The 41,044-nt window shown below is 38.3% G+C and carries 28 protein-coding genes and 2 pseudogenes (1 of these 30 only partly in view); 26 read left to right on the top strand and 4 right to left on the bottom strand.

Translation table 11 applies throughout. The annotated features are described in order from the left end of the window. The 24 genes and pseudogenes from OC25_RS07955 to OC25_RS07840 form a co-directional block, all read left to right on the top strand. On the top strand, nt 1–1,005 hold a 1,005-nt coding region (locus OC25_RS07955; RefSeq protein ID WP_039473895.1), incomplete at its 5' end, for an RHS repeat domain-containing protein. A 528-nt stretch (nt 1,006–1,533) separates the two neighbouring features. Next, nucleotides 1,534–1,803 (top strand): annotated as a pseudogene (locus OC25_RS28605) (RHS repeat domain-containing protein); the annotation flags it as partial. A gap of 3 nt (nt 1,804–1,806) precedes the next feature. Next, nucleotides 1,807–2,931: an RHS repeat domain-containing protein gene (locus OC25_RS07945; RefSeq protein WP_483414139.1), complete on the top strand. Its 1,125-nt coding sequence runs from the start codon at nt 1,807–1,809 to the stop codon at nt 2,929–2,931. Next, entirely contained in the window at nt 2,928–3,290 is a 363-nt protein-coding gene (locus tag OC25_RS07940; RefSeq protein ID WP_039473886.1) for a hypothetical protein, read from the top strand. Before OC25_RS07945 ends, OC25_RS07940 begins: the two co-directional genes overlap by 4 nt. 231 nt (nt 3,291–3,521) lie before the next feature. Further along, nucleotides 3,522–4,871, top strand: coding sequence for an RHS repeat domain-containing protein (locus OC25_RS07935; protein ID WP_039473881.1), 1,350 nt, complete (start codon nt 3,522–3,524; stop codon nt 4,869–4,871). Nucleotides 4,872–4,878: 7 nt separating this feature from the next. Beyond that, the gene (locus OC25_RS07930; protein ID WP_039473878.1) at nt 4,879–5,082 is read left to right on the top strand and encodes a hypothetical protein; all 204 of its coding nucleotides are present in this window, start codon (nt 4,879–4,881) and stop codon (nt 5,080–5,082) included. Nucleotides 5,083–6,816: 1,734 nt separating this feature from the next. Beyond that, nucleotides 6,817–7,380: an OmpH/Skp family outer membrane protein gene (locus OC25_RS07925; RefSeq protein ID WP_082018545.1), complete on the top strand. Its 564-nt coding sequence runs from the start codon at nt 6,817–6,819 to the stop codon at nt 7,378–7,380. Between the two features lie 34 nt (nt 7,381–7,414). Continuing rightward, nucleotides 7,415–7,984 carry a hypothetical protein gene (locus tag OC25_RS07920; protein WP_156131428.1) on the top strand — a complete coding sequence of 190 codons (570 nt, stop codon included), beginning with the start codon at nt 7,415–7,417 and terminating at the stop codon, nt 7,982–7,984. A gap of 4 nt (nt 7,985–7,988) precedes the next feature. After that, nucleotides 7,989–13,772 carry a hypothetical protein gene (locus OC25_RS07915; protein WP_039473870.1) on the top strand — a complete coding sequence of 1,928 codons (5,784 nt, stop codon included), beginning with the start codon at nt 7,989–7,991 and terminating at the stop codon, nt 13,770–13,772. A 6-nt stretch (nt 13,773–13,778) separates the two neighbouring features. Further along, complete coding sequence (locus tag OC25_RS07910) at nt 13,779–17,996, top strand: RHS repeat domain-containing protein (RefSeq protein ID WP_039473868.1); 4,218 nt, start codon at nt 13,779–13,781, stop codon at nt 17,994–17,996. After that, nucleotides 17,993–18,373: a hypothetical protein gene (locus OC25_RS07905; protein ID WP_039473866.1), complete on the top strand. Its 381-nt coding sequence runs from the start codon at nt 17,993–17,995 to the stop codon at nt 18,371–18,373. The genes OC25_RS07910 and OC25_RS07905 overlap by 4 nt, the downstream gene beginning before the upstream one ends. 165 nt (nt 18,374–18,538) lie before the next feature. After that, the gene (locus OC25_RS28440; protein WP_280740759.1) at nt 18,539–18,667 is read left to right on the top strand and encodes a hypothetical protein; all 129 of its coding nucleotides are present in this window, start codon (nt 18,539–18,541) and stop codon (nt 18,665–18,667) included. Between the two features lie 323 nt (nt 18,668–18,990). Then, nucleotides 18,991–19,407 (top strand): type IV pilin protein, encoded by a 417-nt coding sequence (locus OC25_RS07900; RefSeq protein WP_039473862.1) that lies wholly within the window; start codon nt 18,991–18,993, stop codon nt 19,405–19,407. Continuing rightward, the gene (locus OC25_RS07895) at nt 19,359–19,934 is read left to right on the top strand and encodes a hypothetical protein (protein WP_167335377.1); all 576 of its coding nucleotides are present in this window, start codon (nt 19,359–19,361) and stop codon (nt 19,932–19,934) included. Before OC25_RS07900 ends, OC25_RS07895 begins: the two co-directional genes overlap by 49 nt. Then, nucleotides 19,924–21,348, top strand: coding sequence for a GspE/PulE family protein (locus OC25_RS07890; protein WP_039473856.1), 1,425 nt, complete (start codon nt 19,924–19,926; stop codon nt 21,346–21,348). The genes OC25_RS07895 and OC25_RS07890 overlap by 11 nt, the downstream gene beginning before the upstream one ends. Further along, a complete protein-coding gene (locus tag OC25_RS07885) occupies nt 21,349–23,292 on the top strand; it encodes a type II secretion system protein GspD (protein WP_039473854.1) in 1,944 nt (647 codons plus the stop codon). A gap of 2 nt (nt 23,293–23,294) precedes the next feature. Further along, nucleotides 23,295–24,485, top strand: coding sequence for a hypothetical protein (locus tag OC25_RS07880; protein ID WP_039473851.1), 1,191 nt, complete (start codon nt 23,295–23,297; stop codon nt 24,483–24,485). A gap of 1 nt (nt 24,486) precedes the next feature. After that, on the top strand, nt 24,487–25,032 hold the full coding sequence (locus OC25_RS07875; protein WP_039473846.1) for a hypothetical protein: 546 nt from the start codon (nt 24,487–24,489) through the stop codon (nt 25,030–25,032). A gap of 389 nt (nt 25,033–25,421) precedes the next feature. Next, entirely contained in the window at nt 25,422–29,027 is a 3,606-nt protein-coding gene (locus OC25_RS07870) for a hypothetical protein (RefSeq protein WP_156131426.1), read from the top strand. Between the two features lie 34 nt (nt 29,028–29,061). Further along, nucleotides 29,062–32,475, top strand: coding sequence for a DUF6443 domain-containing protein (locus OC25_RS07865; protein ID WP_082018544.1), 3,414 nt, complete (start codon nt 29,062–29,064; stop codon nt 32,473–32,475). A 9-nt stretch (nt 32,476–32,484) separates the two neighbouring features. After that, nucleotides 32,485–32,925, top strand: a complete 441-nt coding sequence (locus OC25_RS07860; protein ID WP_156131425.1) for a hypothetical protein — start codon at nt 32,485–32,487, stop codon at nt 32,923–32,925. 354 nt (nt 32,926–33,279) lie between these two features. Then, nucleotides 33,280–33,846 carry a hypothetical protein gene (locus OC25_RS28345; protein WP_039473832.1) on the top strand — a complete coding sequence of 189 codons (567 nt, stop codon included), beginning with the start codon at nt 33,280–33,282 and terminating at the stop codon, nt 33,844–33,846. Nucleotides 33,847–33,858: 12 nt separating this feature from the next. Further along, nucleotides 33,859–34,635: pseudogene (locus OC25_RS28340) on the top strand (RHS repeat-associated core domain-containing protein); the annotation flags it as partial. Nucleotides 34,636–35,076: 441 nt separating this feature from the next. Next, nucleotides 35,077–36,420 (top strand): RHS repeat domain-containing protein, encoded by a 1,344-nt coding sequence (locus tag OC25_RS07840; RefSeq protein ID WP_039473822.1) that lies wholly within the window; start codon nt 35,077–35,079, stop codon nt 36,418–36,420. A gap of 560 nt (nt 36,421–36,980) precedes the next feature. On the opposite strand, the gene OC25_RS07830 is transcribed toward OC25_RS07840, so the two are convergent. Continuing rightward, nucleotides 36,981–37,184 carry a hypothetical protein gene (locus OC25_RS07830; RefSeq protein ID WP_039473816.1) on the bottom strand — a complete coding sequence of 68 codons (204 nt, stop codon included), beginning with the start codon at nt 37,182–37,184 and terminating at the stop codon, nt 36,981–36,983. Between the two features lie 237 nt (nt 37,185–37,421). Between OC25_RS07830 and OC25_RS07825 the strand changes: the two genes are divergently transcribed. Together OC25_RS07825 and OC25_RS07820 are read left to right on the top strand one after the other, a co-directional pair. Further along, nucleotides 37,422–37,622, top strand: coding sequence for a hypothetical protein (locus tag OC25_RS07825; protein ID WP_039473813.1), 201 nt, complete (start codon nt 37,422–37,424; stop codon nt 37,620–37,622). A gap of 59 nt (nt 37,623–37,681) precedes the next feature. Then, the gene (locus tag OC25_RS07820; RefSeq protein ID WP_039473809.1) at nt 37,682–38,323 is read left to right on the top strand and encodes a DNA alkylation repair protein; all 642 of its coding nucleotides are present in this window, start codon (nt 37,682–37,684) and stop codon (nt 38,321–38,323) included. 106 nt (nt 38,324–38,429) lie between these two features. On the opposite strand, the gene OC25_RS07815 is transcribed toward OC25_RS07820, so the two are convergent. The 3 genes from OC25_RS07815 to OC25_RS07805 all read right to left on the bottom strand — a co-directional run. After that, the gene (locus tag OC25_RS07815) at nt 38,430–38,846 is read right to left on the bottom strand and encodes a hypothetical protein (protein ID WP_039473806.1); all 417 of its coding nucleotides are present in this window, start codon (nt 38,844–38,846) and stop codon (nt 38,430–38,432) included. A gap of 10 nt (nt 38,847–38,856) precedes the next feature. Beyond that, a complete protein-coding gene (locus OC25_RS07810) occupies nt 38,857–39,573 on the bottom strand; it encodes a glycohydrolase toxin TNT-related protein (RefSeq protein ID WP_039473803.1) in 717 nt (238 codons plus the stop codon). Between the two features lie 308 nt (nt 39,574–39,881). Next, on the bottom strand, nt 39,882–41,044 hold the 3' portion of the coding sequence (locus OC25_RS07805; protein ID WP_039473799.1) for a hypothetical protein. It continues 139 nt past the right edge of the window; 1,163 of the gene's 1,302 nt are visible here — the last part of the coding sequence; its start codon lies beyond the right edge, outside the window; it ends in the stop codon at nt 39,882–39,884.

Raw genomic sequence — 41,044 nt, 5'->3', positions numbered from 1 at the left:
GGCTTAGCGCGCAGAAGCGGCAACAATTACAGTTATGAGTATAACCTAAGCGATCATTTGGGTAATGTAAGGGTTACTTTTTATCAAAACCCCAATACAAACCAGCTGGAAGTACTGCAGCGCGATGACTACTATGCTTTTGGATTAAGAAAGGAACCCGTTGCAAAAGCAGGGCTTAACAAGTATCTTTACAATGGCAAGGAGTTGCAGGAAGAGTTAGGGCAATATGATTACGGCGCAAGATTCTATGATCCGGTGATTGGAAGGTGGAATGTGGTGGATCCGTTGGCAGAGAAGATGCGGAGGCATTCTCCATATAATTATGGGTTTAATAATCCGATTAGGTTTGTGGATCCTGATGGAATGAAGCCTTTAGATTGGTACCAATCTGATGATGGTAGTACCATTAAATGGTTCGCTGGTGCAATAAAACAGGAAGGGTATAAACTTATAGGAACAAAAGCAGTTCTTCAAAGTTATAATGGTTCTGTTAATTTGAATGAAGATGGAAGAGCTACAAATGCTGCATCAGGCGAGTTCATGTCTTATTCTCTTAGCGGACAAACCAAAATTGAAGGTAAAACGGATTTTGCAAGAGGGTTGGATATGACAGGGAAGCTGAATGAGGGGGTTGGTTATGTTAATGATGCTGGAGCAATTATGATCGGAGCTGCATTTAATGAAGGCACTTCTGTGATGTCTAAATCTAAAGTATTGGGGAGTTTAGAAAATGTTGGAAAAGGTTTGTTTGTCGCAGGTACAATGCTTGAGATAGCAAAAGGCGTAAGTGGTAATCAAACTAAAGATGAAACGATGAAAAATATTGGAATAGGTACCCTTGCCTATTATATAGGTTCTAAGTTGGGTGGAGGATATGGAATAGCCGCTGGATTAATTTTACAAAGCGCTACGTATGATCCAAAACTTAGAACAAATTATAATACAAATCCATTGTATAAATATTCGGATAATACAAGTGTTACCATTCCATATATAAAAAAATGATAGATAAAATATATTACCTCTTATACAAAGTATTAAAAAGCAATGGAAAAAATGATCAATCATTTTTTAATGCTTTTCTTGGATTATGCTTTCTTGAATATATGAATTTATGGTCCATCTTTGGTTTAGTAAATTATTTTTTCAAATATCGGATCACAAAGGATGAATCAGTTTATTGTGCCCTTATTACCGGAGGAATTATTTTTATATATAATTATTTTATCTTGTGGAACAAAAAAGAAATTATCGTTAAAAAATATGATAATTCACCAATTAAGAATGGTATGATTTTAATATGGGGGCTGATTATATTCTCATTTTCCTTATTATATATTATACTTGAGTATTTTGTGTCATATCATGCCATTTAGCTTATATCCTTCACTGGCACAAAGTCTTTGTGTTGTTGGGCAAAGTGGGCACATGACTTGTGCTTAACATATTTTATATTTAGCCTGGCCTTAGCGCCAGGCTTTTTTATGGTCTGAGCTATGGTGAGGAGGGCAAAACCTTTGCGAAGCATTAACTTACGATGTAATGGGGAATATTACCAGCCTTAACCGCGACAATACTGGCATCAAAACATACAACTATTACAATTTGGGTAATAGCAACCAGTTACAAAGCGTAAGCGGTTTAACAATACAGGATTACGAATATGATGCTAATGGGAATGCTAAAAAAGATGGCTTAAGTGGAGTTAGTTTAACTTATAATTACCTGAACTTACCTGCAACAGCCACACGAACAACTGGTACCACCGTTAATTTAGCTTATACTTATGATGCTACAGGTAAAAAGCTGGCCAGAAATAGCAATGGCTCTGTTAGAAATTATATTGATGGTATAGAATACAAACCAGATGGAGCTACAATAGATATTATTCATACCGAAGAAGGTATAGCACAAAACAATGGTGGGGTTTATACTTACCACTATAATCTAAACGATCATTTAGGTAACGTACGTTATACTTTCCAGGTAACGAACGGTAGTATAGAACCTTTACAAAAAGATGATTATTATGCCTTTGGAAAAAGGAAAACTTCCTTTCAGGGATCGGTAGATAATAAGTATCTTTATAATGGCAAGGAGTTGCAAGAGGAGTTAGGTCAGTATGATTACGGGGCGAGGTTCTATGATCCGGTGATTGGTAGATGGAATACTCCCGATCTATTGGCCGAATTAGCCCCAAGCCTAAGCCCATTTCGATATTCCTATAATAATCCTATTAACTTTACGGATGAATTAGGTTTATTCGAAAGCAGAAAAGAAGCAAGGGAATATAGAAAAGAGCATGATATTAGTGGTAGAATAAAGAAAGATGCAAATGGAGAATATTCAATTTACGATAGTAAGAATGGGGTTTCATATTCTTCAGGGGATGATAAGGGATTAGGCATGGATTCTCACCCAAATGATGGTGTGATAGAGTCTACTTACGTTGAGGGAAAATCAGGTTTTGGAAAGAAAGACGCATATGATGTGTTTGGAACTGGGGTTGGTTATGTTGAAAATGTTACATGGAAAGGGCTTAGTACAGCTGCAAAAAGTAAAATTGCCTGGGATGCTCTGAAGCTCGTTAAGAATTTAACAGGTTACAGAGTGCCAGTATCTACAAGTGGGTTGTATAGAGGAATTAGTACAGCTCTTCCTAAAGTGGGTGTGGGCTTAGGGGTAGTGTCTGGTGCTATTGTAGTTGGCAAAGTATTGGTTAATAAGCAAATTAAGGCTTCGGATGTGCTTGATGGGGTTGTGACAGGAGTAAGCTTCATACCTGGGGGAGGATGGATTGTAGGAGGTGTTTATCTTGGTGCCGATCTGTTGACTAAATATGTTTCTGGAAAATCAATAGGTGACCATCTCGATAATTACGTTGAAGAAAAGTTTGATAAAGATGGGGGCACATTAACAAGTTGGAAATGATGTTAGATTATATATTTTACAGAGCTTATATAGCTTATGAGAAAAAAAAGCAACCAGGCCTTTTTAGTGCAACAGCTTATTGCGCGGTTATTTGCCTGTTTTTATTTATGCCCTTGTATGGCATGCTGGATATTTTATTAAAGAACCAAGAATCACTAAGAAAAACGGCAATTGTGCTTTACATTATATTAATAATTGTGAGTGTATTTTTCAGGTACTTTAGAAAAAATAAATTAAGGCACATTATTGAAAAGTATAGGTTTTCTAAATACAATAAAAAAATAGCCACATGGTTATTTTTTCTAATCCTACCCCTATGTATGATTTTAGGTGTATGGATTTATGCACTTATTAGTTAGTTTTATTTTTCCTAACTATCGCAACTATTGTGTTTTAGAGCAGTTGTGTTCGGTGATTGTGATTAAGATTTTTTGCTTTTAGCCTGGCCTTAGCGCCAGGCTTTTTATTTTTATGGCCATAATTATACCAATGGTGCCGCTAATACCTTCAGTTATACTTACGACAGGCTGAACCGCTTAACCAATGCAGTCGCATGCAACAACCTGGGCGAAACCATTAGTTACGATGTTATGGGTAATATTGCCAGTTTAACCCGCGACGGTTTTGGTACCAACAGCTATACTGGCTACAATGGTAACAAGCTAACTAACATCAGTGGCTTTACCAACAGTACTTATGATTACGATGCCAATGGTAACCTTACCAACGATAGCCAGAAGAACATTAGTTTAGTATATAATTTACTTAATCTGCCGCAAACCGTAAGTGGAAGCCGGAATTTAACCTACACTTACAATGCTGCTGGCGAAAAGCTGCAAAAACAAGCTGGTGGTACCACCACCAATTATATTGATGGTATTCAGTATACCAATAACAGTATCGATTTTATTCAAACCGAAGAAGGCTTAGCGCGCAGAAGCGGCAACAATTACAGTTATGAATATAACCTAAGCGATCATTTAGGTAATGTGCGGGTTACTTTTTACCAAAACCCGAATACTAATCAGTTGGAGGTGCTACAACGCGATGATTATTATGCTTTTGGACTGCGTAAAGCAGGACTTGTTGGAGCAAACAATAATAAATATCTTTATAACGGCAAGGAGTTGCAAGAGGAGCTGGGGCAATATGATTACGGCGCAAGGTTCTATGATCCGGTTATTGGGAGGTGGAATGTGGTTGATCCAAGTTCTGAACAAGGCGGACAGGAAAGTTTAACACAATACCAATACGGAATGAACAACCCAGTTAGGTATACTGACCCTGATGGTAGATGTCCAACTTGTCCAATGTTATGGGCAATGCAATTATATGAATCTGCAAAATATAAGGTTAAAAGCGTATTTGGGCTTAAAACTTATGCGGATGGGATGATGGAGAAAGCCCAAAATCAATACCACAGTCAAGACCCTGATTATGTAAAAAATGTTCCTGAAAAAGATCGAAGGGTTATAAATAAGGTTAAAAATATAAAAGCTAATACTAAAATAATCCAAGGATATGGTGAGATGATGGGTAATGCCTCAGAAGCCATGGGCTTAGCAATGACTGGTGCTCAGAGTACTTTTAGTTTAACTGCATCTGCTGAAAATACGGTAATTAATAGATTATCGAATGCTGAAGTAAGAGAGTGGTATAATATTGAAACAAAATCAATAAATACTGCAATCGCACCAACAGAAAAAAATGCAATGCTCACAAATATACAAAGGAATTCGTTAAAGTATCAAGCAAGATATATGATGGCAGATAGAGAAGCAGCAACAGCATTGGATGTGTCAGATCCAATTAAGCCTCTCGAATTTTATGTTAAAAAATATACAGAACAGGGTTACTCTGGTGAAAATTTATGGCAGAAAATAATACAAGGCTCCTCTAAACCTAATCCTACTGTAAACGCAAAATTTGGTATTAAATAGAACTAATATGAATATTGATAAATTGCTGACTTCTAATGTTGTATGGAAAAAGCATCCGTTAAACGCAAAGTTTTTTTTCTTAAAACAGAAAGATCAAATTGTTTTGTTAAGAATAAATAACTTTCCAGATGAACCTCTTTTTTCCATAATAGATGGACTTGATATCTTAGATATTGAAGATAAGCCAGCGGGATGGAAAATAGAGTGGTGAAATTTTCTTCGCTGACCGGAATGTGTAATCTCCCCATCTATCCGTAGTCTTGAGCTCTTGAATTGAGGGTGGAGAGACTACGGATTAGTTAATGAGATCGTAGGTGGATAAATTATCCTTAAAAATGATTTTAACCTTAGCCTGGCCTTAGCGCCAGGCTTTTTATTTTTACGCTAAATGGTAGTTATAAGTTAAACTTACGCTTTGGCGGTTAAGCGTTAAATCTCTGGATTATGCTTTTACTGCATGATCAGGATAAAAAATCAGCACCTGGTGGCATGAAGCAATCTTTTAAGAGATGCTTCGTTGCTCTCAGCATGACAGCTTAGTTTGCTTAGGTTTTGCTTCATTTTTTACCATATAAGTATGTATAAGTACATTTAGGCTGATGTGGGCCTTATATTGCTTACATGGTTAAATAAGACGTTGTTAGCGTTAAATGGTTATAGAGCAATTAATCTTTAGAAATCTCCTAAGGTGCCTGAGTTGTCTAAGGTGGTGTAAAGAGGGCGGTATTTTTATCCTTACCATATAAGTCAGGTAAGTAAATTTGCAGGTATCGGTCATTGCGAACGATGGGCTGGGGTAGTGATATCGCTAAGCAACCTTTTTTAGAGATGCTTCGTTGCACTCAGCATGACAGCTTTGTTTGCTCAGGTAAGTTTTAATGCTTTTGCTTCATTTTTTACCATATAAGTATGTATAAGTACATTTAGGCTGATGTGGGCCTTATATTGCTTACATGGTTAAAAAAGACGTTGTTAGTATTGAACGGTTATAAAGCAATTAATCTTTGGAAATCACCTAAGGTGCCTGAGTTGTCTAAGGTGGTGAAAAGAGGACGGTATTTTTATCCTTACCATATAAGTAAGTTAAGTAAATTTGAAGGTATCCGTCATTGCGAACGATGGGCTGGGGTAGTGATATCGCTAAGCAACCTTTTTTAGAGATGCTTCGTTGCACTCAGCATGACAGCTTTGTTTGCTCAGGTAAGTTTTAATGGTTTTGCTTTATTTTTTACCATGTAATATGTATAAGTACATTTAGGCTGATGTGGGCCTTATATTGCTTACATGGTTAAATAAGACGTTGTTAGTGTTGAACGGATGATTTAGTGCTGCACACTGCAGCAGGTTTTCATGAGTTTTAGTCAAATCTTAGCCTGAAAAGGCTCTTTTTAAATTTTGGCTGTGTTGTTTTTGCCGCTAAGCCCGCATACGGAGGATCCCTAATCATAACGTATATCGTCATAATACAATTTGTTTATGGGTATAAAACCCGTTAAAAAATGTGGGATAATTTTTTATCTGTACCATTCGGAGATAAATGGCAGTGATGTAAATGTAATTAGCTTAAATTAACGAAATAATTAGCTTAATTGCAAAAGTTTTTTTAGCGGGAGCAAGGAGTAGAGGGCAGGATTGTATTGTCAATCTGCCATGAGTTATTTTGGTTCCAAAATCTAATTGCAACGTACTGTTTTACTCCTCGGTTTTTACAGGTTAAACACAGTAAAAATGTACCCTTTCTCTATCAATTTTTACCATTTTATGAGGTGTTTTAGAAAAGGTAAAATCACGTTCGTCAAGAAATAAGCATAGTTTATCACCCGAAAAGCATCGTTCGTCAAAAAGATTCTGTAATATTCTTGTAAGAAATTATTTTTGGCCGGCAAGAGAAAAACTTCTTGATGCGAATAAACAAACTGTTACATATAAATAATAATTTAAAAAAATGTCTAAATCCCTTAATTGGAATAGCTCCTATCAAAAAGTACTTAATCTAGTATTTCTTATCTCTTTAATAATACTATGCATTTACATGTTTTTTTTACAAAAAGACGAAATTGCGTATGTAGATTCTAGTAAAATCATTGCCGAATTTAAAGGTGCAGAAGAAGCCAAAAAAGCCTTTGAACAAAAAACAAAATCCTGGAAACTGAATATTGATTCATTAACTACAGAGGTTCAGAACTCCATCAAAAAATATGAAAAGGATTTGGCAACAATGCCGGTTAAGGAACAACAATTATCAAAGCAGTTATTAGACTCGAAGCAGAAACAATTGTTGGATTATCAAAATGCTATTCGCCAGAAAGCACAGCAAGAAGATGGTAAACTTTCGCAAAATGTTGTTGCGCAGATAAATGCTTACTTGGTTAAATATGGTAAAAGCCATCAGTATAAGCTGATTCTTATTGCAAATCAATCGGGTACCATAGCCTACGCCCGTGAGGGATTGGATATTACGAAAGATGTAATTGAAGGTTTAAATAACGATTATACTAATGGTAGGTAAGAACGTGTTTTTCGAATATGTTAAGCTAGTTTTAATGAGCATTGGTTTACTCACCTTTTGTAGCTGTAAAGCTCCATTAAAAAACAGGAGCGAAGTATTTTCATATATAGATGAAGAAAGGAACGGTCTTGTCAAATCTAATCAAAGTAATGGTATTGATTGTAAGGTCAACTTTTTGCCATGGCAATTACAGGCTTCGAATAAAAGTCAATCTGAAATTGCCATTAATGAAAAAACGAAAAATACCTTCAAATCACAGTATTATTTTCTTATCAGCTTTTCAAAGGACAAAAAGGAACTTTTGCGGCAGCTGAGTGCCAATGAATATAGTGAAATGGTTCAGACTTTAGCTTTTAGAATGACAGATTACATAAAGATCAGACTTGCTGATGGAAAAGTAATAAAACCCTTAAGTTGTCTTTTTCAACAAACTTATGGACTATCAAATGCGAACCAGTTGCTAGTAATATTTAATCAGGCAGATTTTAAAACAGAAGAAACATTTACAATCTTAATTAATGAATTCGGGTTTAGGACTGGGAATCTATCATTTTCCTTTGAACTCAACCAGCAACAAAAATTGCAAGAACTTTTACCATCTTAAATTTATGATCAAACGCTTTAAAAAACCAATTGCGGTACTCTCGCTATTGCTTATTACAACTCAGATTTTTACTCCTACACTTTCCTATGCTTTAACTTCTGGACCAACCGCCCCGGAAGCGACAAGTTTTGAGCCAGTGGATACAACAGACATGGTAAATACCTTAACTGGCGATTTCACCTATAATATTCCTTTATTGGAGGTGCCAGGGCCGGAAGGTGGATACCCACTTTCGCTTTCTTATCATGCGGGTATACAGCCCAATGAAGATGCCTCTTGGGTAGGATTGGGCTGGACATTAAATCCAGGGGCGATAAACAGGACGGTAAATGGTTATCCTGATGATTTTAAAGATGTACACCAAACATCAAGAACCTATTGGAGTGGTGGAAGCACCAAGACTGTCGGAGTTGACGTTGGTATTGGTTTAGGTCCGGCTTCAGTAAATTTTGGATTGGAATTTTCACAAGATACATATAAGGGGTTTGGTATTGGTGCATCTATGGGGGTCGGTGTTGGCCTTGGTAAGTCGCCTTTTAGCATGGGCGTTTCTGTTGGCGTGTCTCCTTATGGCGAACCTTATGCCGGATTAAATATCGGATTGTCTGCAGGAGAATCAGGGCAAGAAGGACTCAGGCTTGGGATTGGTGTTGGCGTAAGTACAAATTTTGAATCTTTAAGTGCTGGGGCAAGTGCTGGTGTAAGCTATACCAATGGGAGTAATTATAGTGCTTCATTACTGGGAACTTCCATAAGTTCGAGTGGTGGGGCAGGCTCATTATCGGTTGGTGGTATACAAGCTTCAGTAAATAATGCCAATTCAGGGAAAATACAGACAGAATCTTCCGGATGGTCATTTGTAATCCCTTTACCCTTGGTAAGTGTTGGGATCAGTTCAAGGTACACAAGATATTGGTCGGATGAAACTGCCACTGTTTATACCAATGGATCTCTTTATGCTCCGGTTTCTCCGGGCGATTTAAACAACAAGGCCTATGATACTTATCGCTTGCTTAATCCAAACAGGGCCAATATTGTTGACAGCCCTGATCCTGACCGGTTAATAGGAGGTACTTTTCCTGATTTTGATAATTATAGTGTTAGCGGACAGGGAATAAGCGGTAATATGAGGCCATATGCCTACCAGGCTAGGCTTTATAAGCAGAACATCATCAATAATTCTGATCACAATAATGATGTTTACGCGAGGGTACTCCCATCCAATAAAGAAAATGCAAGTAACTATGCCTTTAGGTTTATCAATGATTTTTCTAACAGTTACCGCCAGGGACATGATAATTCTGGTATGGATGCCCTAAATTTTAATAATCCGATTTATGGTAACAATGATGGTGATTTTGGATACGACCAAACTGAAAATAAATTGGCTGGTTCTAAAGATATTCAGTATTTTACATACGAACAATGTAGCTCTGGTTATGCCAGATCAAAAGGGTTTGTTGGTAATCCGCCATACGCACCTGGAGGCCCGAACAGCAATAAGCAGATTGCTGGTTTTATGATTACCAATGCAAGTGGGGTAAAGTATCATTACGCACTTCCTGTCTTTTCAGAAAACGAGGAAGTTTATACTGAAAATTTAGACCGCAGTGGGGGGCTAAAATACAACAAAATAAACAAGCTTTTCGCTTATGCTACAACCTGGTTATTAACTGCGATTACGGGACCGGATTATGTGGAAAGAAATGAGCCTGGAGAATTTAATAAGGAGCCTTGGGGGTATTATGTATACTTTTCGTATGGTCAGTGGTCTAATCATTACAGGTGGAGAAATCCATCACAGGGCTATCATAGGGATATTGATGGCGCATTTCAAAGTCGTTCCAGCGGTCGAAAACAAGTATACTATCTGAATACAATAAGAACACGTTCTCATGTTGCGGTTTTTCAAAAAAGTGAACGGGCAGATGGGAAAAGTATCAGCGACATAGATCTTTATGGAAGTGATTCTTCTTGTAATCCTTATACGGTATCTTCTTTAAAACTTGATAAAATTTATCTTATGAGAGTAGAGGACTATAAAAAAATGACTACTCCTCCTCCAAATGTCTATAACCCTAATTACACTCACCTTATTACCCGGTGGAAATACCGAAGTGAGAAACTTGCTCCTGATTACTCTATACTGGAAAATTATGACGAAGTTATTGATGATGAGGATATTAATCAAAAATATGATGAGGTTAAAGCAGCGTCAATACGATCAATTAAATTTAATTATGATAACTCTTTATGTGATGGAACTTATAATAGTTATTTTAAAGATTATAATTATAATGCTAGTGGACAGAAAAAAATCGGTAAGCTTACGTTGCTATCTGTAGAAAATCTTGGTAAAAACGATTCGAGGATAGCGCCGCCAACGGAATTTGAGTATGATCTAGACCCTACCTTGGCAGAAAATCATGACCTTGTACAACTTAATGATTCAGGAAATCAAAGGCAGATTTTGGTCAATCAGTCAAATACTTTTCAAGTCGGGGATATATTAAAATTCTCATTAGGAACTCAGTCTTATTTCTGCACCGTAGTGAGTAAAAATGGTAATACACTCAATGTTCAGTATATTAATGCTGGCCCACCTGCCAATACCTCTGGATCGGTTAACGCAGTGAAAACAAAAAATCCCCCATACAACAAAGATGCCGTTGATTTGTGGGGAATGTTCAAATCGGATTACACCGGTAATCTTGGAAATGAAAATGTGAACCGGGCAACCACGGCAGTTTCCAATCAATCAACCGATGTCTGGTGCCTGCGGAAAATCAAAACACAACTGGGTGCCGAAATCAATATTAATTACGATGGTGATGAATATAGTAATGTCGTGCTGAATAGGAATAAGTCATATATCATCAGAGATTTTGAAAATGCCGGTTCGCCAAACCTGTTCAGGTTTAAGTTGCTGAATACCGGTGTAGATCTAAACGAAATCCTCAGCGTTGACAAAAAGGTGAACTTCATTTTGATGAAGACGAAAGTAGGTGGAAATAACTTTGGTGGAACTGCAATGGATAATGAAGTAATAAATACCATAAATTATGCTGCGCCAATTGTCCAATCTATTATCGGAAATCAGGTTACCATCAAAGTGGAAGATAACCTAAAAAATGCAATCAATGCAGTTGGAACTTATATGGTATCGTACATTGCAACAGGGAACTTAACCACTAGAAATGCAGATCATTTTTATGGCGGCGGCATTAGGGTAAAGGATATATCGGTTAATGGTCTTGATGGATATACAAGAAAAACAAAATATAGCTATAACCTTCCATCAATCACTGGATCTAATAATATCTCATCAGGAAGTACGGCTTATGAACCGACAATTTTTGATGCAGATGAAATTGCATGGGCAATTACGCCAACAAATGTTACTGGAACTATTACCTATCCCAATGGGAATACCATAGAAACTTATATTAAAAACTACAGAAGAGAGTTGTATAAAGATATGAACTACCTGCTTAGTATTTCAAGGGAGTTGCCTGCACCCGGAGTAATGTACAAGTATGTTACTGTTCAGGATGAAGATATTGCCCCAGATGGACTTATAGCGCAGAGGAATGGTAAAACCATGTACGAATATGAAGTATTCTCTTCTGGCATGATTGGTAAAAATGAATACAATTACGCTGAGAGTTCAAATACCAGGTTGATCAATATGGCGATTAAGGATTATACAAGCAGGATCGGTAATCTAAAACGTACGGTAACCTATGATGATAAAGGTAATAAGCTTACAGAAACGATAAATCATTATTTACACGATCCGATTGCCGATAAATCTTTTTCAGTTCAGGTAGATAACTACGAAAATCTCTTGCAACCATACAACTATCAAGGGGTTATTCAGGAGCGCTATGGTGATGCTCGGACCATTATGGAGAATGGAACGCCGATGTATAAAACAATAATGTCAGGTAGAGATTTTTATCCAAGTATCCAAACGGGTACTACACAGATCGATTATAAAAACGGGGTCAAAGTTGAACAACAAAATCTAGCCTATGACTTCTATAATGGTTTGATATCAAAAATACTAACTACCGATAGTTATGGTAATAGATTTGTAAATGAAACCATACCTGCTTACCGATTTTATCCAGCAATGGGCCTCAGGGTTAACGAGGGGACTAATGGAGAAAGAAAAAATATGCTTGCACAACAGGCGGTAAGTAAAACGTATAAAGTAGATATCAACAATCAACCAGTTGGACTGTTATCGGCAAGTGTACAAACATGGGGGATTGACGTACCCGTACTTGATCCTTTTGGTGATAGAAATACTGAAGGTCAGGATAAAATATGGAGAAAGAAAGCAAATTATACTTGGATGCCTGCAGGAAGTTCGCCAAACAATATTACCGCCATGGATTCGTTTCAGGACTATTTTTCTGGCGGTGCCAATAACCCGAATTGGAAGCAGACTTCAGAAATCAAACTTTATGATGTGTTTTCTCATGCCTTGGAAGCAACTGACATAAACAAAAAATATACCGCAACTAAAATGGGTTACAACAATTCAAAAGTCATCTTGAGCGGTGGGATGGCCAGATACGCAGAAATCGGTTATTCTGGTGCTGAAGATGAACTTGTTAAAAGTGGCGAAACCATTTTTGGTGGCCGTATAAAAGCTGGTAATGGCATTGTAACAACTGCAACAGCTCACACTGGTTCGAAAAGTTTATATCTTAGTAGTGGAGGAAAAGGATTTACTTATGCTGTATCGTCAGCGGATCTCGATCCCAACCGCAGAAATTACTTGATTTCTGCCTGGGTAAAACCAGAAGGTGGAGATATTTCTGGCGCAAGATTGTTTTATCAGGTAGATAACGGGGCAGAGGCTTATAACAGCCCAACATTTCAAAAACAAGCTGCTGGCTGGTACCTTTTAGAAATGACAGTTCCGGCTAGTGCAATCAATAACGGAACAATCAATGTAGGCGTTAAAAATATCGGAGCATCTGCTATTTACGCCGATGATTTTAGATTCCATCCTTACGATGGGATAACTACAGCCTATGTCTACAATCAGTTTGGCGAACTCAGTCACATATTGGATAATAACAACCTGTTTGTAAAGTTTGAATACGACAATGCCGGAAGACTTGCTAAAACTTATAAGGAGGTACTTGGAAAAGCAACTACGCCATTGATAAAAGAATATGCATATAATTTTGGTAAAATGAACCGGGCATCTTGGCTTAACACAGGAAATAAAAGGTGCGAGCTGCTAAATGGCACCTATACCGGCTATGAGGAAATTGAGCAAAAAGATAACAACCCCACCAGCCAAACCTATAACCAGATCAAATGGGTAAAGGGTAATTTTGTAAATTATTGTATACCGGTTGTTTATGCCAGATTAGAACCTAATTATACCTACTACCCATCATATACACAGGGTGCTTTTACGGTTCGTTTTTTCTCAGATGCGGCATGCACATCACCTGTAAATATTGCTAATCCTTTAACAGTAAGCTATCAGTTAAACGAAGATATCTCATCTGGTACCGGAAACCAGCACAGGGAATATCAATATTCTGCCTACACAAATGCCGGTGTAAGCAATTTTATATTGGCCGATTATATTACTTATCAATGTGGAGATGTGGCTATAGAAAGATCCAGCGATTCGCAAAAGTCAGCAAAATCAGCATCCACTCAGCGTGTAGAAATGACACCACCAGGTGACGGGCCAAGCTGTACAAGCCGCTCGGTAGTATTAATGTCAGGAAATGGTTATGTTGTTGTTAATTAATATATTATGAAGGAAATTAAATTATTGCTCTTAGCTTTTATATGTGTTGTCAATTTTAATCAATTGGCAGCACAGGATATTCACCAGACATCAACATTAGTTTTGCCAACAAGTCCGGCAACTTCTTATATTGTTGAACCGGGAAAAAATGTAAAAATTTCCAGTTCCACTGCCGTTGTATTGGGCGATGGTGTCCATCTTAAAGAGGGGGCTACCGTTAGGGTATTTATTGGAAATACACCAACTGTTATTCCTGCTCCAAATAATCCTGCATTAAATTTGGATATGAATTGGACTTCTACTAAAACTTATGATGAAGATGGCAATGTTATCGCAGAAAACAAGAGTTTTTATGATGATAGAGGTACTCCACTTCAAAGTCAGGTTAAAAGTATAAGTACAGGACACGTTTTGGCCAGCCAGTCCCTTTACGATTTTCAGGGGCGGGCAGTAATCTCCACGCTGGCCGCACCCATTAATAATGCAGGTTTTAGTTACAGGCCAGATTTCGTAAGCAATGCATCTGGTAGTAAATACAACTATACTAATTTTGATGGGGTAAAAACAAATGCTCCTGATCCACTGGGGCAAGGCACCATCGGGTCTTTAGGTTGGTACTACAGCAACAATAACACCTTTGAGGCTTATGTGCCAACTACCTCTTTTCCGTATTCGCGGTCGGCTTATTATAATGATGGATCGAATTCGGTCAAAAATAGTGCAGGTATCGGGGATGAACTTAGAATGGGAAAAGGTCATGAAATTTCAAATGCTAGCTTTCCAGTACTAAATGAACTCGACTTTTATTCTTCTGTTCGGGCTAAATATTTTTCTGAGGCAGTAATAGGTAATGAAAATTCATTAAAATCAAAAGCTAATCAGAGTTTTTCGATCGATCAAAATGGCAATATTGGGATGCAGGTTTCGGATCTGTCCGGAAAATTATTAATGTATGCAAGGGCAGATGATAACGGAGTACTAACTATTAATAATACTGCTATAATAAAAAATATTGAACCAGAGTACAAATTTACGTTAACAACGGCAAGTTTGATTATGGGGGGGAATAATCCCAATGCAGGAGGATTTGGTGGTGGACCAAATTCTTTTGGTGTAAATTCTAAGTATAATGTTAAAATATACAGGAATGGTACATTAGTGTTTGACGGTATTGGCAATGAATATGTTCACCCCTTAACGTTAAACGGAGGTGAGTATACCATAAAATCCATTAATCCGTTTACGGTTTCGCATAATGATGGATGCAGCGACTGCCCAGGCAAAATTGCAGAAAGTGAGTTAAGCAGTATTCATTATTTTCAACTCTTCCAGGCTGGTAATGTGAGTATCACAGGTAATTACGAACTCTATGATATGAATACAGAGGGTCAGGTAACAGCGGGATTTTTACCCAAAGGTTATTATAAAGTAAGGGCACTAAATGGGGATGTTAACATTTCTTATACTAATAAAGTTTCTGACGTAAGTTTCACATTTTATAATCAATTAGGACAGGTCGTTGGGAATATTGCGCCTGAAGGTGTTAAATTATTGCTTGCGAATGGTTTAAATGCATATCCTAAATGGGAAAATGTTCCATATTCTGATGTTAGTGAATATAATATTAACGGAAATTTAGTAGCTAAAACGACTGTGGATGGCGGGAGAACGGAATTTATATACAGGAAGGATGGGCAACTTAGATTTAGCCAGAATACAGAACAGTTAAAGACTGGTAGATTTTCTTATACGAATTTTGATCGATTGAGTAAACCCATAGAATCAGGAGAATATTATTCAGCCAATATTAGTTTTGCTTCAGTAAAAGATAATGATGAATTAATAGAAAATATTTCTGAAAACGGGGGCTTGATCGGGGGAGTGAAAAAAGACCAGATTTTAATACACTATGATATTTCTGATCAGTCTCATGGCCTCGTTGATTATAGTCAGGATCCCACTTTCTTACGAACATCTGTAAGCTGGATAGAAAATTCCAATTCAAAAACTTGGTTTAACTATAATCAATTTGGAAAAGTAAAATGGATCATCAAAAAGATTAATGGGTTACCTGCAAAAACTATAGATTATACATATAATTCAAAGGGCAATGTAGAAACTGTCGATTTTCAAAAAAATAACCCACTAGAAAGGTTTATACATTATTATGAATATGATAGTGATGGTCGTTTAGAAAATGTGTACACAAGTATAGATGGAGCTACCAAGCTTTTACAGGCAAGATATTACTATTATTTACATGGTCCTGTAAAAAGAATAGAATTAGCTGATGAACTGCAGGGGATTGATTATACTTATACTGTTGATGGAATGTTAAAAAGCATCAATAATCCAAATGCTGAAGCAGATCCCGGCAAGGATGGTATACAAAATAGTTTTGCGCCTGATGTTTTTGCTATGACACTAGATTATTATAATGGGGATTACAATAGAAGTGGATCTGGAATCAACAATATAGCTCTAAATAGCAGTAAAACATGGTACAGTGGTAACATAGCTGCTCAAACTTGGAAAAGCCTAAAGCCAAGTGCGGTTGTTTCACTGTACGGCAACTCAATTAATGAGCCTAAGATGTTTACTTACGAATATAATGATCGTAGTCAATTTAGCAACAACAAATTTGGTGCCCCGAATTTTTCTAATAATACCTTTGTTGAACAAATTAATGCCAATAGGGAATACGGATTAAATTACGATGCAAACGGAAATATTCAGAATTTAGTCAGAACTAATCAAGCAGGAAGTCAGATTAATTTCAATTATCAGTATAAGATTAACTCTAATCAACTTCAGAAGGTAGATAATTATGCAGACTATACCTATAATGACTTAGGACAAATGGTTGCCCAACAAAGAATTAACGGACAAGCTTTTTTTGTTACATATACTTCAAGTGGAAAAGTTGAGGCAATTTATAGTGACGTAAATAGAACTCAAAAAAGATTAAGTTTCGCTTATGATGAAGCAGGGAACCGGGTAGTTAAAACAGATCATACCCAAAACATTACAACATATTATATTTACGATTCGAGTGGTAATGTATTAGCTGTATATGATAATAACGGTTCTTCTCAAGTCCAAAAAGAGATAATGCTATATGCAAACAGTCGTATTGGTGTTTTTAATAAGGTAAATCAAAACTATCAGTATGAGCTGACAGATAATCTCGGTAATGTGAGAGAATTGATAACCAGGAACAAGACTGTAAGTGGTCAGGCTGATGTTATTTTTTCATCTGATTATTATCCTTTCGGTTCTCCATTATCACTATCTGCCGGTAATTACCGTTACGGTTATCAGGGACAATATGCAGAAATCGATAACGAAACGGGCTGGAACAATTTTGATTTTAGAATGTATGATGCCCAGATCGGTAGGTGGATGAGTACCGATCCATATGAAGAACACCATTCTCCGTATTTAGCTATGGGCAACAATCCAGTAACAACAGTAGATCCGGATGGAGGCTGCGAAAAATGTCCTAAACACAAACCACTTCAAGATGGAATAAAAGGTGTTCAACTAAAAGATATAACAATATATGGAAGAAAAAAGGTAGATAATGGTTCGATAACAACTTATAAACCTAATTGGGCAGAAAGATGGGATAATTGGAATAAGGATTATCAGAAGTTTGATACTCAGGGAGCATTTATTTCAAAAGCGACATATGGACTCATGAATGAGTTCTTTATATTTGCTTCAATGCTGGCTAATGGTCCAAACGACGTTAGAGATATGCGTGGATTTTCTCTTTTGGAAATGCATGGTGCGCAGGGCCAAGTGGGAGCCAAAGCTAAAGCGTTGGTAAATGTATTAAGCACTCCTGCAGCTTTTGCTGAGGTCGGAGCTGCTAAAGCGGTAAATGTACCGGCTGGTGGAGTCGCCTTCTCTAAGCTAGAAACTACGGCAGCTCATAATTTAGGCTTTTTTGTTGAGGAAGTAGCTATTAATAATGGTGTGGCCAATGTACCAATTACATACATGACATCTGCGAAACCCAGCGATTTAACAATCGTATTTAATGCATTAAAAACAAATGGTGCAAAGGCAATCGAGGTAAACTCAGGTCCGATTATTAACTCAGGAATAACAGAAAGATTATTAAAAGCCTATGAAACTGGTAACACTTTTATTGGTTTTAAAGTTACTGGTACAAATAACCCAGACAATTTGTTTATTTTAAGTAAAGGACTGAAATGAAAAATATAAATATTAAAGCTAGGATCAAACGCAACAAACTCGAAGAATTAGCTGATACATGTTTTAGAACGGAGGGTGATGAAATTATTGAAAAATTCAATCGTCGTAATATCAAGGTATTTGTGGGTATTCAAAGATATGATGGTATATACACTATATTGGGTGCTAAATCTGCATATTACTTAACAGACGGTATTGAAAAGGAAATTCCCTTTAAAGATCTTTTAAGTTTTCTAACTATTAATGCGCTCAAAAATGGTAAACACTATAATTATGAATTTTTAGAGATTAGTGATAATAATAATATCTGGGTTAAAGATATACAGACTATGAATGCATTATGGAATACAATTTTATTATTATATGAAAATGGTTAATATATCATATATTTTAAAAAATTACCTAAAAGACGGTGTTATGGCATTCGCCTCGATGGGCGTACTTCGTGGATATTGAAACTAAAGCACTAATTGCACCTGATAGCTATTTTGCAGATGGTTCCTGGGTTTGGCATGCATATCTTTCATATTATCTCTCAAAATATGTATTTAGACAACGATTTTGTTGAGTATGTAAGGATGAAAAAATATCCTGTAAATCCGGATGAGCTCAAAACCATTGAAATAACAAAAGTTGAGGATGAAATTTCTGCTAAATTTAATGCAGGCTAGTTGATTTTATGAATTAGAGCACAAATTTCATGTTATATAGTTTAGCTTAGCAGAAATGCTAGGCTAAACTATTTTGCATATCGAACAGCTAATAATTTTATGAATCCAGGCTGATTTCTTTATCGAATTTCAAAATAGTTCCACTTAAAAGTGCTTTAATTATCAATCTAAATTAAAATCCTGATTTACGTTCGTCACTCCAAAAGGCAAGAATATCACTCAATTTATATTGTTCGTCAAAAATATTGGGAAAATTATTTATTTCTTTGCAATTTACACGCTCGTCTTATTAAAGCTAAGCAGGGCAAATAAATTAACGCAAAATGAAAATTAATACGTCTAAAAAGTTTAACGCTTATACCCTAACCGAAATCCTGATTGTACTGGCCATTATTGGCATATTAATCTTGCTGGCATTGCCTAACCTCATGCCACTCATTACCAAAGCCAAAACAACAGAGGCTAAAATGCAGCTGGAGCATGTGGCCAAGCTAGAGCAGACTTACTTTTACGAACATTCTAAATATTCAACAGATTTGTTGGAAATCGGGTTTATTCAGGAGAAGTTAACTTCAGATGCTAAAGATGGCAAAGCCAACTATAAAATCGAAATTACGGCTGCTACCAACAATACCTTTACAGCCAAAGCTACCGCTGTTGCCGATTTTGATGGCGATGGTACTTACAATGTATGGCAGATAGACCAGGACAAGAACCTGAAGGAAATAGTAGCCGATTAATGTTTTTGTTGCAGGGGGGGATTTTTATGGTGTTAGCGGGTATGGTTTATCAGGATTTTAAATACCGGGGAATTTACTGGTGGATGTTTCCGATACTTTTACTGCTGATGGCAACGGCCACAGTGCAAGTACTGGGTTTTACCGCTACAATTTCGCAGGCAGTAAAAAGCAGCCTGTTTTTGGCTTTGCAATTTGTGGTACTCACCGGTTATATTTCAATCAAACAAAAAAAATTAACCAATATATTCGACGGCTTTTTTGGTTTGGGCGATTTGTTATTCCTGGTGGTACTCTGTTTTGGCCTTTCCTTTTTAAATTATGTGCTGTTTTACCTTTTAAGCCTCATGCTGATTATCCTTTTTACAGCAATTTTTGGATATCAGTCTACGGCTCATGGTAAGAAAATACCTTTAGCCGGTTACCAGGCTTTGCTGTTGATGATACTGATGGCTGCTGGCTGGTACATGCCTTATATTAATCTGCTTGCCGATGATCACCTTCTAAATTTGCTCGGTTATGGAAATTAAACCTGAAATACTGGGATTGATATCCAAAGAGTTTGCCATGGAGTACCGGGTATTTCCGAAAGAACACGGCGCAAACGGCAATTTGGTATTGTGCTGGGATGGCCTGGGCGATGAGCATCAGCTGGCCGATGAATTGCAGGTAATGCTGGGCTGTAACATCACTTTATTACCGCTCGATCAGCAGGAAATCAGCAGATTGCTTTCCAAATATTACCTGGGCGATGTATCGGTAGCAAGTGATGAAAAAGAAGTTTCAGTTATTTCTGCCAACGATGATTTTTTAAATGTATTGATTGAAGAAGCCAGGCGTTTAAAAAGCAGTGATATCCATATCGAAACTTTCGAAAAACGTGCCCGTGTAAGGGTAAGGATAGATGGGATGATGATTGAACGGTACCAGATCGAAAAGAAAGACTATCCTGCCCTGATCAATAAAATTAAGATCATGGCCAACCTGGATATTGCCGAAAAGCGTTTACCGCAGGATGGCAGGATTCAGTTTACCTCTGCCCGTTTTGCTGCTTTTGATATCAGGGTATCGGTATTACCAACGCTTTACGGCGAAAAAATTGTACTCAGGTTATTAAACAACAGCAGTACCGATATCGATCTCAATACACTGGGCTTATCCGAACAGGATATGCAACACTATATGGAAGGGGTACAGCGGCCCAATGGTATTATTTTAATTAGCGGGCCAACCGGATCGGGTAAAACCACCACACTATATGCTACATTAAAACTTTTAAATAAAAGTACCCGCAATATCCTCACCATCGAAGACCCTATTGAGTATACACTCGAAGGCGTAAATCAGGTACAATTAAGAGAAAATATTGGCTTAGGCTTTGCAGCCACCCTGCGTACCTTTTTAAGGCAGGATCCTGATGTAATTATGGTAGGGGAGATTCGCGACCCCGAAACAGCCAATATGGCCATCAGGGCGGCACTTACCGGTCACCTGGTGCTATCTACCATTCACACCAATTCTGCCTGGGGCACCGTATCGCGTTTAATGGATATGGGCATACCTGGCTTTTTGGTAGCCAATACACTAAACACTACTGTAGCCCAGCGCCTGGTGAGGCTACTTTGCCCGCGATGCAAAAAGGAAGAACCGCTAGAGGCTGGACGATACCCACGACAGTTTAACCCTCCTAAAGCTGTAAGCAGCCATTTTGTTGCTAACGGATGTGCACACTGCTATTATACCGGTTACAGTGGGCGTAAAGCTGTTTATGAGGTTATCCCCATCGATGCAGAACTCTCACAGGAAATCAGGAAAGGGAACATGGCTATAGAGCCTGTTCTCGAAGAGAAAAAAATAAGTACACTATCTAAAAACGCTTTTGCTTTATTTGCCGATGGACTAACCTCCATTGAAGAAATTTACCCCTTGTTACTCGCTATCTAAATGAAGAATAAAACGATACTCAAAATGTTGATAGGTTTGGCCTTTATCGCCTTAAATCTATTCATTTTAACTGCCTCGGCCCAGGTTACCAGTCAGGAACGACTAAAGGCCATTGAAGAACGCCTCAGAAATCTTTCGGTAACTGTACCTGGGTTAAACCAGCCCGTTCAATTGTCAATGTCGGGCGCCTCTGCACAAGAATTTTTAAGGGCATTGGCACAGGCCAATAACCTCAATATCAATATCGATCCGCAGCTGAATTTTAAGGTTTATACCAATTTTCGTAACGAAACAGCCATGAACGTAATTTTGTTCATTGCCAAAGAATACGATCTGGATATTAACCTCATCGGCTCTATTATGTCGGTAACTAAGGTACAAACACCCAAACCAGCGGTGGTACCTAAAGATTTTCGCGTTAATTACAATGCTTCAAACGAATACCTGGGTTTCGAACTCAATAACGATACCTTAAGCCAGGTGGCCAAGAAAATCAGCCAGCTTTCGCAGAAAAATGTAGTGGTGCCTGTTGGCCTGATGGGTAAAAAAGTAAGCGGTTTTATTGCTGCGGCCCCTTTTGAAGTAGCACTTGAAAAACTGGCTTATGCCAATGAGCTTAAAATGAATAAAACCAATGATGGGGTATTTATTTTTCAGGCTTTGGGCGAAGGAGAAGAACTTTATGTAAACGGCGATCAGGCCACTGCCGTAAAAAGAAGCAATAAACCTGCTGCGGGTCAGGGGGCATCAAACTTTAACCTGAGTGGACGGAAAGATAATCAGGGCAACCGCACCGTAAACGTAGATGCGCTAAATACCCCGATATTAGACCTCATTAAATCGGCCTCAAATGAGGTAGGTGCCAATTATTTTATCTATTCTGATATTAAAGGAACGGTAAGTACCAAGCTAAATGGTATTGGTTACGATACTTTTCTTACGGCTTTATTGCAGGGAACCGAATATACCTTTAAAAAAGATGGTGGCGTTTATTTAATTGGCGACCGCAAACTGGAAGGCTTACGCACCAACAGGATTGTACAATTGCAGCACCGTTCGCTGGATACCATCCAAATGATGATCCCTGCCGAATGGAAAAAAGGAGTAGAGATTAAAGAGTTCAGGGAGCAGAATACAATATTACTGTCGGGGGCTTCGCCGCAGGTAAATGAAATTGAGAATTATATCAAACAGATAGACCGGGTAGTGCCCATGGTACTCATAGAGGTAACATTGGTTGATGTACGTAAAGGTAAAACCGTAAAAACCGGTATATCTGCCGGCGTTTCGGATAGTGTAAAAACCGGCGGAACCATATTGCCTGGTATCGATTATACTTTTGGGGCAAACTCCATCAACAATTTCCTCTCCAAGCTGGGCAGAAACGGATCGGTAAACCTGGGCAGGGTAACACCTAATTTTTATGTTAAGCTCAGCGCTTTAGAAAACAATAACAATGTCGATATCCGCTCGGTACCGAAATTATCAACCCTAAATGGCCACTCCGCTAATTTAAGTATCGGTAGCTCACGTTTTTATAGTCAGAAAACCCAAAACGTTATTCCATCCTTAAATGCGCAAACCGTGGTAACCGAGCAGTTTACCGAGGTAAATGCGAATCTCGAAATCGATATTAAGCCAGTAGTTTCGGGCGATGACCAGGTTACACTGAACATTAAGGTAAACATATCCGATTTTATTGGTAACCCGCCTTTAAATGCACCACCGCCAAAATCCACCAGCAAGTTCAGTTCTATTATCAGGGCCAAAAACGAAGATATGATTGTATTGGGTGGTTTAGAGCGTACCGAAAGTAGTGAGAATGGTTCAGGCGTGCCAATTTTATCTCGGATACCGATATTGAAATGGCTGTTCAGCAGCAGGGAAAAATCGAACAACAAGGTGGTAACACTGGTATTTATTAAACCTACAATTTTATATTAGGCATGTTCGAACCTTTTGAACAGATACTGGCCATTGAACTTGCCTTGTTGCAAAACGAAACCTATCGCTGTACCTATGCCGTAATTACGCGTAAAGGCGATAGTATCGATGCCGCAGAACAGCGTACGGTTGAAGGTACCCTGGTAAAAGTACTCGAACGCCTTCCACGCAAATTTCCGGTGGCATTGGCTATAAGTGGCAAGGGGATTATACACAAGCAGGTTAAAGGCAGCGCAACAGAAAATAAAGATTTGTTCAGGGCAGCTTTTCCTTCGGTTGAGAGAAAAGATTTTTATGTGCAGGAGGCTCTTTCGGGCGATTTGGCCTGGATCAGCATCATCAGGCAAAACCTGGCCGATGATATTGTGGGAAAACTGCAAAGTGCCGGCTTACAGGTGTACGCGCTGAGTCTGGGGGCATTACCGGTAATTTCGATCTGGGAGTTATTAAGTGCAACTGGTAATGGATTTTCAGCAAATGGACATCAGTTTGAGGTTGATGAAGCAGGTACATTATCTGGCTATCGTTATGCCGAAGGCACCGAAAGTAATGGCAATTTAAAACTAGGCGATACCAAAATAAAGCCTGCTCTGCTGGTGCCTTATGCATTGGCCTTTCAGCTTTTTCTGCACCAGAAGTTATTGGTAATTAAAGCAGATGATGAGCAGGTAGATAACCGTTTTAAAGATTTTCTTGAACGCTCAAAGCTTAAAAAAACAGCAGGGATTTTTGTTTTCGTCTTGTTAGGCCTTTTACTCATCAGCTTTTTTGTGCTAACGCATTATAACGCCGAGAATGCCAAATTAAACGAGCAGGTAGGAGCACTCACAGCAACAGCCGACCAAAGCGACCTGTTGAAGAAAGAAATTACCGAACAAAAAATGTTGTTAAGTAAACTGGGATGGAATGGAGGTTACAGCCATGCTTTTTTACTGAACGAAATTGGTAGCAGCAAACCCCGTGCCCTTACTTTAAACGAGGTCATATTCGATCAGGTAAAAGAAGAGGCCAATGGGGCAAAAGATGTGCTTGCATCGGTAAAGATAGCCGGCAAAACCGCTAATCTGACGGCGGTAAACAACTGGATCTTTTTGCTTAAAGAAAAGAAATGGGCAAAAGAAGTGAAGCTTTTGCGCTATCAGCAGGATACAGAATCGGAAAATTTTGAGTTTAACCTTTTGATCGAATACTGATATGCTAGCCCAACTCAACCTGAAGAATAAGAAAATCGTATTGGTTTTGCTCATGCTTGCCGTGGTGTACCTGGCCTATCAGTTTTCTTTCGAAAAGGCCATTTCGGCCTTTGCCCTAAACCGTCAGCTCAAAGCTGCGCAGCAACCCGGGCAGGAGCCCGATGCGGCTTTCCCGCAACTCGAGCGCAAACATGCTTTCTACCAATCGGTATTAAAAGGCTATAAGGTAAGGCACGAAGACCGCGAAAACCGCTTGTGGCAATCGGTATCGGCCATGGCCATTGCCAAAAATGTAGAAATCAATTTCAGCCCCAACATCAGCACGGCAGAAAAAGATACCAGCGAAATTGCCCGGGGTATAGTGGCGCAGAAATTCATTTTTAAGGGCAGTTACTTCAACATCGTTAAGCTGCTCGATACTTTAGCCAAAAGCCCCGGAATTGGCAAAATTGACGGTGCCAGACTGATGAAAAAAACCGCAAATGGCAACGAAGAAAAAACAGATAAACTTAGCCTCGAACTGCAGCTTGTAGGGAAAGAGAATTAGGGCTTTTTCCTGAAATTTTTGGGTGACTAACTGGCCTTTTTATAAAAGGCCAAAACACGTTCGTCAAGGAAAAAGCATAGAATATCACTCGAAAAGCATCGTTCGTCAAAAAGATTTCTCTATAAATGAATAAAACAATAATCTTGAAAAATTAAAAACTATTACACTTCTGTTAAATGCATTGAAGTAATAAATAAAACACAGTTCATTTTATCTTACTCATTTAGGGTAAATAATAAATAAAGATTAAGAAGATTTTCTTGTGCTATTTTGAAAATAGAAAAGGCTAGGATAATAATTGTTAGTTGATTAAATCTAGAATATTAATTAAATACTAGCAACACAAGAAATAAGATAAACTCGCTTTCAAAAAAAAATAAACTATTTAAATGAAAAAAATCCTGTTATTGCTTTGCATCGGTTTGCATACACTATGCTACTCTCAAGTTGCCCCCTCTCCTCAAACCGATATTCCAAATATCTTACCGCCATCACCAACTGCCTCAGATTTGGGGAAGTATGCACTTGTTGGGACCAATATGTCATCTGGAGGTGCTAAAAGCAGTATTCCACTGTATACCTATAAAACTAGGAATCTATCATTGCCTATTAGTTTAGACTATAGTGCAGATGGCTTTAAGGTTGATCAGGTTTCTTCAAGGGTAGGGACAGGATGGACACTCAATGCCGGTGGTGCTATTAGTAGGACAGTTCTCGGCAACCCAGATGGGGGTGGGTTTGTTAATCCACCAACAGATTTTCCAGGTACAACGGGTTCTGCTTTGGATTCTTACATCAACTCATCAGTAAATGGATATGATACTCAGGCCGATATTTTTACCTTTAATTTTTGCGGTAATTTTGGGAGGTTTATCATTTATGACGGAGGAATAAAAAAGTTAGAGCAAAATAACCTTAAAATCGAAGGTGATATTAATAGCGGGTTTGTCATAACAAGTGCTGATGGAATAAAATATCATTTTACAGCAATAGAATCTTCATCCTCTGTCAATTCGCTTAATCCAAAATATCGTGCCGAAATAAAAAATGCATGGTTTTTAACTCGTATAATACATCCTCTGGGAGATTTTATAACGCTATCTTACTCGAATTGTGAATTTAAATATATGGCCTCTACCAATCAAACTTTTATTTATTTTGATTATTCAAGTTTTGATGGACCTGATGTAGAGCCAACGCAAACTAGACCAGCTGATAAAGAAGATCATAGCTATACTGTTATAAATAATAAAGGCGTATATCTTTCGGGTATTAGTAGCAACTCCGCAACTAATGGTTACTTAAAATTTAATTACGAGGAAAGAGCAGATCTTGTTGGAGATTTTTATTTGCTCAATGTTGGTTTATATCGAAGTCAAAGTCCTTCTATTGCAGATATTCCTTTACAGAATATCCAACTTAATTACAATACTGTAACTACCTCGTCTTATTATCAAAACCAATATACAAACTATGTAAATAACCTTAATGTGAATAAGCGGTTGTTTCTAAATGCAATAACTGTAAATGATAAAAAATACTTATTTGAATATAATGATTTAGACAAGGTTCCTCCAAGACTTTCTTTTTCACAAGACCACTATGGCTATTTTAATGGAAAGATTAATAAAACGCTCGTTCCTGAGCCAGTTAATCCCGTAATTGCAAATGCTTTTAGATATGAAGGCTATGGAGATCGTAATCCTGATTTCAGCTATGCAAAAACAGGATTATTAAATCGCATTACCTTTCCAACAGGTGCAAGTGAAAGTATTGACTATGAGGCAAATTCAGTTTATATGGCGATGGATAAGAATTGTGATGTTCCAGATTCCACTTTTTCCATATATAAAGAGGCTACCTCAACACTAAAACATAATATAACGGTTTATTCTGAGCCTTTTACAGTTACATGTACAAGTACAGTGAAAGTACAAATTGGATGTGTCCCTATGAATAGGGCATCCAATGGACAACCAAGTTATCCAAATGGAGAATATTTAGTTAATGCAGGGTTGGCTGATGCAGAGGATTATTTGTTGGGTTTTACGCAGTTTACTGATGGTCAGGCGGTTGTTGATCAGCATAATGTTATTTACGTTACCTTTCAGCCCGGAACGTATCGTTTAGCAGTGAAGGTTAGAGGAGATGCAAAAGGTTATTGTATGTTTACTTATTCGAATAGTTACCCTTTTACCGGAAATAAGGAAGTGGCTGGTGTAAGGATTAAAAGAGTCACAACATTTGATCCGATAACTGCTAAACAAACTGTTAAAAATTATAACTATAATAATTTAGTAGATGGGCATTCTACTGGGAAAATAGTAAGTGAGAAACCAATATATCAAAGTAGAACAAGAACTTTTAGTAATTATGGAAATTACTCTTATGTTACAAAACATTTCCTTAAATTCTCATCTGGGAATGTTTATGGGATTAGCGATTTAACAGGCAATCACATCTATTATGATCGGGTAGTGGAAAGCATTGGCGACAATTATGAAAATGGCGGTATTGAACACGTATTCCTCAACGCTACTGATAGTTACCCAAGTGCGTTAATGGGAAACTTCATTGAAGGCGTATCATTCTCTAATACTGGTATCAATAGTCATCAAGAGATAGAACAAAATAACTTTACTAAAAGAAATAATGAATATATTTTTATTAAGCGTGTTAAAACAACGTATTTGGATGATACACGGCTTGAAGCCTTATATCCTTTCTATGTATTCACTGCAGACCCTGGCGGAACTACATTAAATTTACCTAAAAATAATTTAAATGATTATGTATACCTCAATGTAAATCAATATAATTTATTTTCAAGATGGACATATCCAATAAAAACAGAAACTATTTTATATGATTCAAACGGCCAACAGCCAATTTCCTCAATAGAAGAGTTTCAATATGATAATACAGACCATCAATTATTGACTAAAACAATTCAAACAAATAGCGACGGTAAAGCACACTCAAGTATTAATCGTTATGCACATGAGATGGTTGCATCCGGAAATACGATTCCTTATCAGGAAATGATAAACCGGCATATTTTTAATCCTGTGATAGAGTATGAAGAATTAACTGATGGATTAAAACAACAAAAGATTATTAAAGAATATCGCCGGGGGTGGGTGGTAAATGATTTTATTTTACCTGAGATCGTTAAAAGCCAATTTAAAACCAATGATGTAGAAACGAGGCTGCAATACTATAAATATGATGAAAATGGAAACCCATTGGAAGTTGCCAAGGCAAGTGGGCCAAAAATTAGTTATTTGTGGGCTTATGATAAATCATTACTGATAGCAGAAGTTAAAAACTCAGATTTCACAAATGTCGAGAATATTTTAGGCGGAAAATCCGTTGCTGATGCTTTTCTATTAAAACAATTTCCTTCAGAAGAGGAGGTACGGAGTTTCATATTGCCTCTTCGCAGCCATGTTGGCTTATCAAACAGCATGATAAGTAGTTATATTTATGACCCTCTTGTTGGTATAAAAGTGAGCACGGATACAAAAAATCTAGACAACTTTTTTGATTATGACCTTTATCAAAGACTACTAAATGTAAAGGATAGAAACAATAATATAGTAAAAAATTATAGCTACAATTTTTTAATAAATGATCCGATTTGGGAAGCTACAGGAAATAAAAGATGTGTTGTAGATATAAATAATAAAAATACCGGTATACAGGAAGCCGAGCAAAAAGACATTAATCCAATAAGCATTAGTTATAATAATTTGAGGTGGATTTCTTTAGGTCAAACGAATGCATGCCCGGTAGATGTACCATGTCATGGAATAGATCATAAGGTTATAAATGGCGAATGCGTGGAAGGTATAAAAGTTTACACAAGCTCTGTTAAAAATGGAGTACGTGGAACCACTTATACTTGCGTTTATCACTATGAATGGACTGATGGAACCAGAAGTGTTGATTTAATAGATGATGCTCATAATGGCCCTTGTACCGTTCTTCAATAATTATTAATAAATCTTAATTAGCAATCTATAACTCATGAAATATCTAAACTTTCATTTTTGCGCAGCAGTACTCTTGTTGTTTGGTAGCCATGCCTTTGCCCAAAAAGTGGTATCGGTGCATAATGGTGAAAGCGAAATTAGCGCCCCCAGCAGCGTAACGCTGATTGATGGTTTCCATACCATTGGTGCAGTACGTATTTTTACCACGGGGCTGAGCTACCTCAACTGCCAGCCGTTATCTTCAACGCCCAGTACCAACCAGAACTACATCCTTACGCGCAGCTTTAAAGTGCCCGTAACCGATGGCACTCTGGGCGACAGCCGTAACGTTTGCGAAGAAAACCAGTCTATCCAGTATTTCGATGGCCTCGGCAGGCCTTTGCAAACCGTGCAGGTACAGGGCAGCCCCGGCTTTAAAGATATTGTACAGCCTGTGGCTTACGATGCCTTTGGCCGCGAACAATTTAAATACCAGCCCTATGCAGCACAAAGCGGTACCACGGGCAATTACCGTACAGCTGCGCTGGCCGATCAGCTGGCTTTTTACAACAGCCCTACAGCTGGTGTAAAAGCTACCGCCTATCCCTTTGCCGAGACACAATTTGAAGCCTCGCCACTTAACCGCGTGTTGCAACAAGGTGCGCCTGGTGCCGACTGGCAACTTAACAGCGGCCATACGCTTAAAACCGTGTATGGCACCAATGCCGAGGGTGAGGTAAAGCTGTGGACGATAAATGGCGGCGACAATGGCGCAACAGCCGGTGTTTACCTGCCCGGCAAACTCTACAAAACCATTGTTAAAGACGAAAACTGGGTATCGGGCAATGCCGGTACCACCGAAGAATTTAAAGATTTTGAAGGGCGTGTGGTATTGAAACGGGTTTGGGAAACCAATAGTAAAAGCCTGAGTACTTATTATGTGTACGATGATTTGGGCAATCTGCGCTATGTATTGCCACCCGCTATAAACGAAAATGGGCAGGCCTTAAGCAGCTTTGATGAAACCCAAACCATTTTTGATCAGTTTATTTATGGTTACCATTACGATGGGCGAAAAAGGCTGGTAGAAAAGAAAATACCAGGCAAGGGCTGGGAGTTTATGGTTTACAACAAGCTCGATCAGGTGGTGCTCACCCAGGATGCCAACCAGCACAATAATAGTCAATGGTTGTTTACCAAATATGATGCATTGGGTAGGGTAATTATTACAGGGCTTTATACCGATGGTAACAGTCGTGCAGCTTTGCAGGGCTCGGTAGATAACCAAACAAATATTAATCAGCCCTTGTGGGAAACCCGTAACAATGCCGATGCCAGCGGGATCGGTTATACCAATACAACCATTCCAACCAGTATTACAGCTTACCATACGGTAAACTATTACGATGATTACGATTTTGCAGGGAATAGCTTTGGCCAACCCTCAGGTAGCCAGGCCCCGGCAGCACGTACCAAAAGCCTGCTTACCGGTACCAAAGTGAAGAACCTGGGCACGGGTGCCATGCTGCTTACCACCAATTATTACGATTTGGAAGGCCGTGTAGTACAGAGCAAAAGCAGCAACCACTTAAATGGTACCGATGTGGTAGACAATACATGGGATTTTGATGGTAGCCTGAAAGCCAGTACCCGTACGCACACCGTTGGGGGTGTAGTGACTACCATTGCCAACCGTTACGAGTACGACCATGCCGGCCGTAAAGTGGCTACTTTCGAAAACATCAACAACCAGGGCGAGGTAGCTTTGAATCACCTGGAGTACAATGAAATTGGCCAGCTGACTAAAAAGAACCTGCACAACGATAGCCAGGCCACCACCTTTGCCTATAACGAACGTGGCTGGATGAAGAACAGCACCTCTGATCAATTTAGTCTGGAGTTGAAATACAACGATGGTACTTTACCACAGTTTAATGGCAATATCTCAGGCCAGAATTATACCAATGGTACGGCCAATAGCTTCAGTTATACTTACGACAGACTGAACCGCTTAACCAATGCAGCCGCAGGCAAAAACCTGGGCGAAACCATCAGTTATGATGTTATGGGTAATATTACCAGTTTAACCCGCGATAATTTTGGTACTAATAATTACACTGGCTACAATGGTAACAAGCTGATTAACATCAGTGGTTTTACCAACAGTACTTATGCTTACGATGCCAACGGTAACCTCACCAACGATAGCCAGAAGAATATTAGTTTAGGATATAATTTCCTTAACCTGCCGCAAACCGTAAGTGGAAGCCAGAATTTAACTTATACTTACAATGCTGCTGGCGAAAAGCTGCAAAAACAGGCTGGAGGTACCACAACAAATTATATTGATGGTATCCAGTACACCAATAACAGCATCGATTTTATCCAGACAGAAGAAGGGATAGCTAGAAATAACCCGGGTGGAAACTACAGTTACGAATATAACCTAAGCGATCACTTGGGGAATGTGCGGGTAACTTTTAAACAAAGCCCTATACCTCCATACGCTTTAGAGGTAATACAACGTGATGATTATTATGCTTTTGGACTCCGTAAAGCAGGACTTGTAGGAGCAAACAATAATAAATATCTTTATAACGGCAAGGAGTTGCAGGAAGAGTTAGTGCAATATGACTACGGGGCAAGGTTCTATGATCCGGTTATTGGATGTTTCAGTACGATAGATCCACTTTCTGAGAAGATGAGGCGTTTCAGTTCTTATAATTATGCATTTGGAAACCCGATAAGGTTTACAGATCCAGATGGGATGGCTCCAAATGATATTATAGTTAGAGGAAGTGATAAAAAGGAATGGAGAATTAAAACCGCTGGAGAAGATGTAGTTTATAATGTTCCTTTTGCTCTTAAAAATAATTCCACTATTGATATCGGCGCTGGGAATGTAGATCCGAGTAGATTTGCAGTTGGTTATACAGCTCAAGTGGATGTTGGAGCTTCGGCTGTTATAGGAGGAGGTCTTGGGTTAGAAGCTTCTGTAGTTAATTTTACTGATAAAAATTATAGTGGATATAATTATGTTTACGCAGGAGCTCATGAAAGCCTTTCTGGTGGGGTACAAGCTTCTTTGTCAGCAAGTGTTGGAGGTAGCGTTTCCATTGCTTACAATACTTCTAAAGATAAAATAGATCCAACAACCTATGCAGGCATAACTGGATCTGCAAGTATTTCTGCCGATGTTAAAGTTGTTGCAGGTGGAGGAGTAAATATTAGCAAGTTTACAGGCTCAGGGAAAGATCCAGGCTGGAAAGGCGTGTCATTAGGTGTTAGTGTTGGAGTTGGTGCAGGCGGTAATTTGGGAGCGGTAAGCGGTACATTATCTCGGACTTGGCTATTAAATGATGTGAAGCCCACCGCACAAAGAAGTTTTCTTGACAGGGCAATTAATGCACTAAATCCTGTGGGTTCTGCCATAGCAACAGGAGCAATTGATAAAATTAAAAGACTTTAAATGAATATAATGAGGTATTTACTATATGTTATTTTGTTGATAGGTTTTTTTTATTTGATTTTTTATTACAATCAAAAATCAGGTAAAGAGACAGTGAAATTAAATGACTCTTTGAATAATAACGTGTTATTTGAGGGAGTAGTGGTGAGAATACAAAAATCAACTAATCATGCGTTCGGTATAATTATGTTAAAGCATGTGAAATCCAGCGTTAATGAATTTAATAAACAAATTAAAGGGGGCATTTATCCTTATAGAATTACCGGGGATACAGCCGAATTATATTGCACAGTTTCGGTTGATAGAAAATTAGGAGATTCAGTAAAAGTGGTTTCTAAAGATCTTACAATTTATTATAATCCCCAAAAAAGCAATGAAGAGGGTAGTCTTTATGTTGTAACAGAACCATATAATATAGAGTATGTAAAAGAAAATACAGTGTTTAAGTAAAGTTATCTGTATATCTTTATAGCAACAGGCTGCATATCTGATTATGCAGCCTGTTGCTGTTTTGTGATCTGCAAGTTGTGTTTGTACGTACATCCCGCCTTGGGCAGGTCTGGCCTACAAAAACTTGCTTGCCTTCGCTTGGAACAAGGGAAGCCCCCCTAGGGAGACTACGGATTAATTAATGGGATTGGGGGTGAATAAATAGCCTGGCCTTAGCGCCAGGCTTTTTATTTTTATAGCCAGAATTATAGCAATGGTACAGCCAATGCCGTCAGCTATACTTATGACAGGCTGAACCGCTTAACCAATGCAGCCGCAGGCAACAACCTGGGCGAAACCATTAGTTACGATGTTATGGGTAATATTGCCAGTTTAACCCGCGACGGTTTTGGTACCAACAACTATACTGGCTACAATGGTAACAAGCTGACTAACATCAGTGGCTTTACCAACAGTACTTATAACTACGATGTTAATGGTAACCTCACCAACGACAACCAAAAGAATATTAGTTTAGGATATAATTTCCTTAACCTGCCGCAAACCGTAAGTGGAAGCCAGAACTTAACTTATACTTACAATGCCGCTGGCGAAAAGCTGCAAAAACAAGCTGGTGGTACCACCACTAACTATATTGATGGTATTCAGTACACCAATAACAGCATCGATTTTATTCAAACAGAAGAAGGCTTAGCCCGCAGAAGCGGCAACAATTACAGTTATGAATATAACCTGAGCGACCATTTAGGTAATGTAAGGATTACTTTTTATCAAAATCCAACAACAAATCAGTTGGAGGTGCTACAACGCGATGATTATTACGCTTTTGGGCTCCGTAAAGCAGGACTTGTTGGAGCAAACAATAATAAATACCTTTACAATGGCAAGGAGTTGCAGGAAGAGTTAGGGCAATATGATTAAGGCGCAAGATTCTATGACCCGGTAATTGGAAGATGGAATGTGATTGATCCATTGGCAGAGAAGATGAGAAGGCACTCGCCTTATAATTATGGATTCAATAATCCAATTAGGTTTATTGATCCGGATGGAATGAAGCCTAGTGACTGGATAGAATGGCGTACAGAATCAGGAACCAAATATATTACTTATGATGCTGAAGTAAAAACCGCAGAACAAGCTTCGAAATTAGGCTATACGAATGTTGGGAAAGTGTTTGAGAAAGGTTCTGGATCATCAAGTGTTACTGGAGAAAATTTTAACTTTAATAGCAACGGAACAGTAACTAATGGTAAGGGGAATTCTGTTGATATTAGTAGTGGTTTCGTTACGGAAGGCGGAAATATTATCAATAAGAATAAATCTGGTATTGAGCATACAGCAGATGGTCTTCAGATAACGGGTGATGCCATAACTGTGATTGGATTTGCGACAGGTCAGCCAGAAATTGTGGGAGTTGGTAGCACAATTAGTGATATAGGTCTTGGAATAGAGGTTGTTAATAATTTTGTTACAGAAGGACTTACCCAAAAGACACTAATATCAAATGGAGTAAAGATTGGTTTGAACATAGGTTTTGGGAAATTGGGAGAGTTAGGCGTAAGTGCTACAAGAAGTGTTGCCGGAAAAGAAGTTGTAGATGCAGGAGCAAATATTGTATCTGAATCCATTATACAAGCTACAACAACCGCAGGAGGTAAAGTAGCAGAAAAAATGTCTCAAGAATTAATCAAAGATAAAAACAAGAAGTAATATGAATTTTCCTTTTCTTATAGTTGGAATTCTATCTGTGGTATTTGGTATTATTATGATGGTAAAACATAAATTTTATAAATATAAATCCAGTGACATGCTATTTGCGGCTAAGTTAAAGGTATTTTCAAGTTCCGCAATTTTAGTCCTCTTTGGCATAATGATTTTAATAAACGAATTAAAGAAGTTGGTTAACTAGTTATTCTATGTTAAGAGCGAACTCTTCACTAGCGGAAATCTTTGTATTTGGAGAGGTGTGAGCAGATAACTTGTTCTTAACAGATTTTATAATTACCCTGGCCTTAGCGCCAGGGTAATTGTTTTTATGGCGAGAATGATACCAACAGTGTAGCCAATACCAGTTATAGCTACTATAGGCTGAACCGCTTAACTAATGCAGCTGCAGGCAACAACCTGGGCGAAGCCATTAGTTACGATGTTATGGGGAATATTACCAGTTTAACCCGCGACGGTTTTGGTACCAACAACTATACTGGCTACAATGGTAACAAGTTAACAGCTATTAGTGGCTTTACCAACAGTACTTATAACTACGATGTTAATGGTAACCTCACCAACGATAGCCAAAAGAATATTAGTTTAGGATATAATTTCCTTAACCTGCCGCAAACCGTAAGTGGAAGCCAGAACTTAACTTATACTTACAATGCAGCTGGTGAAAAGCTGCAAAAACAGGCTGGTGGTACCACTACAAATTATATTGATGGCATCCAGTATACCAATAACAGTATCGATTTTATCCAGACAGAAGAAGGCTTAGCGCGCAGAAGCGGCAACAATTACAGTTATGAGTATAACCTAAGCGACCATTTAGGCAATGTGCGGGTAACTTTTTATCAAAATCCAACAACAAACCAGCTGGAAGTACTGCAGCGCGATGACTACTATGCATTTGGATTAAGAAAAGAACCCGTTGCAAAAGCAGGGCTTAACAAGTATCTTTACAATGGCAAGGAGTTGCAGGAAGAGTTAGGACAGTATGACTACGGAGCTAGGTTCTATGATCCGGTTATTGGGAGGTGGAATGTAATTGATCCTAAAGCTGGATTGGGGCGAAGGTGGTCACCTTATAACTACGGATTTGATAATCCTATCTATTTTGTTGATCCAGATGGGATGTGGCCAGGAGAAGGACTGTTTAGTTATTTAGTGAGTAAAGGAACAGAATATGTCAAAAATGCAGCTACGAATTATGTGAAAAAAGTGATTCGTTATGCGAAAGAATCTGTTAAGGAAACAGTTAAAGAAACAAAGGTAAGTCCATATGTTAAGGCTGAAGGTAAGATAACTTTAGGAGCTAGAGCCGCGGCAAATTTGAAAAATAATGTTGGTGTAGATGTAAATGCAGCCTCAGCTGTTATACTATCTGGAAGTGCTGAAATAGATGCAAAGGGGATTCAAAAGGAAGGGTATTCTTCAAGAAATAATCCAACGAAGAAAAGTACAAGCGTAGGGAATTTCGCTGCCCCCGTTGGAGCTATCGAAGGTTTACCAATAAGTGTCGCAGGTGGTTTGACTAGTGAAAAAACTTTTGTTGATGGTAAACTAATATCAAGTGCAAATTCTGGAAGTCTTGCCGCGTCTGTTATAGGAACACCAATTGGAGTTTTTACTTCAATTGAAGGAGTAAAAGACGACACTGGAACTTCCAATACTGTGAGGGTAGCGCCATTAAGTTATGGCATGGCTGTTGGAGTTGGCTTAGTTGGAGAGTTTAATATCGATCTTGGAATTAAAATTAAATGGAGAAATGAGAAAAAATAGTAGCGGATACATAAGTCATTTGAGCAAAAAAAATGGTTTGTGGATTTATTTAATCTCAATAGTTATTTTGTTATTAATAGTTTTTATATATTTTGATGAAATATCTATTTCTCTCCCATTTCTAGGAGCATTAATATTATATACGAGTCAGAATGTTCTTTTTAGATTTATTAATATTGACAAGGAGAATGTTTATATTGAAAGTATATTTCTTAAAACAGAAGTATATACAATTAATGAAATTAGTAGAATAAATCAAATTATACCTTTTAGTTCGGTATCAAAGATTAAATTTTCTAATGGAAAGTCATTTTATTTTTTAGCGAATGACAAAGCGCAAAATTTTCGTTGAGTCTTTAAGAAAAATCCCTCACTAGCGCAAGTCTTTGTGTTAGGGTTGGCGCCAGCGGATGACTTGTGCTTAAACCGATTTTATATTTTAGCCTGGCCTTAGCGCCAGGCTTTTTATTTTGGCATTAAATCGTAATTATAAGTTAAACTTACAGGCTTTGGCATTTAAGAATTGAATGCCTTGCACTTGCTTTCAACCAGATTGATTATTAAATCAGCACCTGCCCGTCCATTGCAAACAGAAAGGAGGGAAACCGTGCGGTAGCGTAAAGCAATCTTTTAAGATAAGCTTTTGGATTGTTTTTCGATACAATATGCAAGGTATCAGTTGAGAACTGGATATATGCTCCATTCCTGAGCGGTTGTAATGAAATGTTGTTAATCATGGTATTGATTTTGGTTTTTTTAAGCATTTATAATGATTTGGCGCTGCACACTGTAGCAAACTTTCATGATACTCATGATTTGGTGCAGCACACTGCAGCAAGCTTTCATGACCCTCATGATTTAGTGCTGCATACTGCAGCAGGTTTTCATGAGTTTTAGTCAGTTTTAGCCAGAAAAGGCTTCTTTTTAAAATTGGCTGTGTTGTTTTCCTGGTTGTTCGGCATTTGTATTTCCGGCCATATTTAGTTATTAATAAGGGTTGCTTGCTATCATATCAAGGCCAGTGCCCAAGCCGGGATAATCTTGCTGCCAACAGCTATACCGGCTACAATGGGAACAAGCTGACCAGCATTAGTGGCTTTACCAACAGTACTTATGGTTACGATGCCAATGGTAACCTCACCAACGATAGCCAGAAGAACATTAGTTTGGGATATAATTTCCTTAAACTGCCACAAACATGACTTAACCAATTAATTTTCTCGAAATATTTTGCAATTTGCTCATCCATTGGCGAAAACATATGAATCTATCAACAAAAGCAGCAAACACAATGTCGCAGATTGGCGCTGATACGAAACTAGGCGATTTGAGAAAAATTGCCGCCGAAATCAAAAAGGACCACGAACTGGCCATGGAGCTTTGGTCGACCTCGAAATACCTGGCTCGCCAGCTTGCTATGCTCATTATGGATAAAAAACAGCTTAGCCAGCAGTTGATTGATGTGTTGGATAAAGATATAGATGGACATGATGGCGATGAACGGCTCCAGTTAATTGATTGGTTGATGGCCAATCAACTGGCGAAGGACAAGAAGACCATTGCCTTAATGGAGGGTTGGGAAAACAGTACATCGCCATTACAGAGAAGGATTTTTTGGTATTACCAGGGACGTTTACGTTGGGTAGGCCAAACCCCTCCTCGAAATTCTGAAGCCCTGCTTGCTAAAATTGAAGACCGCATCGAAAAAGAAGTGCCAGAAGTGCAATGGGCCATGAATTTTACTGCGGCACAAATTGGCATATTTCAACAAGAATTTCGGGCAAGATGTATCGCCCTTGGTGAAAGGACTGGATTGTATAAAAATGAAAAGATCGCTAAAAACTGTACACCAAACTATCTGCCGTTATACATTACTATTCAGGTCGAAAAATTAGGAAGATAGTAACCTAAAAGCTAATGATCTTGAATAAGAGGATAAACAGAAAAGCCTGAAATGGTAATCATTCAGGCTTTCCGTTTTCTTGCTGTTTGAACAAAGATATCCAGCCTTAAATTTCGTTATATTTCCATACGCCCGAAATGGTAAGCAAAGTCAGCCCGGGTTGCTTTTCCCCATAACTGAAAACACAGATATATTTTGAACCACAAGCTGGGCAAGCTATTCCAAAGTACAGGGTGGGTAAATTATTTACAGTCAATTCTCCAAAATGAAGCAAATTTACAGCGGTTTCGGAAACAATGTTATTGCGCAATAATTCGTTTTTGGTTAAAACCTTTTCATCATTATACAATTGAAAAATCGGAAAACCCGATTCATAAGGTATTATTTTAACGTTGTTTTCATACCCACAGTTACAACATTTAAATTTTACTGCTGCTGATTGACTGATCTCGGCATTGCTGAAGCTGTCTTTTTCAACAGCAACCTGCTTTTCTATCAATATTTTTTTTGATATCGAATACATCTAAATTATCTTATTGTGCAATCACTACACCCACAGCACCCGGGTATTTTCCACTTGGGTTTTTCTTTATGGTTATTTTAATATATCCTTCCTGCGCCAGTTTGTTCCAGGTTTTCTGGTAGCCGGTTGCCGGATCGATCGGGATCTTCCACATGGTTTGTTTACCATTACCCACCTGATTAAACCAGGGAATAATATCTGCTGTTTGGCCTTTGAAAGTTAATGAATTATTTAAAACTTCGATCTCATAATAAAAATCATAAGCATTTTCAGGTTGATTCAAGGCCCTTTGCCCAAAGGTATACACGTATCCGTTAATAATCGGGCTTGTAAAACTGCCTCCTAAAGTTGGCGCTCCTGTACCGCTGTAGGTTCCAATAGCATTACTGTATCTGTCGTACTTTTGCCCCATCGCAATTGGTGTATCATCTACTGTATTGAAACCTCCGTTTGCAGGCGGCCATTTTCCGTTTAAATTGTTGTTTGTAAACAGGGTTTCCAATTCGCTCCATTTTTTAGCCTTGTATAAATCGTAAATGTGATCCCTAATCGTCTGACTTACGGTGTTTGAAGGATCGTAGGTTGCAGCCAGTTCATTGGCGTTTTTGTAGAAATCGGTGGTTGCCGTAACCGGCGGTTCATCTAAAAGCCCATCCTTGTCTGAGCGACAGGCCACAGCACATAATGCAAGGTTTAAGAACAGGAAATACTTCAATAAATTTTTCATAGTTATTGGTTTAGTTTATTAAAAATAAGATTTCGGGAAAAAATAGAATGACTATGGCTGTAAAATAAGACGTATTACCGCGCGGATAAGCTAGTATTTTTTAATGATAAAAAATACAACGTGATCATAATTTTCGCTACATGTTCGGACTAAACTATTTTCAGATTGGATTGTAGGGCAGTTGTCCATTCATTACCTGTAGGGATATGATAACGGTGATATAACCTTTGGCATCGAAGATTATGACTGCGCTTTATTTTTCAGCTTTAAGGTCATGTTCAGCACTCCGTTGCCAAATTTAACTGGCATTAAAAGCTTTCTTTTGTTTTTAAATCATTGAGCTGAAAATCTTCAAAGCTACCTACGCCGGCAAATCTTATTTTTACGCCCATAAGTTTTCCAATGGGGATTTTATAACTGGTATTAATAATTTCCCTGTTATCGACAAAAAGATGTGCATTTTGGTTTTCGATCCTGAGTTTGACGTGTTTTCCGCTTCGAAGATCCTGCCCTTGCGGTCTCAGGTCGTCTTTGGTACCATCGAGCTGCTTTTCAGAAAATTTTAAGTTACTCCATACTACGCATTCAGGCTTAATCAGGTTAATGGAATGGAAGTTATTTTCTCCATATACAATTAAATCAGTTTGCGAACAGCGAACTCCAGGACGCGAGGGAGAAGTTTGGATGAAAACATTTAACTCGAAGTTATCTGCACTTATGGTGGTGGGTTTAATATTGGCAAATGAAACAAAGAAGGTTTTGGTGGTATCAACACCCGATTGAATGAGTGCAGCAGTAGATACAGATACTTTCTTTTGGTTTTGAAGCACAGTTGAATTTACCGGATATACCCTGGTGGTATCATGCTCTACAGCAGCAATCAAATCCCAGCCCTTTGTTTGAAGGTAAACACGCCCGGTATCAATTGGCTTTTGATGATGAAAAAGCACCGGAAAATATCTTCCGGGAGCTTCATAATAATGGTTAACCAAATCGGCCGAAAAACTTTTTTTCACGCTACTGCCGTCTGCAAAATCGATCAGGTATTCGGAACGCTTAATCTTTGCATTGTTTTTAACGCTCAGTTTAAATAGTGCAGAATGCGGACTTATTCCGTTCGGGTTCAGGCACAGCAGTTGAATGTCACGGTCGCCAACCAGGCTCTTCAAGTAAACCCACAGGCTAATACCCAATAGGAGTACAATGGCAAACAAAATCACTTTAAGCGTGTGTTTGGCCTTTGTTGATGGCTGTATGGGCACCTCTAGGGGCTGAGGCCTTGGCGCAGGTGCCTTTTCAATAGTAAGCGAGTTAATGCGCTCAAATTCCTGCCAGTCGCGAAAATCTATAAATTGCGCCAGTGCATCACGCGTAGCTTTTTGAGGATAGTAACGGTTAGAAGTTTTAACCTTACCAAATATTCGCTTTAAGGTGTTTTCGCCCAGGTGAACCTTTGTTTTCCGGTACAACA

The organism is Pedobacter kyungheensis (genome assembly GCF_000812965.1).
In the GTDB taxonomy this organism is placed as follows: domain Bacteria; phylum Bacteroidota; class Bacteroidia; order Sphingobacteriales; family Sphingobacteriaceae; genus Pedobacter; species Pedobacter kyungheensis.
The sequence above is the reverse complement of the archived record's forward strand: the minus strand, read 5'-3'. Positions and strand labels throughout refer to the sequence as shown.

Coding starts and splice junctions, on each gene's coding strand:
- OC25_RS07910 (WP_039473868.1), top strand. CDS start 13,779: ATGAAGGAAATTAAATTATTGCTCTTAGCTTTTATATGTGTTGTCAAT.
- OC25_RS07940 (WP_039473886.1), top strand. CDS start 2,928: ATGATGTTAGATTATATATTTTACAGAGCTTATATAGCTTATGAGAAA.
- OC25_RS07915 (WP_039473870.1), top strand. CDS start 7,989: ATGATCAAACGCTTTAAAAAACCAATTGCGGTACTCTCGCTATTGCTT.
- OC25_RS07900 (WP_039473862.1), top strand. CDS start 18,991: ATGAAAATTAATACGTCTAAAAAGTTTAACGCTTATACCCTAACCGAA.
- OC25_RS07860 (WP_156131425.1), top strand. CDS start 32,485: ATGAGGTATTTACTATATGTTATTTTGTTGATAGGTTTTTTTTATTTG.
- OC25_RS07930 (WP_039473878.1), top strand. CDS start 4,879: ATGAATATTGATAAATTGCTGACTTCTAATGTTGTATGGAAAAAGCAT.
- OC25_RS07905 (WP_039473866.1), top strand. CDS start 17,993: ATGAAAAATATAAATATTAAAGCTAGGATCAAACGCAACAAACTCGAA.
- OC25_RS28440 (WP_280740759.1), top strand. CDS start 18,539: ATGTATTTAGACAACGATTTTGTTGAGTATGTAAGGATGAAAAAATAT.
- OC25_RS07895 (WP_167335377.1), top strand. CDS start 19,359: ATGGCAGATAGACCAGGACAAGAACCTGAAGGAAATAGTAGCCGATTA.
- OC25_RS07815 (WP_039473806.1), bottom strand. CDS start 38,846: ATGTATTCGATATCAAAAAAAATATTGATAGAAAAGCAGGTTGCTGTT.
- OC25_RS07925 (WP_082018545.1), top strand. CDS start 6,817: ATGTCTAAATCCCTTAATTGGAATAGCTCCTATCAAAAAGTACTTAAT.
- OC25_RS28345 (WP_039473832.1), top strand. CDS start 33,280: ATGGGTAATATTGCCAGTTTAACCCGCGACGGTTTTGGTACCAACAAC.
- OC25_RS07935 (WP_039473881.1), top strand. CDS start 3,522: ATGGGTAATATTGCCAGTTTAACCCGCGACGGTTTTGGTACCAACAGC.
- OC25_RS07870 (WP_156131426.1), top strand. CDS start 25,422: ATGAAAAAAATCCTGTTATTGCTTTGCATCGGTTTGCATACACTATGC.
- OC25_RS07880 (WP_039473851.1), top strand. CDS start 23,295: ATGTTCGAACCTTTTGAACAGATACTGGCCATTGAACTTGCCTTGTTG.
- OC25_RS07820 (WP_039473809.1), top strand. CDS start 37,682: ATGAATCTATCAACAAAAGCAGCAAACACAATGTCGCAGATTGGCGCT.
- OC25_RS07810 (WP_039473803.1), bottom strand. CDS start 39,573: ATGAAAAATTTATTGAAGTATTTCCTGTTCTTAAACCTTGCATTATGT.
- OC25_RS07875 (WP_039473846.1), top strand. CDS start 24,487: ATGCTAGCCCAACTCAACCTGAAGAATAAGAAAATCGTATTGGTTTTG.
- OC25_RS07865 (WP_082018544.1), top strand. CDS start 29,062: ATGAAATATCTAAACTTTCATTTTTGCGCAGCAGTACTCTTGTTGTTT.
- OC25_RS07885 (WP_039473854.1), top strand. CDS start 21,349: ATGAAGAATAAAACGATACTCAAAATGTTGATAGGTTTGGCCTTTATC.
- OC25_RS07920 (WP_156131428.1), top strand. CDS start 7,415: ATGAGCATTGGTTTACTCACCTTTTGTAGCTGTAAAGCTCCATTAAAA.
- OC25_RS07890 (WP_039473856.1), top strand. CDS start 19,924: ATGGAAATTAAACCTGAAATACTGGGATTGATATCCAAAGAGTTTGCC.
- OC25_RS07840 (WP_039473822.1), top strand. CDS start 35,077: ATGGGGAATATTACCAGTTTAACCCGCGACGGTTTTGGTACCAACAAC.
- OC25_RS07830 (WP_039473816.1), bottom strand. CDS start 37,184: ATGCTTAAAAAAACCAAAATCAATACCATGATTAACAACATTTCATTA.